We start from the raw sequence: 57,671 nt of genomic DNA on the forward strand, positions 1-57,671 counted from the left end.
GACAGTGTACACAGTTCAGAGAATCAATGTCATGTTGAAGGAGATTAAGAAGAAGTACAGGTTACATATAGGCAATTTCAGTTGCCATTCTCTTAGGAAGACCTTTGGCAGACAGGTTTACAACATGAATAATGATAATTCAGAGCTTGCACTTGTCAAGCTAATGGAGCTATTCAATCATTCCAGTGTATCAATTACTAAGAGATACTTGGGATTAAGGCAAGAGGAATTATTAAATACTTATGACTGTCTTAGCTTCTGATAATTGAGATTTGAGACAGAATGAATCGGAGTTTACTTATTTATGCTCTGAATAGTTCTGTCTCAATTTATGGATATTCAGAGTAGAAATAGCTTTCAACTCTCATTTTAACAGATACATTTAATTGCAAAATAAAATACCTTTCATTATCTTTGTACCAATTCCAAGAACTTAGAGAGTTAAGTTGTTGGAAGGACATATTAACGAAAGGTGTTATTGAAATTATCTTCTTGTAACAAATCTCGCAAATTTGAAACGCTGTGAAGATGATAGCAATAGCACCCGCACTTTGGATATATACTTACCTTACGTTTGTAAAGTTTCTATATGCCGCTTGGTGTGGGTTGCTATTGTTTTATCCACAGCAAAGGCAATGCGAGAGCCCGTTACAAGGATAAAGCAAATAGTGTTCCCACACCTTTCTATATGTAATAGCCAACTATAGGGAACAGGTTGGCATAAATACAGGTATATAAGAAACAGACAGTCTATTTTACTACTCAACAGTTCTTTATTAAAGAAGTGTGCAACTCTATGTTGTGTTCCTCACACTATAATTAATAACTAAAAGCCTGTTAAGGAACAAAAGGGCATCTATTAATGATATGAAGAAAGTAATTCTATTGTATGTGATGATTCTAATTTCAAGTATCATATATGCAGATGAGATTAGAAATGTAAATGGAGAAGCTAGAGGTTTTAGTAATACCAGTGTAATTATTAAGATTAAAGTACAAGATAATGGTAAAATTACCGCCATAGCTCTGTATGATGATTATGCTATACTCAATAAAGACAAATGGATGAGTATATATGTACCTATGCGTAAGATTGAAGACGACATAGCTAATCCCAATATTCCTAAGGAAACAAAGAATTATCTGTTAAAGGACTATCCTAAGAAGAAATATTACGGCAATACTAAAATCAATAATAAGCCTGTGACAATTATATTCTAATCATAAATATCGCAGTTATTTATTGACAATTATTATTTAATATCCCAAAGGGGTTAACTATATATTAATCAGCTAAGGAGGAATTTACAATGAAGAGACCAAATGTAAACATATTGTACATCTGTGTAATATTTGCACTAATTACATTATTCAGTTGTAAAGGAAAGGGTGGTACTTATAGGGACGGTGTATTCTATCCAAATGATGAGAAACTGGCAGGTAGTAAGAAAGTTACGAAACCGGATGGACATGAATATATAATGTTTTACAATAGAGATGGGACACCACAAAGCGGAGAAGGAATGCATCATCCTACCTGTAAGAAGTGTAAACAACTAGAGAAAGAAGGGTACTATGAACATCAATTTATACTAAAAGACGGAAAGAATATTCATGACCCTAATTGCTCTGTATGTAAAGAATGGAACAACTAATACAGAAACTACTCTAAGGTAATGAAGAACGAATTTATAGCGTTAATAATATTGTTCTTATTAGTTTCCTGCCAATCTAGGCAACAAGTTACAGAGAATATCTCCACAATAGATAGTATATTACAAGTAAATGTAACTTCTCTACTGGAGAATAAACTATCTGAACTCGATGCTTTATCTGGGCAGGTTATAGTAATGGAAGTTCAATCAGGGCAAATAAAAGCTCTGGTTGGACTTACTAAGAAAGACAGTACGAACTACCAATCATGTGAGAACTTCTCTGTATGGCAGTCTACTGGTCTGATGCACCCAATATCGCTATTGGCAGCTTTAGAAACTGGTAAGGTGAAGTTGAGTGATAAGGTTGATACTGGAAATGGTATCTACCAAATTCATGGCAGAGAGCTTAAAGACCATAATTGGCATAGAGGGGGATATGGTGAGCTTACAGTACAGGAAGGATTGGCAGCTAGTTCCAATATTGCTATTTATAAGACTATGGAGAAAGCATTTGCTAATAATCCCCAAGCATACTTTAATTTATTAGCTAATATGAGCTATGGTAAGCCAGATAGTATCACAGGAATAGCCAATCTAAAGCCTGCACACATTGTAACTCCTAAAGATAACAATTGGGCTAAGAGTGATTTTGCATGGTCAAGTATTGGATATAATCAACAAATATCGCCAATCCAAATACTAACCTTCTATAATGCTATTGCTAACAATGGGAAGATGATACAGCCTCAACTATATAAGGATAGTGTAGTAGTTATTAATCCCCAAATAGCAAGTAGGGCTAGTATTGATAGTTTGAAGAAAGCTCTAGTATTTAATATTACTGACGGATTATGTCAACCTGCCAAGTCTGATAAGGTAGTAGTTGCAGGTATGCAGGGAACTAGTTCATTATCTACTAATGAGGATAGTACTAAGGATATGTATGCGGTAGAGTTCTGTGGTTACTTTCCTACTGATAATCCCAAGTATAGTATCATTGTATCTATTAATAAGGCTGGATTACCTGCAAGTGGTGAACTAATGGCAGGTGATGTATTTAAGAAGATAGTTGGATTACTATTTCCTTATTGAATCATACTCATGCTGTTAATATAATATTCAACCTTTCTTAGTCATATATCTATATATAATACCCCTATGCCGGAAAGGTTGAATATTTATAAATGGCAAACGAGACATGCGCAAGAAGTTCATCAAATCAAGTCGCCCAACCTATAAGAAGCGAATCAAGAAAGCTCAACAAGGAATGAAGTTCGTAAGTTATAATCCAGTAAGTAATCCTACAATAGATTACACTGATATTACTAATCCTATTAATCCATTTAGTGAGTATAATTATAATACAACTTACGATAAACCAGAGGCTTTAGTAGTCCCTGTTAAGGATGAAGCTCCAGTTGAAGAAGTAATTAATAAACCAGAATCTTCAATAGTTACTTCAGCAGTCAGCAAACCAATAGCTAGTAAAGTTACATATACTCCTAAATCCTATAAAGGATTAGCTGCCTTTAATAAGGCTTATGATGAAGTAGAAGCTAGTAATCCAGAAGCTAAGAAGTATAGGCAATTCCTTACTAAAATGGCAGAGCAGGAATCTGGATTTAATAGTGCAATTCAGAATAGAGCAGGAGCACCTGCCTACGGTTACTTCCAATTCATGCAGGATGATAAGAAGTATAACAACATTAGACAGTATGCAGGTACGGATATAGAGACATTTAGAAACAATCCTAAGCTACAAATAGAAGCTGCAATTAGACTTGCCAAATCATTCGAGAAGGGATTCAGTAAAGAGGATTTGGAACTTGCTAATAAGAATGGATATTCTACTTGGGGATTATTAGGTGGGGCTTGGTTAGCAGGTAATGGTGGTGTACGTAAGTTCTTAAGAGGACAAGGTAATCCTTCTGATAGACATTGGAGTAAAGAAGGTAAAGGTACTGATGTAGCTACTAGGATTAAGGCATTTAATTTTAAGGAAGGTGGTATAGTTAAATATCAAGAACCTGCACAACCTATTAATAGACGTGATGCAATTAGAGACTATAGACCTAATATTCCGAATAGAATTAGAAGGGCTACCCCTGCTGAACATATTCAGTCCATGATAAACATATATGGGCAATCCGAACAGCCTATAGTAACCTCTGATGCTAAAAGTCCTTGGCAGCATCAACAAGCACATGAAGCAGCTAGTAAAGGATATGATGATTATATGCAAGCAAAGAAGTATGAAGAAGGTTTGCATAATTTAAATGGAATCCTTACCTTTACAGACTATGCTACACTAGCAACAGGATTAGGTAGTTTACTTAGTAAAGGTGCATCTATGGCAGGTAAACAGGTTGGTAAACAAATGGCTAAACGTGCAGTTGGTAAGGAGTTTAAAAGGCAATCTAAGCATTTAGCTACTCCTAATAATATGCTACCTAACAACGTAGGTTGGGGACCTAGGCAATCCATACATGTAGTACATGATAAGAATAGTGCTGGATTCCCAAAATTATACTTCCCAGAGAGATGGGATGCAGTTAATGAAGGCGCTCCTGAAGTTGGTATATGGTATCAAGGTAAATTTGGCAATCCAAGAACAGCAGCTAATCACTCTATACCAGGTAAGGCAGAGAAAGCAGCTAAGGCTAGAGAGAGATTTGCCAAGAGACCTTACAGAGTAGAAGGTGATTTAGAGTTAGAGAGACCAATAGTTACTGTAGGTGACGTACCTAACAGAGCAGCATTAGAACGAGCAGCTGATAAGATGAGTGCTGACGGGGTAATCTTTAATAATGTATATGATAATGGATATTCTAATAACCAAGTAATCTTTAGTCTTAGAGATGATTTGAAGAATGGTAGAGTGTTTAAGAAAGGAGCTAAGCCATTAGAGAAGAGCCAGTTCATTGATACAGGAACTTCTATGAATGGTGATTTAGACATTAATAAGAACATACAGAATTTCGTAGAGTATCTACTAAATCCTGAAACGCAACAGAGAATCGCTAGTATAGATGCAGAACTAGGGACTAAGTATGGCGAAGCAGCTAAGAGATTTGTCGATAGATATAACAATGGAAACTTAACTGTACTTCCCAGAAATAAGAGAGATGTAGGTTTGGATAATGATATAATAAAGTTCTCTAGGTCTGTCCCTAGTGAGGAAATACTAACTACTAAAGACTTCGATAGAATTGCCTTTGAGATACTTAGGGACGATTTTGCTCATGTACCGGGTCATGAAGCTAAGCATGGAATAGAAACTGTGCAAGCAGCATTATTAAAAGATATGACTCCAACTGAGTATCATCAGTACGCTAAGACTGGAGGACCTAGGCTACAAGCTCTAATGAAGGACAATATAGTATCAGAAGATGAGTTTGTTAAACGGATAATGAAAGAACATCCAGAGTATAACGAAGTAAGTGTTAGAAATAAATATAAATATCTAACTATCCCTTCAGAGTTTAACTCCCAACTACATCCCTTAATAGAGTTTGAACAAAGAGCAGGTAAGTCTGGAGTTCCCAACTTCAAGAGTGTTGATGAGATTGATAGACTTATTAATAATAATCCTTATGTGGGGACTAGTGAGAATAATGGACTTAGAAATCTTAGACTTCTATTTAATTATATAATTAAGGATAAGAATGAATTTATGAGAAGATTTAATAAGTATGGATTTGGGGTAGTTCCTGCAACTACTGTTATTAACAATTATGATAATGAGTAACACATTTGTACCATGGTGGGGTGATAAAGAGGTAGTTACTGAATATGTAGCTCCTGGAATTAGATATATAAGAGATGCCAAGACAGGTGAGCTTTTGGCATTTATAGAGGGAGAGGAAGATGATGATATGCTAGATGAACAGGCAGATGAATAACTATGAATATGATAACAGCAGAATATTGGATGGAAGGAATCAATAAAGTGCTTGATAGATATGGACTATCAAGAGAGGAGTTTTGGAAAGACCCCGAAGCATTCATTAATAATTTGGAAGATAAGGATGCAAAGCTTACATTGGAGTTCTACATGCAAATAGTATAACTAATAATAATTAAATGAATTAATATGACTAATGAACAATTAAATCAATACTATAGTAAGGATGCAGATAAGAAGCAGTGTTGGGTAAGTAAAGACCATAACTGTCCATTAAAGGAACAATGTAATGGACTTGTTAAGCCAGAATGTAAAGAACATATAGACAATGAAGAAGCCTGCCATGTTGTTGATAAGATGATAGAATGGTATTACCAAGTGGAAGAACCTGAATTTCTAAAGTTCTATAATTGTCACTTAGAGATGTTAGAGAGACATGGAAGGAATTAGTTATTCCTTCCTCTGTTAGCAGGGATATTTAATGGACGTAAATTATTAAGCTTATTAGTACCACCTTCAGAAATTGGTTTAATATGGTCTACTTCCCAACCCCAAGGATGTTCAGCTTTACCATAAGCATCACGATGTATATATTCACCACTGGCATCTTTGCGAAGTCCGTCCTGTACTAAAGTGGCTTTACTGAATATTATATCCAGTTCTTCTTCTGTCCATTTAGGTCTTACTTCCATAATCTTAGATATTAGAATTAATAACTGCAAATATAGCAATAATTATTAATATTCCAAGACATCCTAAGAGAGTATGGAACGCATTGACAGGTAAGTATTTTGTTTATCCATTAATAGGAACTACATTAATAGGAGGAATAAATTATTATAGAAATGAGTAATAGTGAATATAGTAAACTATTTGATGAACTTTATGCTAAATTTGAAGCAGGAGAGATTACAGCAGAGGAAGTATGTGCAGAGATGTGGAAGGTTGATAGGGTTGTACACTCAGGTCCTCCTCTGCGTAACTTAACAGAGAAGTTAGATGATATGCTAGACGAGCAACCTAGTAACAATACTTAACATATTGCCATTTGTTTAATCAGTTGATAATGAGTAACTTCACAAGAAGTCGAGCTGTATTCTTGTTCTATTAGATTTAATCATTAAGATATATTCTTTGATGTTAAAGTTTATCGTTTAGGTGGCTTATTAGGTACTCGACATAAATGATAACCACGGACTTTAAATACTTTCAAAGCCTGATGATTCTTATAACTGTCATTACACTCCTTACAGATAGGAGTAAGACACTCGGTATAAATAAGTCTACCTTCTGCATTTAGTCGTCCGTATTCAGCAAGTACATGCCCACCAACAGCAGGGTTGTCATTAGTAAATGACTTCTTACAGCAAGGGCATATAGTAATGAATCTTGTAAATATATTGGTTTTATAACAGTAGGCTATCCACGACTCGTAACCATATTTACACGCTTCATCATCAGCAACAGCTTGTAAACATGTTATCTCCTTCAAAATACCTGTAACCAATAGAACACCCATAACTAGCAACTTTTATGAAATTCTACTACAAAGATAAGAATTAAACTAATATCTCGTAACTATAAATAAACTAATATGAATAATAATCAATCAGAGAATAAAGAACCAGACTTCTTCACTCCTAATGCTCCAATTAAATACGTAATGGCAGGAGGAAGAGGAGTAATGATAGGTTGCGGAATTATAACAGCCTTATATGTCATAGGCGTAATTATAGGGCTGTGTTTGGGATATGGTTGGAGTAGCCTTCTTCTGCCTTTCCTGCCATTCATCATAATTGGATTTATTGGCTACATTTGGGAGATGTTTAAGAAGTTCTATAATCTGGGATATGATAAGAAACGTAGGATATAAAGTCTCTGTATGCCTATATATCCTACCCTACCTTCCGCTAGTAAATTCCTATGTACTTGACCCTACTAGTAGGGAATAGTAATATTATTACCTAGCCATTCAAATAACTTGTTTAGATAATACTTGATAGGCTAGATACAATATTACGTATAAATCAATTATTATATAAGAATTAATTATCATACAAGAAATCCTTATTATTCCTTTGAGGTTATTAAATTTCATACTACATTTGCAACGCATTTCCAGATAATAGTTAATTTACTAGCTTATAATCTGAATATCCAGTAAGGTTTGCTGGTAATAAATGTATTATTAACTTAATAATTAAAACTATGTCAAATTTGGAAAATGCAAATGTAAAGAGTGCTGAAGAACGTAAACGTGCAGAAATGCATAGAACTTATGGAATGTGGTATAAAGAGGGAGCAACAGCTTCCGACCTTGTTTCTTGGTGTGATGCAAGAATAGCAGTTTACAGTGAATGGATTAAGAACTGTACAGAACTGAAACATTCAAGTCAAGCACAGTTATTGAGTGGCATGTCTAAAGAAGCTTTAGAAGCAGCTTTAGCTGCATTAAACGCCCAATAGCATCTTTCGTGAGGTTGTGTCAAGACATTGGCACAACCTCATTTTCAATTTAATCAACCACATTTACTAGTTAATAATTATATTCAGTGAAATATTACATCTTGTAAGTATAATCTATTTCCCAACCATTCTGCATACATATCTTTATCAGTTCATTAAAGGTTACTGTTAAATCTACATCTTCTGTTTCAGTCACCAATGTGGCATTAGAGATAACAAAGTACTCTCCGGCATCATAAGCATCAAGCTTATTCTTTCCATTTTGGAATGTGGCATAATTACCGCTAATATAATAGGCTACCTTATTATTCCTCTGATTACCGTCATATAGGACATTATAAATTCCATTTATAGTATATACTTCCAATAGAACTATACCATTCTTCATTATCCTATTAGTAGCTGGTGATACATAGGTTGTAATCCTATAAGGATATATCTTGTCTACTAGTTCCATTACTAAGTTCCTCATTTTAATAGGGTCTGATTCTGCCTTCTCAATGGCATCCTTTGGCAAGGTAGGTTGGTTGAAGAACGTCCTCATATTCTCCAATCTTAACTTCTCTACATTTAAAGCTTCTATCTTATCCTTGCACTCCGCTCTCTCATTCTCACACTTAGTTAGGGTTTTATAGTACTTATCTTTAGCTATATCCATTACAGAATCCGGAGCATCCATATAAGCACTATAAGCTCTTTCTATCAATCTATCCATGTTAGATATATGAGATGTAAAGTTGGCTATATTCATTTCCAAATTGGTTATTTTATCGGTAAGTTCCACCACCCTAGCTACTCTATCCTCATCATTCAAATTGGCAAATCCTATTAACTCCTGTTTAACTAAGCCCCAAATAATAGCTTCTAATTTCTCATTACTAATTGTAATGCGACTACTACAATCTGTAGCATTATTGATACCCGACATACATGACCACCTAATAGCTACCTTCCCATTCATCAATCTATATTTATCCCCCTTATCTCCACCACGTTTCTGTGGAGTTAATGAGTGTTCACAGATAGGACATTTAAGAAGTTTACTCAATATATAAGTAGCCTGTTTTGGATAAGGAGTTCTAGCAGTTCTATTTGTAGCTCTCTTAGTGGTGGCTTTATCGAACATAGCCCTAGTTATGATAGTAGGTATCTCGACTTCAAACTCATCTACATCTTCTGTATCTGGGTCAGTAAGAGATACAACCTTTATACCAGTACAATAAGGTTCAAAGGTTAAAATATGCTCTATAGTCCCTATGCTGAATTTCTTATTAAATTGTTCACCATACTTGGCAGTAATAGCCAAAGCTGTAGATTTCAGTGTTGCACCGTCTTTAACATATTCTTCAAATACATCTACCACAACTTTAGCGGCATCATCATTTATCACCCAACTATTCTTCTTACCCTTATCTCTACCACCATATCTTTTATAACCAAAGAAGGGCTGTCCTATACTCATTTGATTGTTATCCAGTTCATCACGTCTACCAGATGCTATTTGTGTTTTCATACTCTTTATGTATTTCCAAGCAGCATCAAAGGCAGCACCTATAATAGTTTCAGCATCTCTAACTTTCTTGCCAGTTACAGGGTCTATAGTCCAAGTATCAATATCCCTAAAATACACAGGAATATCCATGTTGATAAGCTGTCTAACATATAACCGACCCGACATAGGGTCACGACTCATTCGGCTAACTTCCGACACTAAAACGACATCAAATTCCTTATTAATAGCAGCATCTTTTAGACGTTGAATAGACTGCCTATCTCTCTTACTTGCATCATCTTTACCAGTGATATGCTCACCAAATATCATATTATCACTTGACGTATAACCAAACTTCTTAGCCAGTCTAGTTAGGTCATTTACCTGTCGCTCATAGTCTTGCTTCTTAGTTGAGCACCTAATCAAAAATGCAGCTCTCATATCTGTTACATTTAATATTATTGCAATCAAGACTATTAGCTAACTATCTATAATGCAATATAATAGCACAGATAATAGTCTTTACCTCTCGCAAAGATAAGAAAGTTTCTACAATGGTGCAAGTATTTTAAGAATAGCGAATTGCCGGAATTCAACCGAGGAGTGCTGGAAGTGTTGCGTCAACCATTGGAAGACCGCCAGATCAGTATTTCCCGCATCAAAAGTACTATCAGCTATCCGGCCAATCTGATGCTGATTGCATCCATGAACCCATGCCCCTGTGGATATTACAACCATCCGACAAAAGCATGCGTATGCAGCCCCGGACAGGTTCAAAAGTACTTGAATAAGATATCCGGTCCATTATTAGATCGCATCGACATTCAGATAGAGATTGTACCTGTACCCTTTGATAAGATTTCCGATCAAAGACAGGGAGAATCGAGCAATATCATCAGGCAACGAGTGATAAAAGCCCGTCAAATGCAAGAAAAACGATACACCGAATATACCGGAATTTATTGCAATGCACAAATGAACAGCAAACTGCTTGCAATGTATGCTCAACCGGATGCCAAAGGGCTCGCATTACTGAAAAATGCTATGGAACGGCTCAATCTGTCTGCCCGAGCCTATGACCGGATTTTAAAAGTTGCCCGTACAATCGCCGATTTGGAAGGAGCAGAACAAATACTCCCCAATCATTTGGCAGAGGCTATCAGTTATCGGAATCTCGACAGAGAGAACTGGGCAGGATAATAACAATGAATACAAACAGAAGAGAATTATTTCATCATCAGCACTATCTTTTTTCATATATTTGTTTTACATTTGTAACAAATAAATAAATTCTAATATGAGAAAATCGATAATAGCTATTTTAATGACATTTTGTTTGAGTATAATGACTTATGCTCAAACTCCCCGTGACAGAGCCACAGAATTAAAAGAACAAGCACAAAGTAGCCTCAATCAAAAAGATTACATCAAAGCACGTTACTTATTCAAAAAGGCATACGAAGCATTTGCAACCCGCGAAAACTATCCACAGGCAATAGAATGTGGTGTTCAGGCCAACGCTTTATACGTCAGAGAGAACTTTTACAAAGAAGGATTCGAACTTTGTCGTGACATGGACCAACTTATATGGGCCGGAGAGCAAAATCAAAAGAAAGTCTTTTATGACCTCCGCTTCCTCGTGAACAAGGAGCGGTTGCAGATGTACACGGCACTTAAAAATCCAGCTCAGGCAAAAACACAGCTGAATAAACTGGAGGAAACTGCTAACCTTGCCAAGAATGACTCACTGACAGAGGTTTTACTGTACACAAAAGCCAACTATTACTATACATTTAACCAAAACACACAAGGTGATGCCTGTTTCCGCAAACTAATTAATCAATACAAGGAAAAGAAAGACTACGCCAAAGTGAGTGATTGCTACAAAAAACTTATCGGAATTGCCCGTAAAGCCAATAACGCCCCTTTAATGGAACGCACCTATGAAAGTTACATCGTTTGGACAGACTCCGTGAAAGCGCTGACAGCTCAAGACGAACTGAATGTACTGAAAAGGAAATATGACGAAAGCCAACTGACTATACAAGAAAAAGACGACACGCTATCAGCCAAACAATACATCATTATAGGCCTGTGTGTTCTTGTAGTCATCCTCGTAGCCGGACTGGCAATACTGGCCGCTATATTACTGAAATTTATCGCCGGCAACCGCAAATTAAAGAAAAGTGTGAAGATTGCCAATGAACATAATGAATTAAAAACCAAATTCATACAGAACATATCTTCACAGATGGAGCCGACTTTGAATACGTTAGCTACTTCTGCGAATGAACTTTTACAGAAAGCCCCTCAAGAAGCGAGCCAAATGCAGAGCCAGGTCGCTGCTCTAAAGAAATTCAGCGATGATATCCAGGAGCTGTCTTCATTAGAGAATTCATTAACCGAACTCTATGAATTGGGTGAAATCAACGTAGGTACTTTCTGCGAAAATGTAATGGACAAGGTTAAGGAGCATATAAAAATAGATGTTACTCCTTCAGTTAATGCTCCCAAACTTCAGGTAAAGACAAACAAAGAGCAACTGGAACGTATCCTTCTCTATTTACTGAAAAATGCAGCCTTCTACACCGAACAAGGACGTATCAGCCTTGAGTTCAAGAAACGTGGTGCACACACTCATCAGTTTATCGTGACGGATACGGGAATCGGTATTCCGGCAGAGCAACAGGAAAATATCTTCAAGCCTTTCACGGAAGTGAAAGACCTCACTACAGGAGATGGGCTAGGATTACCAATCTGCTCACTTATCGCCGCAAAAATGAATGGTAGCCTGACGCTAGATACCAGTTATACCAAAGGAACCCGTTTCATACTGGAACTTCACGTCTAAATTTTGCATAAAACGAATAACTTGTATCATTAGATTACTTTCTAATTTGTTTATTATAGTTACCTTTAGCAAAGAGTATTCCAAACGCAAACTTGAAAACATACAAAAATATGAACAATTTCCCATATAAACGGATATCACGTTTTAAATAAACCTTTGAGTAGTTTATTAAGAACAGTATTTGAGTTTATTAAAAACTTTGCAATCGGATTTCCGAGTTCTCAACTCTATCTATTACAACAAAAAGGCTACAAATTTCATGAAATTTGTAGCCTTTTTGCCTATAGTCGATACACCATTTCTGATACTAATCAGGAAATAAAAAGCATTTGTCAAGAACCTATTGTTTTTTTGCTGAAAAAATAAAGAGAAAACTAACTTATATATAATAAGATAGCCTTCTCTCTATTTATAAACTGACTTTCCGCTTTATTCTACAGAATATCATCTCACGATATTTTGTATCAATAAATATCAGACAATAAGATCTTACTCTTGCGGCATATTTCCCATTTTTACCACTGAATAGCTTGGTCTGTATCAGGAATCAAGCTATTAACTTTTCGTTCCATCAACATACTACCTTCAGCACGACAAGGTACAACGATATCTTTATCTTCATACGTTGTCACATCATCATACGTATATGACATATAAATCGTCGTGAAATGATGTTCCAAATAAGGAGTTACTTCATCTAAAGACATGCTAGTCGTATAAGTAGGCGCATCTCCTATAAGTCGGAAGTTCATGGCATTAGTCGGATCGGCAGGTTCAGCTGTCAGTGTCCCATTTTCGTTAAAAGTCAACACAATCTTATATTTATCTCTATCCTTCAATTCTTCACTAATGACTCCGGCATAGAAGAAGCATTGATTCTCACTCACTACATGCAAGGTACGTGTACTTGAAACCATAGCACTCGTATTATCCATCATATATACAAACATATTGGTGGCTCCATAAGATCCTGAATAATCATTAAACGGCATCACACGGAGAAGTGCTTTACGATAATTCTTGCGTGGATTCGGATCATACAAGTCACTATCCAAAATCGTCAATGGAAGTACCCATTTATCAACAAGATCCAGTCCGTTAAATTTGAATTTAATATCAAACAAACCTTGACATTCCCCAGCCGGAATATGACAAGTAGGAGAGGCAAACTCATAGTGTTTCTTATCCAGTAATTGAAAATACAAGTCTTCACGTTGTTTCCAGCGAGCTTCATTCAAACCAATCAATGTATCCGGATCCACATCAATAGCAACATCCAGATCTCTTTCATTCATAGTAGAGCCACCTACAATCACCGGTAGCCGATAAGTCACTTCACCGTTCGCTTGATAACGCAAATATACATCAGTCACTCCCTTACTATTGACAGGGGCTTTCAATCCGACATTTTGCACATACACTTCTTCCACCCATTCATTGTTACATGCACCAGTCAGAACAAGCGTTAATAACAATATAAAATATACGATATAATTTTTCATATTTTTCCATTTAATAAGGTTAATCATAATATGTCCATCCCGGGTTCTGAGTCAGACGCAAGTTTCTTCTCAACTGATCATGGGAAATCGGCCAGAAATACATTTTACGGCTAAAAGTAGTCGGCAAGTTCGAATTGATCACTTGAGTATGAAATAAGTCTCTTTCTGTTTTACTCATATATGCATTGCAACCATACATCTGCTGCGACTCCTCATATTCGGCATCCTTCCAACGGCGCAGATCAAAGTAACGACTGTTTTCTGCAAATAACTCTATCTGGCGCTCATGCTTCAAATGCTTGCGGAACTCATCAGCATTCTCATAAACATCTGATCCAAAATCGGGAACTCCTCCACGAATACGAACTCTGGAAATAGCATAACTCATTTCATTCTTATCACGTGAAATATCATAAGACTGAGTTCCATCCCATGAAGGAATCTGATAAGTACTCGCACCTAATTCATTTAATGCCTCTGCATACCATAACAACACGTCAGCATAACGAATACCAATCACAGGCTTTGAGATAACCCCTCCCTCTGTCTTAAAGTTGTCACGAGAACTAACAAATTTCCTGATCCCAATACCAGTAGCCAACCAACGATCACCTGAATTACTCCAGCCACTCTCTTCACCACGATAATACCATATGATTAGATTCCGGTCATACGACTGTACAGCATTAGTACCATTCCATAAGCAACCATTGTATGCTACCGTAGCATAAAAACGTGGTTCACGATGTCCATATTGTTTATTCACACCTTCCACCAATGGTGCCCAATCACCACTAGCTGCTTCCTCGGCACTCACATAATTTTCATCACCCGTCCAGTCTTTCGTCTTATCAAAAGGTTTTCCGGTATTCATCTGATAGGCATCGCATTGCTTACCTGTCATAGCATGACAATTATAACCTCCGAATGCTATTGGCATCTGATGTTGAATCATCGTATTGATATCTCCGTTGTTCTGTCCGGTTGTAAAAATCATCTCTTTGTTTTCCGAAGGAAAAATCACTCCATTAAAAAGTGTCTCGTAAGACTGTAACGGGTCAATATTCCGCCATCCTGCAGGAAAATCCGCATGAGAATATACCGCATGCGTAGGAGGAGCAATCGTTGCCGGATTATCAATTGTACCAGTAGAGTGAGCTGAGACCGTATGTAGCTCATACACACCCTTACGACCAAGTTCTACCACATCACGAGCAGCTGCTGCCGCCTTTGCCCACTTTTCTTCATTGTATTCTTGAGCCATCAGATAGCGTCCTTCATCATCCACCAAATCCGTGAAACGTTCAGTATCAGTTGGACGCGGATTATTGAGAGGGCTGGCAGCATAAAGCAATGCTTTTGCGCGAGTTGCCAAAGCTGCTCCACGAGTAGGACGTGCCATATTACGTGTATCACGTTTCAATGGTAGGTCTTTCGCTGCAAGCTTCATTTCCTCTGCAATATAGTTGACACAATCGTCATACGTGCTACGTGGGATATAAAGATCCTCATAAGCAGCATTATAGTCCATCACACCATCATTAGGTATAATTGGTATAGGACCGTACTTTTGCAACAACTTCCAATAGAAATAAGCGCGTACAAAACGGGCCTGTGCTTTATAATCAACAATTTCATCCGGAATCATTTCTTTATTTCGGTCAATATTCTGAATAAAAATCGAGGCATGACGAATACCATCATAAGCTTGTGCCCAAGAGTCTTGTTTCCAATTCTCATCATATTCACAATATTTGAATACACGATATTCAAGATTACGGTCGCTATAACACATATCGTCGGAAAAGTTAGTGATACAGTTATCTTTCGAACCAATATCGATGTTACTCCATGTCAGCCAAGCGTACGCAGTCGCCAACCATTGTTCCGACCATTCTTTATTTTCAAATATATTTTCCAAACTCTGGGTATTTTCTCCCAATTTCCCCTCCACGCTCAAATAATCAGAACAAGAGGAAACCATCATTCCCATACTGATAATGGTGGAAAACAATATATGTTTCTTTTTCATATTTCGTATTATATATTAACAGTTAAACCTAAAGTGAGTATTTTAGACAATGGATACTGCTGCCCGTTAGAGCTCCCCATTTCAGGATCCCATAATTTGAACTTAGAGAATGTTAACAGATTTGTCCCGATAAAGAAGATGCGTACATTATTCATCAAGATGGCACGGCTGATGTTCTTTGGAAGTGTATAACCCACCTCTACCGTTTTCAGACGTAAATATGAACCATCACGCAACCAATATGTCGATTCACGGTTATTGTTACTGTTATTCTGCCAAGTCAAACGAGGATATTTGGCATCAGGATTCTCATTCGTGCCAAGACTCCAGTAGTTTCCTACTACATCCGTAAGAATGTTACCCCAATCACCACCACTAAACGGCCTGACTCCGAACCCATCAATAAAGAAAGAGGATTTACCAGCACCCTGGAAATGCAGATTCACATCAAACCCTTTCCATGTAGCAGACATACCAAAACCATAAATCAAATTCGGACGGGTTGTAGAACCAATAGGCACCCTATCACTATCATTAATCACGCCATCACTGTTCACATCTTTATACTTAATATCACCAGGCATTACTGTTCCCCATTCTGTTTGCTGAGGGCTGTTACGTATATCATCATAATCCTTAAATAAGCCAAGAGCTATCAAACCTTTCGCCTGATTGACGCGATACCCAGTATCACGTATATAAGGATATGCACTATTTGCCTCGTCAGCAGCTAGAATCTTATTATTACTATAAGTGAAATTACCGCGTACAGTCAGACTGACATTGCCGATATCCTGTTTGAAAGCAACATTTCCATCAAAACCGGTAGAACGTACCTTACCTACATTCGCACTAGGGGTAAGATAACTCAGACCTAAAGTTCCTGGTAAACTTTGACGCTGCATAAAGATTCCATCACGTGTTTCATGAAAGTAATCTACAGTACCAGTAAACCTGTCATCCCATAGAGAGAAGTCAACACCTATATCATGCTTAGTAGCAATCTCCCATGTCACACCAGAAGAAGATATCTGCTTATAAATCTGTCCATTATCCACATTAGGAGTATTGTAATCTCCCCAATTATAAGGATTTCTACTTTCAAAAAGCTCCAGATAAGGGAAACGAGTTCCAATATTGTCACTACCTACCTTACCATAAGAATAACGAAGCTTAAACATATTCATCCATTTCAGATTCTTCTTAATAATAGGTTCTTCCGCAATATTCCATGCTACTGAATATGCAGGAAAGAAACCAAATTGGTTACCTGGGGCAAAATTTTCTGAACCATTGTAACCAAAGTTGAAATCAACCATATAGCGATATTTCCATCCATAGGTAACACGGCCAGCAAGTCCCATGTGCCTATTAGGTAGCCAATCATAGCCGGCTGTACTTTGTGTGTTGACATATTCATCCTGAGTATATTTCAACGTACCGCCCACCGAATGATCGCCGAATCTACGATCATATTGCAGAATAGCCTCCCAAAACTGCCTGCGGTTACCTGAAGCAGAAGACTCATGAAACATCAACTGTTTCTCTGCCACTTTTTTGAAAACGATTTCACCGTTAGAATCTCGCTGACGTTCGGCTTGCCATTGTTCAGGCCACTGCTTATGATTACGATAGTTATTGTTATAAGTATCAAATCCAAAACGTCCGGTAAACTTCAAACCTTTCGTTATAAAATCCAATTTCTGGTCCAAAGTTGCATTCGTTTGAATTACGTTCTGCCACTCCTCATAATAACCAGTTTGTGTAGCAATTACCCATGGATTAGTACGCTCACTTGTTCCAGCGGCCGGAATTCTTCCGTTCGAAAAAATCACTGGCATATTAATAGGTGTCTGTCCCATTACAGACTTCCACAATGCATCAGAACCAAGTCCCGGATCATTTTGAGTAGAAAGCCAGCCTGAAACACCCACCGTCACCATGGTGGTCTTTGTAACATCAAAATCTACATTCATACGATAGTTCCAACGCTGATAATTGGCATTTGTATTATAATCTTTCAACTTGCCGTCTGTCTTATACATCCCCCCCTCGCTAACATAGCTTGCTGACACAAAGTAGCGTGCCACAGAACCACCGCCACTTATATCAAGATTAGCACGATAAGTCATTGCACCGTCTCTTAACAATACATCCATCCAGTCCACATTCGGATACAAATCTGGATCCAGTCCTGTCTGAATCAGTCTCAACTCATCTTGGGAATACATTGGCTGTTGAGAACGAGTTGTACGTGATTCGTTCAGCATGGTAGCGTAAGTATAACCATCTACAAAGTCAGGAGTCATGGTACGTGTATTATAAGAAGTTTCCACTTTCGCATTGATATTAATTTTACCAGCCTTACCTCTCTTAGTAGTAATCAACACTACGCCATTCGCACCACGACTACCATAAATTGCTGTAGCCGAAGCATCCTTCAATACGGAGAACGACTCAATATCTTCCACATTGACTTCATTCAGGCTACGTTCAAATCCATCTACCAAAACCAATGCTCCGGAGCCTGCCCCAAAAGTAGAAATACCACGAATCCAGAATTCCGACATATTGGCTCCCGGTCTACCGGAAGTCTGCCTCGCTAACACACCAGGAACATTTCCTGCCAATGCATTTACCAGACTTGAAGTAGGAGATGACTTCAGCACATCCACATCTACCGTAGAGACTGCACCTGTCATTGTTATCTTCTTTTGAGCACCTGTACCAGTGATAACCACTTCATCGATCACACTCGCAGAAGATTCGCGCAATGTGACATCAACCTTACTCATATTATCCTTTATCAGGACTTCTTGTGTTTCAAATCCTATATAAGAAAAGATCAGCGTACTGTAAGGAGCTATTTTGATCTTATACTCACCATCAATATTAGTGATAACTCCCAAACCTGCAACATTCTTTACCGAAATATTGACTCCAGCCAAAGGTATCTTTTCGGCATCTCTGACCATACCGGTTACCTCTATCGTTTGACTCTGGGCATACATATCAATGACGCAACCTGTTGTCAGCAATAATATCATAAATAAAAATTTCTTCATAAAATAAGAATTGTGTATTAATCATCAATTTACTGCAATGCAATGGTACGAACACGGTGATTACCGTTGTCACCAACATAGAAAGTACCTGTAGACTCTTCATAACAAAGTCCTAAAGGATAGTTGAAACGTGCTGTTTCACGAGGATCACCATCAATATATCCTGATACTATTTGATCTGTCGAATAACTTCCACGACCAGCAAACGTTGTAACAATACCATCAGGAGTGATCTTACGAATACAATGATTGGCAGCATCAGTAAGATAAAAATCATATACATCTAAACGTTGCTCTGCCACATATTCTTCGTTCAACACAAAACACCCCTGCATTGGATTATCGAAACGGGCTGAATTTTGGGATGCGTCCTTGTAACCATATGACCCGAACTCTCCAGCAAAAGTAATAGGAGTTTCCAGATATTTACCAGCCCAATTATATTCTGCTTTCATCACACATTGCTTGTCACGTGCTATTAAATAAGCAAAGTTTCCACTTGGATGAAAAGTAACACATTGAAACCAGCCGCTTGGTCCCATCTTGGCAATCTGCTTCGGATCCCACATTTGTGTCTTCTCATTCCAAACCGCTTTATGAAGCGTAGCATCACGACCACGGCACAAAAAGATAGTACCATCTATAGGATGTGTGAATAATGTATTGAAATCATCCCCATTTAAAGCCGGATAAGAATTTTTAAAATTTTCTTTACGAAGTAGATAATAAGCTCCTGCACGTTCTACATTCCCCTGCGGACAGTTCACAAACATAGTATCCCTGCCCACACTCCAGCCAAGCCCACTCGGAGCACTACTCCAACCAGCAGCACCATTGGTAATCACAGTAGCTATGGAATCTTTATCTAGATAGATTTTACGTAAACTATGTTCATTCTCGAAAAAATAAATGCAACGTTCGCCTGATGATTCGTCATAGTACATGGCAAGAGGAGTTTGAGTTCCTGCTTTATCAAAATTACCATCCGTAATAGAAGTATTACCTTCACTATCTACTACACCGCACAACGTGCCGACAACTACATTATACTGATAAGAAAACTTTTGTTCAAATGTATAGGTGGCATTCAAGCTTTTATCCTTATTCAATATATCCACCTGCACAAATCCTCCATCCGCACGGGAAGGAACAATACAATAAATCTGTGTACCGGAAGAGCTAACAACTTTCGCTTCCTTACCACCAACAACCACTCGTATCAGTGAAGGATCAGTCCCAAAATTACTACCATTGATAAACATGTTCGTGCGCACAGCACCTTCTAAGGGAGAATAGTCAGTAAAAACAACTTCAACATTAGGATCAGAAGCTACATAAGACGGAAGATTTACTTCCACATTTTTGTCCATGCAACTACCCAATCCACCCAGGCAAATCAAGGAAAACAATACAAACCTAACCTGTTTCCCTCCTTTTTTTGTTTTAAAAAGACTTTTCATTGTATTAAATTATTCGTTAAACAATAAATATAAAAATCAAAAGAAAAAATAACTATGCATTATTCCAATGTGCACTATTAACGAAATGCAAAATAAAACGCTATCCTATTAATAGAATAAAAATAACGGTTCAATAAATGACAAAAACAGGTCAAAAACCTATAAAACAGCTATCCTAGTATGTTTTGGAGCACTTTTACTATTTTAGCTTATGTTGTGTGCTTTTCTCTATTATCATCCAACCTATATCTCCCCCCCCGAAAGTGATATTACATATAGCATAGTTGTATAAATGGTCATAAAAATACAAACTCTTTCTAAAATGGAGCAACATCAGAAAATATCAACTACAGTAGTATCTGGCTTGCCCTTCATTACTTATATAAAAAAATAGTGGGAGCTTTTATCACCCCACTATTACATTTCTCATACTATTGCTTGCTCCAGCAAATAGATTGCAAAAACCAAGCTTTATTTTCGTCATTCAAACCTTGACGCTTCAAAACCTCCGGGAGGTCAGTATAACTTTTCCAGAAATCGGAAACTAAAGAAGAGATCTTCTCCGGTGCATAGATTACCGCTTCACTCAGACTTCCCATTTTACCAAATTCTTCCTTGAAGCAAATATATGAATCACGGTATTTTAACTGCTCCATAGATTTAGCAATTCGTCTAGATACTCCCAACAAGCCGTTCATATCAGCTGTTTCCGTAGGATAAACTATTTTAATAACCTTTTCCTGATCACACGACAAAACAGACAAATCAACCGAAAGAGCAAACTCTTCACCCAAATATTCATATTTGGCAGGTTGACCATTTACAGTGACAGACTGAGGAACAAGTGATGAGAGCACTTTCACTTTGAATGAACGAGATTCAGGCATATCTTTATATTGACCATCACGTTTACCGATAACAATCGTTCGTTCCTGCCCTTGGCTGGAAGATGTTAATTTAGTCACAGCATATTCCGAAGCATAGTTCTTATCGTTTCCATTATCTTCATAGAAATTAAAGGACGAAATTCCATTTCCACCAGGGAATACGGTAACAACAACCTCCTCATCATTACCGTTCAGGTTCATCACCTTTCTTGTATACATCGGTAATACCGCTCCCGCTTTTACATAAATCGGATATTCATCAATAGCAAAAGGACGTTCCACTATTTGTCCTCCTTTCAGTAAGGTGCCTGTATGCAACTCATACCATTCACCTTCGGGCAGCCACACACGCACTTGTACATAACCATCTTTTGCAGGAGCTGTGGCAGGAGCAACCAGAATATCATCTCCAAACATATATTCATTACGGAATTCATATGCTTCCTTATTATCCGGATAATCATAATACATCGGACGGCAAAGTGCTAATCCTTCATCATAACCTTTACGAGCCATTGTATAAATATAAGGCGCCATCTCATAACGTTGCTGGATTGTCTTACGAAGAACATCACAATATTCTTTGTTGAATACCCATGGTTCCTTATTCAAACCGGCACTTTTTTGAGAATGTGTACGCATAATCGGGCTTAAGGCTCCGAATTGCAACCAACGAGTGTACATTTCCGGATCTATACTTTCACCGATATGTCCTCCCAGGTCATGACTCCAATAACCATATAATACATTGGAAGCTGTCGAGTTGAAGTAAGGCTGAAAATCTAATGATTTCCATGAAACAACTGCATCACCGGAGAAACCCACCTGATAGCGATGATTACCCAAACCTCCCCAACGGTGATATAGTATCGGACGTGTGTCCCTGTTCTTTTCCATATTACTAAAGAAAGCATAATTAATCCACCAAGTGTTGCTCAAATTCTTCACCTTCGGATCATATATCCCTTGTTGCCAGTCCAGCCACCAAAAATCAACACCATCTTTCTCCATTGGCGTCAATACATTCTTAAACATATTTTTAATAAACTTCTTATCTGAATTTATCCATGGAATAGTCTGTTTGGACTGAGGATCGACTCCCATATCTTTTGCTAATCCAGGATATTTTTCTTCATAAGAAGCTACTCCATCCGCCGGATGTAAGTTAAGGGTGATTTTCACATCATTCTGTTTCAAGTATCCCAAAAACTCCTTTGGGTTCGGGAATAAATCACGATTCCATGTCCAACCGGTCCAACCACCTTTTCCTTGTTCTGTATAATGCCAGTCCATATCTACCACCAATACATCCAAAGGAATCTGATAAGTATGGAAATTATCAATCAGATTACGGAACTCCCTGTCAGAATATAACCAATAGCGTGACCACCAATAACCAAATGCATACCGGGGAGGTAATGGTACTTTTCCCGCAAAGAGGGTATAATCTTTCAAGGCAGCTTTATAGTCATGTCCATATGCGATGAAATACCAATCCTGTCCGCCATTAGCCGGACGCTCTTTCACCCAATCCCAATCTTTATTATCATCAAACAAAAGTCCCTGAGAATCATCAATCAGAGTCCAACCGTCAGTAGCCAACAGACCATCTTCCAGTTTCAGTTTATCACCTTTCTTTGTATCAGCCACCCATGTTTGTGTCTGTGTATCACCATCCATACCATCCAATGTACGATAGGTTCCTTTCAAGTTGCCCTTCTGTTGCATACCGGGTTTCCAAGTAAAAGGTAATATTTCTTTAGAGGCAGTGATAACCAAGTTCTTATCTGTAAACTGTCCACTGTTTTTCTTATAACGCATCTTCATTTTGGAAGTCGTTATTTCAACCCATCCCCCTCTTGTTTTTAGCTTGTAATCTACCTGGGGATAGTTACGATTCACAACGATGTGAGATCTATCGTCTACGAATTTCCCATCCGGTGCATATTCCAGACGGATTGCTCCATCAGAAATGACTGTAAACCTTACATTATCATCTGTATAAGCAATATTTCGCTGTGTGTTTTGCGCATGCAATACAAATATAAAACTCTGCATGACACAGAGTAAAAGCAATAATCCTCTTTTCATGATAACATTTAAAAGCAATAAATTTATAATTCGAGAATAAAATAGGGTCGTTGCAGTTATCATAGCTACAACCACCCTATGTCAACTACTTACTCTTCTTGAAAGTCGGAGCTTCCGCCTTCACAACCGGTCCGTCCCCTACGAGATACGGCCAATCATCGTCATCCCAATAAACTCTATCAAGCAATACTACACGCCCTAAAGATGGATCGGCAGTCCGGTAAGCATGATAGATAATCCAATCTTTACCTTCATCATCCTGCACTATTTCAGCATTGTGCCCTGTCCCTAGAAACGCATCATTTCTGTGTATCAGTACCTCATGTTTATTATCATTCATGTTGTCACCTGATTTATTCAAATAAGGACCAAAAAGCTCGGTGGAACGACACACAACTGTCTGGTATGTACTATTTGCACCGTCACAGCAAGTGCCTGTAGAGCAGAACAAATAATAGTATTTACCTCTTTTCAAGATATATGATCCTTCATAAGCATTGGTACCTCCAGTATTGGCAGCGACCTGTATTTTTGTCGCTTTTGCATTTTCAATACCTCCTTTCAGTCCAAGACCGTCTTCAGTCAATTCAACACCCCAAATACCATACCAGCTTCCCCAGAAAAGATATTTTTTACCATCATCTTCAATATAGAAAGGGTCGATACTATTATGAACATCGATCTCATTGCTACGGAATAATTTGCCTTGATCAGTAAACGGTCCTTCCGGCTTGTCCGAAACAGAAACACCAATACCACAAGTTGCTCCACCTCCCCACTTGGACAAGGAGTAATACATCACATATTTTCCATTGATATAATTGATATCCGGTGCCCAAATACCTGCTTCCGGTTCCCATGACGGTTTCTTATCATCCTCGTAAGCACCGCCCACATAAGTCCAGTGAACCAAGTCTTTGGATTTGTGTATCCATGTATTTCCTCCGGTAGCATACAAATAGAAATATCCGTCTTCCGCTTTTATCACTGTCGGATCCGGATTATCGGAATCGATGACAGGATTTGAATACCACACTTTGTCTGCCAATGGAGCTTGTTCTGCTTCACCTTTTTGTTTATCGCTGTTACCACACCCCCATGTAAGCAGGGAGAGTATTCCAAGCGTAATCGTATGTTGTAAGTATAACATAAGTTCTCAGTTTTTTATTAATTTTACTAATCTATTCCATACTCGAATTCAATTCAACACCAGGTCCCAATACAATATGGATTATGGAAGTCTTTGATTCTTTGTCCATTTCTGAAGTAATTGGCATACCATCCGACTGAAACGCTTCCAATGTAATGCTAAACTGAGCTTCTTTTTCGTCCACTCCAAAAGCTTTCATATATTCCATTATCTGTTGATTGGTAAAAAGCTGTTCGCGTACTCCGTTATAAGTAAGTATGCTTTTATCTTCCACACCCATTGTTTCAGTTATTTCTCCATCTACCTGCAGTCCTAAAGTCATAACATACTTCGATGCTGTTTCTATATCCAGCCAACGGTAGACAAAAGCAACCCCATCCATATTCTCCTGTGTAATCTGTACATAATAATCATCAGATTCCACTTCTACTCTCGGTACACGTGGTTGTGGGTCACCCTCACTTTCCACATCTCCACATGCTCCCAATACAAATATATTAGTAAGCAGATATAGTATTATAAACAGTTTTTTCATGATTTTCATATTTTAATTTACTTCTTATGGAGATTATTCAGTCGGCTCCAAATATATCTTCATCTCATTAAGGTCTACTGTCAAAATGTATTTACCATCATCAGCAACAATCCATTTCAAGTCACCGCCATTATCCTGATACCTTGCTTCTCCGAGTTCATGTTCTACGCCCGGATTTGCTCCTTGTGAAGGAGCAAAAAAGAATTTTCCTGCAAAATCTGCTCCATTCGGCTCCAACGCCAACTTAAACTCTTTACCGCCATAAAAGTTACCTGTATACGTCCAACGTTCTGGATGGCGTGGATCATTATTCACAAATGCACCTTCCTTTTTCATTTTACCCCAATCCCATCCGATGGTACTGGCATCGCCAACAATCCAAATCCCATCTTGCGGTAAAGGGTAAATACTAACGATATTCACATCCAAACGATTTAAGTCCACAACTATTGTATAGGTACCGCTCTTTGTGTTTTCAAACATCTCACCATTCCCTGCTTCTGCCACATATTGCAAAGAATTATCTCCATTCTCAGCTTTCATGTAGCATGGATAATCAGAATCCGGACTAAGTGCAAAGAAGTACTCACATGGCTTCAATTCTGCTGTCGACTGATATACTCCTGAACCCACAACCTTCTCGGTCATTCGGCGAACAGTTTTCTCTCCAGCATCATCCACCATCACCATATATATCGCAGTAGCATTCTTATCATATCCGATCACATCCAATTGCGTCTTCGACAACTCCGGTTTCAAGTATTCTACAGATGAATTGACCTGTCCTATAACCTCTGCTTCAATAGTCACCTTATCTCCAGGAAGTACACTCCAGGAAGCCAGTATATCATTCAACTCCTTATGCGTAAAACTAATGGAACGTTCCTCCGATTCAATCTCATACAAATCTGTCACATTAGAATGTAAATCTGCCATATACATTCTGAAAAAATAGGTGATAGTAGCATCAGCTCCCCCACGTTGAGCCGCAGCATCCCATGTAAATAAAACAGCAACTTCATTCTCCTTCTCTTTCTCCAAAGTAATTTCAGTAGAAGAAGCCTTCAAAAGCATCTGATCTACAGGAGTTTCAAGCGCGTAATACTCCGGATCTTTATTACAGCTCGCTGCTATCGACATAAGAAAGAGCAAGCATATTAGTTTCATTATCTTATTCATAATTATGCTTTTCATTTTATTAATTCCAGAAAGGCGCCTGGACCAAGTTCGTGTTCTTATTCATCTCATCTATATATACCGGCAGCCAATACATCGCCTTTTTCCAAACACGGGTCTGAAAAACGGTTCTCTTGTAAAATTCCTGACTATTTATTCCTGCAAAGTTCATACCATAATCATCTCCACACATCTCCGGAAGTTGTTCTACAATTTTCCAACGGCGAATATCCGACCAGCGTGATCCTTCACAACAAAGTTCAACACGACGTTCCATACGAACGATCGCACGCACAGCTAATTGATTATCATCAACATGGATGTATTTGGGATCATCCAGTGCTACAGTATTCAGCGTATATTGACGTACACCCGCACGTTCACGGACTTTATTCACATATTTCAATGCATCCTCACGAGATGCTCTATTATCGTAGGCCTCATTAACGGCCTCGGCATAATCCAAATAGGAAGCTGCCAAACGATACAAGAACATTTGCCGCCATTTATAACTACCATTCTTCGGACTATCTTGCGGATATACTTTTTTACGAACCAAATAACCATTTTGGGGGGCATCGTGTGTATAGTCATTATCTCTCTGATTCTTAAAGAATTCAAATTTACGCCCTGCCAAAGCATACCACGAACCATTATAGCTCACTGCCGTATAGAAACGTGGCTCTCGGTTACAATACATATTATATGTACCTTCGGCAGTTATTTCTCCCTTTTGCCCTGTTCCGCCAGTCCAATTGGTAGACCTAGCTTCTACTTTTGTCGAGAAACCTTCTTCTACATATTCTGAATTGTCATCGTCTTTCGGAAGTCCGTTCTTCATAAAGAAAGCATCCACCAATCCTTGATATACGCCCAAACCATTTCCGCCACCATATTCTTTAGTAACCGCCTTGTTTGTGTAGAACTGATAACTTTGATAAGCATCTTCTTTTGTATATGGGAACAATATTTCCTTGTTTCCATCCTGAAATTTTGTAAACCAAAGATTCTCAAGTGAAGTGAACGGATCAATTTCTCCCTCATCATTATATTCTACATACAAACGATAACCAGCTTGCTCTGCCACATCAAGTAATTGTTTGCAAGCCTCTGCCGCTTTCACCCATTTCTCTTGGCTATAAGTAGAGTTAAACAATTCCTCACCTTCTTTATTCTTATGCCCGATATACCACTCATTTCCGTTTACTAACGGGCTTGCAGCAAATAATAACATCTTCGCACGAACAGTCAGACACATGACTGAAGTTATTCGCCCATATTTCTCCACACTCTGCCATACAGCAGGTAATTGTTTAGATGCTTCCAACATTTCATTATCCAAATGACTGACAACTTCATCAAATGGCCTTTGTCCCACCATCAAATCTGAAAGAGTAAAGTCAGTCGGGGCAATATAATTCGGTCTGAATGGAATAGGCCCATATGCTTCCAATAATTGCCACCAATAATAAGCTGCAAGAAAACGTGCTTCCGCTTTCATATAATCCACTTCTCTCTGAGGAAGGTCGGAATCAGGTAATGCGTGTACACGTTCTATAAAAATATAAGCCTGACGTATTTTTCTCGGAAGACCATCCCAGAAATTTCCTGCCCATTGTGTATTCGGTGTCCATCCACCAAAAATCTTGGTGATATTGGGCCAGTCCCATTGCTGCCAGCGTGCAGAAGCAGTCAAGTCATCTGCAAACACTTCCCAACCATACGTATTTAGCCAGTCATTACCCGGATTAGGGATACGGCTGTATACATTGGCCAGCCATGATTCTACTTTTGTCTTATTCTCAAAGACCATGTCTATGTCAATTTCCGTATCCGGTTCTTTATCAAGATACGTACAGGAACCCAACGATACAATGCCTATTAAACCGGCAACTATATATTTCTTAAGTTTCATTATCGTCATTTTTTTAATTAGAAATTCAGGTCAACTCCAAACATTACAGAACGCATAGCCGGATAACGCAGACCGGTGTTCGTATTTAATTCCGGATCCCACAGTTTGAAAGGAGAGAAACAAAATAAGTTATTACCACTCACGTAAAAACGAATAGCTTTGGAATGTATCTTATCAGTTACAGATTGCGGTAAAGTATATCCAAGTTCCAACGTTTTCAAACGCATAAAACGCATATTCTTTTTCCACCATGTGGAATTCCGGTAATTCTGTCTATTAGGCTCCTCCGTCAGTCTCGGCCAGAAGACATCTTGAGCAGGGTTCTCTTCTGTCCATCTGTCGTTATAATTAGAGTAAATATTCCCTTGTAATGTTTGTCCGCTACCCGGAATGAAATACGTAGTTCCACCAATCACACGATAAGTATCACCTGTTCCCTGGAAGAAGAAATTCAAATCCCAGTTTTTGTAGCTTACATTACCTCCGAAACCATAAACAATACGCGGGTCTACCGTTCCACCAATGTATCCTTCATCCGCATCAGTGATAATGCCATCACCATTCATATCTATATATTTGATATCACCGGGACGTACTTTTGAAGCTCCAACGTCCTGTGTCGGTATACCGAATTTCAAATTACCATTCGCATCGAAATCATCTTCTGTAAACAATCTTTCTGCCTGCAATCCATACAAAGTATTTAATGAACGACCTGTCAATCCTCTGTATGTACCTTTCACAGTTTCTGGTTCATCGTATTCGTCCACCCTGTTGATAGCATACGTGAAATTAGAACGGAAACCTACAAACCAATCTTTATTAATTTGTTTATTATAGTTTAAGGAGAATTCTACACCGCGGTTAGTCACTTCACCAAAATTAGCCCAAGGATTAGTCAAGAATCCTGTCTGTGAAGGAATAATCTTACGCTGCATAAAGATATTGGTACGTTTTTCTTTGAAAACATCTACCTGTAATTCCAATTCATTCCATAATCCCAGCTCAAAACCAAGGTTCATTTTCAGAGCTGTTTCCCAGGTAAGATTTTCAACTCCAACTTCTCCTTCTGAAATACCGGTACGACCAATCTGTCCTGTATCACCCCAGTTATACTTATCTGCATTGGTATTCAATGTTGTTATATAGGCAAAACGGCGTCCTCCGATATCATCATTACCTACTTTTCCTATAGAACCTCTTAATTTCAATTTACTCAATGTATTTCTGAAACGATCCATGAAAGGTTCTTCAGACAATAACCATCCGACTGCCACAGAAGGGAAAAAGCCGAAACGTTTACCTTTAGCAAAATTCTCTGAACCATTATATCCAAAGTTGAACTCCGTCACATAACGGCTATCGAAAGTATAAGATAATCTACCCGCAATACCTTGTTTTCTATAAGGTTGTACACTACCATTATCATAACTTTGCTGATTATACAGAAACAATGCATCTACGTCATGCTTTCCGAAAGTGCGAGCATACGTTAATGTTCCTTCAAAATACACCCTCGAATTTCCATATTCCCCCTTATTTCCATGTCCCAAAGACTCATCTCCATATTTAAGTACCGAATGAATCAGATTACCTTCAATGTCACGTCCGGTAGCAATACTATGATAAGTAGCATCCTTTCCCCTTGTAATCGAACTCTGATTCCAACGGTCGAAAGAAAAGGTTACTTTCGCTTTTAATCCCGGCGTGATCATCTTCAGATTCTGTTCAATAGCAAAGAGTGACTGAATCTGTGAAGCTGTAACTACGTCGTAACCTCGCTGTGTCACCGCTGCCCAAGGGTTCACATCATTAATAGCCATAATTGGAATAGTCCCATCTGAATAGCGGGCAGGATACACAAAAGGGGAAGTTATAAACGCTCTATCAAAAGCATCGTCCGTACTAAATGCCTGTTTGCGGTGTGTTTGAAGGAACCCACCGACATTTAAACGCAGCACTGTTGTCTTAGTCACATCCAAGTCAACATTCGCACGCATATTATAACGAGTTAGTTTCGTTCCCGTATCATAAGGCAATGATTTATCCGTCTCCATAATTCCCTTCTCACCGAAATAAGAACCAACCAACGAATAACGCAGAAAATCAGAACCACCTGATACGGTCAGATTCGCACGAGTAGAATAAGCATAATCCTTTGTTATTTCATCCAGCCAATTTACATCCGGATACAAATCTCTGTCATAACCATATCTCGTTCTGTCAATCTGCTCCTGGCTGAAAGGCAAACGCGACTTGTTCTCTGTTATTTCATTTATCAATGTCATATGATCGGCTGCCCCAATAAAATCCGGAAGTTTTGTCGGCTCTGCAATAGAATGTTCCACACGCAGATTGACAGAAGGAGCTCCTACTTTACCACGCTTCGTATTGATAACGATGACACCATTTGCACCACGTACACCATACATAGCACTCGCCGATGCATCTTTCAATACTGAGAAAGATTCAATTTCAGCAGGGTCTATGTTATTCAAGTCGCGCTCAATACCATCTACCAACACTAACGGAGATTGTCCACCAGAGAAAGAAGCAATACCGCGAATCCAAAAATTCGAGGAATCGTAACCCGGTTCTCCCGAACGTTGAACCGCTATCACACCGGCAATCTGTCCTGCCAGATTATTAGACAAAGAGCGCGTGGCACCAACCTGTAACTTCTTAGGCTGTAATGTCTCGATAGAACCGATAACCGACATTTTCTTCTGACTACCATATCCAGTAACCACAACTTCATCCAAGGCTTCAATATCTTCTTCTAAAATTACATCAAAGTTAATCTTACTTCCAACTTTTATTTGTTGAGTTTTGAAACCAATATACGAAATCTCTATTACGGAATTCTTTCCGGGTACATCCAAATAAAAGTGTCCGTCCATATCCGTAATCACTCCAGTCCCTGTCTGTTCCAGTACACGTACATTCACACCAGGAAGAGGATTCTTGTCCTTATCGGTTATCGTACCACTGATACGAATACCTTTCGCTTGCTCCGACATATTAGTCTTACCAAACATAGAAGAATGTTCCGGTAAAGCGGAGTTAGCACTTATTCCATAATACAACAACAAGCAAACAAACAATGCTTTCTTCAAATCCATAATATTAAATTTAAAAAACTCATAATAAATACTTTATCTCATATTGAGTGAGAGCAAAAGTAGACAACCAACATAAAATATAATAAAACATATAAACCAATAATTAAAAAAAATCGTTCAAAATGAAATTAAAATATAATTGAGATATCTTCTGACCTATTTCTGTCATTTTAAGAAATGTTCCGCACGTCCCGGAGTCAATAACTCCCACAAAGATGCAACTGTCCATCCTGGTGCGAAGATATCGTTATAATACCCTTTTCCATTTTTGCCATAGTCCCAGTTGGTATGTTGAACGACTTCCGGATAAAAACCGGATTTAGCAATTCCACATAGATGCCCTTCGTGAGGTAGCAATTGGCGCATGGAGGTAGAGATCACCTCTGCGAAATGGGCAAAACGTGGCTCCTCATATTCCTTTGACAACCATTGCAGTACCGAAGCAAATTCAAAAACAAACACGTCAATATGGTTGTTTTCTACAGAGACATTGCCCCAACCACGAGTTTTCAGACCGATATCACCCAACATCTGACCTTGAGCAAAAGGAACGTCCCATACATAATACCATGACAATGCAAAATAAGCAGCCTTTCTTGTCAGGTCGGCATAATGACGATGCTCGTCTCCTTTCGTTATTAACGAAAGATAGTAAGTTGCTGTAGCAGCATAAAGAGAAGCCTCTTTATCTTCACAATTGGCATCGAGAGTAGATGAAAAATAGTCAGCTTTAGATATCAAGACTTTCTCCAGATAATCTGCTGTCCTTTTAGCACTGGCTAAATAACGTTTATCCTTAAAATATTTATATCCCATTATTAAAGGCAAAGTGGCCGAAGGCGTACTTCCCCCACTGTCATCAACTACTGTAAAATCATCGTGGAATTTACGGGGGAAACTGCCATCCGCATGCTGCAACTGTAGAAGTATATCAAGCATATTTTTCATCTTTTGCTCCCATTCAGGATGACGACGACCATTCTCCTTTTCATAAGCAAGAAAATGAAGCATAGCATAAATTCCTTCTGATTGACGACGAATACTATGTACAGGATCTTCATACCCTCTATCAAAGTTTACCGATTCTTTAAAGAAACCAGCTTGGGTAAAGCCATTCTTCAAATAACTATCGAATACTTTCATACTGTTTTCTTTCAGATCCTCTCTGCCACATTGCCAACTATATTCCCAAGCATTGAATGCATTAAGAAGCACACGACCGATAAAACCTACTTCTGCCTGGCCGTTACTCTGACAATCAGCAGTCCGCAAATGAATACCCGAATTAAAAGTCAACGAATTACCAGTCACCAGACTATTGACAAAGAAACGGCTCATTACTTCTTTCATATCCTCAATAGAATAAGGAGTATCAACCGGAGCCGGAGCATAAGTGTCATAGCTATACTCCCACGCATTCCGAATAAAATCAGAATAATCATCAGCTTTATTCTCCATAATCTCCCATGTCAGTAACATTGTTTCTCCTTTTTTCAGAGACTGAAAAGCCTCTACCGCCGGAGCCAATGTTAATTTTCGAATATAGCTTTTAGGTGCTTCACGGTAAGGAAAACCGAAAGAAAGTGTTGCCACTCCATTCTGATTTTCGAATCCAGTAAAACCTATTGAAGTTTTACCTGAAAGAATGATTTCTCCCTCTCGATGAGTAGACAAAACCTCATTAGCAAAATTGTCTATACGACTCACTGTCACAAAGCTTTTTTCCTTTTCTGAATAAATACCTGTAAGAGGAGCACTCAATCTATCCTCACGTACCAACCAGCTGTCTGATGTATGAAATGAAGGTGCTTCCTTAGGAGATCGCAGATTGCGACGATACCAGAACCCCGGCATATAGAACTGGCAATCATCATGATTAAAACCGGTTGACAACTGCTCGCTAAAATTAAAATAAACATCCTCTAATGCAGTTAGACTGACATTGATGCGTAACTTACCATTCATATCCTCCATTCTCTGAGTTATTACCATCGGAATACCTTTTGAAGGTTCCAACAGATAAGATGAACGGTCATTCTTCAACTGCCGCATATCCAGCGAGTATTTTTCCGATTCATTTCCCGGTACTTTTAAGGAAATAGATGCTGAAATCTTTTCTGGAGTATAATTGACAGCTTCAATAGCCTCAACATATAACCCAACAAGTATTCCACAAAATAAGCATTTTAAATTCATGTAAATTCAATTAAATGAATCAGTAATAAAATAAATACTGGTTCTGTTAATACATTAATAATTCATTTTCAAACTTGAGCAACAGCTAACATCTTGTAGCTTGTGTGATACGCAACAAAAATATGGAATTCTACCAGCTTAGGATATTAAAAACAGGTCAATAAATGAAATTCCAGTCTCAATTTCCCTCCCAAAGCATACATCCTCTGACTTTTATTTACACAACCAAAAAAATTGAACTCATTTCTGCAGCCGGACATATGTTTTACCATCCGGTCCGACTCCTTTAACTACCAACCTTCTCCAATGTTCCGGCAATTTCGATGGCAATTGTTTAATGCCGTTATCTGTAATTTCCAAACCACAAAAGCCATTGATTACAGTCTGCAAAAGTCCCCCCGCACCAGTTGAGAAATAAGGATTAGTACCTCCTGCACCCTCAGAAAGAACACCGAACGGCGGTAACTGATTAGGACGGAAGCTCTGCACAAACAGCTCATATGCCTTATCTCCCTCACCAAGGCGTGCATATTGCAAAGCCAATACAGAGAAAGACATTGCAGGACCTCCTTTGTCAATCTTCCCCTCATAATACTCCAAATCTTTACGAATTTCTTCCGGACGGGTAATCAGGTTTAATGGATAGACCAGTAAATTAGCATCCGCCTGCTTGATAACCTGTCCACTATAACCATCATACTCCATAGTCACTCCATTTTCAAATTTGGGGATACGTAGCTTTGCTGCTATTTCTTTCCAAATTACCGGAGCTTTAACCCCACATATGAAAGCAGCCTTAGTAGCATCCTGTAATGCGCGAATAACAGTACCGTTCGTAAAGGCATTATCATCACCCTCTGCATATTCATCGGCACAAACAACATTACGAATCGAATAGGAACCATCGTCATTCTTTTCTACACGACTTACCCAAAATTCTGCCACTTTCTCCATTAAAGGGAACCCTTCTTCACGCAACCATCGTTGATCTCCGCTCATACAGTAATAATTCCAAGCCGCAATAGCGATATCAGCAGTGATATGATGCTCAAAAGGACCAGTCAACGCCCAAGTTGGGCACGCCTCTTCTCCTGCATCATCACTTTCCCAAGGAAACATAGCTCCATCATATCCATAACTTAATGCTTTCTGACAAGCAGCTTCCAACCTGTCAGTACGATAGTCCATCATTGTTCGTGCAATCCCCTGATTCATAAAGAGCATAGGCGGATACATCCAAAATTCGGTATCCCAGAAAATATGTCCATTATATCCCTGTGAAGAAAGCCCAAAAGGAGGTATACTCAACCGACTTCCTTTGCGTGCATTGGAATACAGATTATAAAGTGCAAAACGCACAGCACGCTGCGCTTCGTCATCCCCCTCAATCACAATATCACCTTTCCACATCTCGTCCCAGAGTTTCTGATGCCCATCCATCAGACGCGCCAATCCCTCTTTCGCACCATAAATAACTTCACGGTCCGCCTCATTGTACGGATCTATAAAATCACGCCCGGTACAAACAGCACCTAATAAAGTAAAGAAGAATTTCTCTCCTTTCTTTAATGGAATAGAAATCTGCCCATTCCCATTATATTGTTGCTGCACGTTAGAATTCTTATCATAAATAAATGCGGAAGAAGCCGAAACTTTCTGTTCACGGTGTTTTGATAAAGCCCAAGTACGCACTATTTTTATATCATTCCCATTAACATTCACATTGACCAGTTTCGAACCTATGTTTTTATACTCATCAGGCACCTCGATAGGATTTGACACTGTCAAATACATATCCCCCAGTGCCGTAACCTCCACACGAACTAGTCCCGCATAAGGCAAATTTCTTAGAGCACAGATACTATAAGACACATCTGCTTTTCCATCACAAATGAAATGCGTATTATGAGTAGCTTCTTTCATATCTATACACTGTTCCCATCCCGAAATATTATCGCCATTTACAGTCTGTCCATTAATTTGCATCTGTAAATTGAATGGATTGATTCCTCGTAAAACACGGCTCACATCTTGAGGAGTAGCAGAATCAAAAACATGGTTCAGCATGACATGGCGAATAGAAAACGGCTCTTTCCACGGCAGGATACCAATACCTCCATTGGCTACTGTTGCCCCGTAATAAGTTCCGTGATAATCAGTTGTCTGTATCTTCCACAAACGATCCTGTCCATTTGCCTTAATGGTGAGAGCTGATACTAGACAATAAAATACGATCAATAGACTTCTCATATAAAAAATAATATATTTAATTTGTTAATGACATCCGACACAAAAATAGGGCGTATCTGCCAATCATTAGGAAATAACCAGACCAAATGATATAACAAATCAACCAGAATCGTACTAAAAAATAATATTTAAGCCAATTTTGTTACCAAAATTGGCTTAAACCAAAGGGCAGATTATTTTATCTTATTTAAATGCGCACTTCGATCGGTTTTCCGTTCATTATCTTGCTTCTTTTTACAATCTTATGATCCTTTTTTATCAAAACCGACAGTTTGTTATCTTTATCACGCTTCACCTCAATATCGAATATGGAACCAAATGCACAGACACGTTTCAATGACATCATGTTCCAACTTTCCGGCAACTGCGGTGTCATCACAAAAGCATCCAATGCTATGGGACGGATGCCGAACAAGCCCTCAGTCATAATGCGACAATACAAAGCACTTTCTGTGGACAAATGCCTTTGGTTTCCCTCCGGCCACGCTTCCACTGCGTAAGGAACATGATCACCCAACAAACGAGTAGCAGAGTATTTATCCAAATATTCAGTAGCTATGTCTCTAGCACCACAAGAGTAAGCCCCCCGGAAAGCATAGAGTGTAGAACGATCCCAATAAGTAGAAGTACCCGACTGAGTTAACAACCCATTCTCCATCCATAGTTTATCAGAGAATAGAGCCTCTACAGTACCTTTCGCCTGCTCATAAATACCCATAGTCAAAGGAATGCAAATCCATGAACGTAGTACAGTATTACCATCATAATAGCGATAAGTATCATACCCCTCTACATTACGGGCAAAATATACATCAATGTTCTTATAAAGTTCAGCAGCCCTATCCTGATAAGACTTTATCTGTTTATGTTCTTTTTTCAACGCTTTCCCCAGATAAGCAGCTGAAATCAAGGCATCATAATATAATGAAGATGTACATAGATTAGCTTTTCCGGCAGGAAAACGATTTTCAAGTTCATCTGAATCTGATTTTACTACCCCGTCTACGTTCAGTTGGCGATGACAATACTCCAGACACCATTCAATCAGCGGCCACAATTTTTCAGCCTCATTACGATTACCGGATGCCAAAGCATAACGTGCTGCACCATAGCCAACCATTGCTACATCACCACGATCACCCGCAACACCAAAACAATCAATCCCCTCTGCAATTATAGACGAGGGTAAAGGTTTATACTCATCATTCATATAGCGCATAAACAAGCCGAATGAATCCATAGCCGAACGATTTCCGGCTTGATAACCTAAATATGGAAAAAATGGATTGATATATTCAGCCTGATCATTTGCCCAAACAGCAGCATAATAAGCTTCTCCGCCAGGGCTTTGCATATATCCGCCTTTGGTATCAAATATGCTTTCCGAACCACGTATCTTGGCAAAAGAAAACATGGTATTGATTACGTCATTCGGAGTTTCTAACACAAGGTTACCTTGTATCCGTCTCAAAAATCTCCGACGTGCCAAAAGTTCATTATTAACATCCAGCGCCAACTCCTGATCATGTTTCTTATATCCTGCATAGACTACCTGAAACCAAGCTTTTTCTCCGGCTTTCAGTAGATAAGTACCATTTTTTACTGGAGAAGAAAGAGTGGCCGTTAATGTATAGCTACCCTCCACTCCTTTTGTCTCATCAGTAGAATAAGAAAGAGTGGTCGATGGGAATTGAACTGTCTGTGGGTGATCTGTCGTATTCTCCAACTCATATTTCTCACAGAAGGCCGGTTGTGATGTGGAAGGAAAAAGCGTACGTGTCAATGAAATCCCCCTAGCAGCATATATACTCTTTACAGTCATAATTCCATTCAACGATACAGTCTCCACCTTTTCCCCTACTAACGGCTGGCCATTTACAAGACATAAATGTGCCCAGTCCCCATTAAAATGGTGTTGTAAACTACCATGGGTATCATTAGGGATAGTACGAAAAGTAGGTAAAACCATATTCCGGTCAATCACCCATTCACCTGCCTCATTAACACCATAGCGCAATACCGTTGAAACTTTCAGTCCACTCATTTCAATGTGGTCATTATGCGCCCCATTCACTTTCCAGCAAATACTATCGGAAGAAGCAATCATCCATCTCATTATCTCACTGGCATTCAAAAAATCAGTATATAATCCAATTAGTAATAGTGCAAGCCACACTGTCTTTTGTCTGGTCATCATATCTTATAGTATTATTAAAAAAATTTACACTAATAAATTATAAAATCTCAATATAATAGATGCAATAGAATGAAATACAGCTTTATGTATAAACTACTCTTCTTTCGAATTAACAAAATCTTTAGGCAATACTCCAAATTGCTTTTGAAAACATTTAGCAAAGTAAGACGGAGAATTAAATCCTACCATATAACAGATTTCATTCACACGGTTTTCTCCCTCTTTCAGCAATTGGGCCGCCTTTTTCAAACGCTCCAAGCGTAAAAACTCATTCGGGCTCAAATCCAAGACTCCCTTTATTTTCCGATAAAAGTTAGACCTGCTCATATTCAGCTTATCCGCCATATCATCCATGCTAAATTCAGGGTTGCCATAATTAATTTGGATTACTTCGTTCAACCTCTTAATAAACTCCTCATCAGCTTTTGTTAAGGCCATTGTATTAGCAGCTATAAAAGGAGACTCTGCAAAAGCCTGACGTAATTTTTCCCTATTCTGAATAAGATTAGAAGCACATGCTTGCAGATATTCTACAGAGAAAGGTTTTTCAATATAAGCATCTGCCCCCAGTTCCATCCCTTCTATCTTTGATTGTATATTGGTCTTGGCAGTCAGCAGGATGACAGGAATATGACTGTAATTCAAATCTGACTTAATAGTCTTACATAATTCAAAACCATCCATCACGGGCATCACAACATCACTTATCACTAAGTTCACATAATTGCCATCGAGCACCTGTAAGGCTTCTGCACCATTAGTGGCTGTCAGCACTGTATAATCTCTCGACAATTGACGGACAACAAAAGTTAGCATATCAGGATTATCTTCCACTACCAGCACAGCGGGGCGATTATCTTTCTTTCCTGCCTGCTCTGCAGGAATTTCGTTAACCCTTTCAATTTCAACCTCCGCCTCCGGAGTCAAAGTGATTGTCGTATCCTGAACAACCGGTAAAGTCAAACAGAAAATATTACTTTCCTCTCCTGCCTCCATAACCAACGTTCCCAGATGGAATTCAGCCAGCGAGCGGGAGAGTGCTAAACCGATTCCAGTACCGGTAGTCACCTTTCCGTCCTCTTGTTCATTAAAACGAACAAAAGGTTTAAAAATCTCCTCTTTCATTGCATCAGGAATAATTACTCCATCGTTCACTGTGCGAATACGGAATAGATTATTATCATCCCTTTGGGGAGCTTCCAACATTACATGTACATAACTTTCGGCATATTTCATTCCATTGTTCAGCAGATTGCTAATAATCTTCGTAAATGCTTCCTGATTAACATGAGCATAGAAGTCCTTCTCTGGAACCTGTAGGGTAAAATCCAACCCTTTCTGTTTTGCAAGAGAAGTGAAACGTACATGGGTTTCTTTCAGTACTTCCGTTATATTGCATTTTGCAAAGTTCAACCGGAATCCCTGGCTTTCCGTCTTGCGAAAGTCAAGTAGCTGATTGGTCAGATTAAGTAATCGTTCCGTGTTCTGTTTCATGACGTTCAAGTCCTCACGGGTTTCAGCATCCACTTGTTTTTTCAGTATGATGTTTTCCAACGGACCTTTAATCAATGTCAGCGGTGTACGTATCTCATGAGCTACATTCGTGAAAAAGTCAATCTTTGCATGATAAACCTCACGCTCCTTCTCCTGCTCAAACTTCTCCATCTGCCTGCGATGCTTATTATTACTACGTCTTTTGAAATACATAATTATATACAAAGAACAACCTATAATCAACAAAGCATACACAAAATAAGCCCAAGCAGAAAAATAAAAAGGCGGAAGGATATGCACTTTTAATGATATTTCGTTTTCATTCCATACTCCGTCACTATTAGAAACTTTCACCTTGAATGTATAATTGCCATATCGCAGATTGGAATAAGTAACGATAGGACTTTCGCCAATTGTCAGCCAATCTGCATCAAAACCATCCAGTTTATACATGATTTTACTCATTCTTGGAGCTTGAAAGTCTAATGCTGTTACCCGGAAAGAAAAAGAGTTCTGGTTAGACTGGAGAATGAGTTCATCAGAGAAAGTGATACTCTTTTTCAATGGAGATCCCGGTTCACCGACATACACTTCTTTACCAAACAACAGGAAATCCGTAATCACAATAGATGGAAGCGACCTATTCTCTGAAAAAGTTTTCGGGTTGAAAGCGATAAAACCGTCGATACTTCCCAAATAAATCGTACCGTCTTCCGTCTCCAGACTGGAGCGGTAATTAAACTGATCGCCCAGCAGACCATTAGAGGTAGTATATACTTTCATTGTTCCGGTAGTAGGTTGGAAACATACGAGCCCATTATTCGTTGTCAACCAGAAAAATCCGTCTTTATCTTCTACAATCTGATAAACAACATCGTTTGGCAATCCGTCTGCCAGATTATAGCTGGTAAAAGTTTCCGTTTCCGGGTGGAACAGGCAGAACCCTCCGCCTTGAGTTGTCAACCAAACTTGCCGGTGAGAATCTTCGAAGATACTTACCACTTTATCATACGGAAGGCTTTTCGGATCATTTTCATTGTGCAGATAATTCTTCCATTTCTTCTCGCTTACATTATAACAGTAAGCGCCGTTTGCATAAGTGGCCAGCCAAAGGTTTCCTCCGAAATCTTCTTTTATGTCATATACAAACCGGCCATTCAGCTCTGGTATCCGGTCAAAATCGTCAGATTGTCTATTATAACGCAACAAACCGAATAAAGTACCCAGATAAATATCCCCTGTCGTCGTTCTACAAATAGAGAAAACACTGTTATCTATCAATGAGCGGGGCGAATCTGTCTTCTGATAGGTTTTCACAATAGCTCCCGTACGCGTATCCACCACTTTCACTCCTTTCGAAAAAGTGCCCACCCAAAGGTTATCATCAACTAAACACAGCCCATGAACATTTGTAAAAGCATTGCTTGGTGTAAAAAAAGAAAAAGTCTTGGTCTTAGGATTAAAACGATTCAGACCGCCATCTTCTGTACCAATCCACAGAATTCCTTGGTTATCCTGACAGAACTCACGTACCCGTTTCCCATGCAAACCTTTATCAGTCCCTTTGGGATAATATTTCTCGAAGTTCGTATAAAAACGGGGATAGTAGTTTATACCACCAAAGTAAGAACCAATCCATATGCCACCCTCACGATCTTTACACAATGAATAAATGGCATTATCGGATAAAGAATAAGGGTCATTGATCGAACTGCGCAAATGGGCGTACTTACTTAACCGGAAATTATAAATATAAAGTCCCGACTCTGCACCAATCCATAGTTCATTGTCAGAAGCGACCAACAGTTCACGACAGAAAACAGGCTCTCCACTTTCATCTTCTGAAAGCAAGTCATGCAATTTGTTAGAGGTCAGGTTCAGCTCTTTCACCCCTCCCTTTAAAGAACCTACATACAGACAATTGTATGCACCTTTCACAATACAGGTCACTACGTCGTTCGCATAAAATTCCTTGTTATCCAGAGGCGAAAGATAAGGATGAAGGGTTTGCAGACGGTCTTTCGAATAGAATAGTCCATCACCATAACAGCCGATCCAAAGGGTTCCGCTATTGTCAAAAGCAAAGGTCTCAACATTAGTAGTAAGAAAGGAGAAGTTCTGTAAGGTATAGTTTTGAAGCTCTCCTTTTTCGAGATTATAACAGAACAGTCCCTGTGATTCCACTGCCACCCAAACGCATCCTTCGTTGTCTCCGGAAATTGCGGTTACAGTATGTTCTATTTTAGTGTTTTCCTCACTCAATTCGGTAAAGTGCCGGAAAGAGTCTTTTTCAGGATCATAGATATAAAGTCCCACGTCAGTACCTACCCAAATATCTCCTTTCGTATCTTCATAAAGTGCTGTGATAAAATTATTTCCGATACTCCGTCGAGTACGGTCATCATGTTTGAATTTACGGAATGATAAACCGTCATATCTATTCAAGCCATCTTTGGTGCCGAACCACATAAAGCCTTGCCTGTCCTGCAAAATCGCATTAACCGTATTCTGGGATAAGCCGTTTTGTACACTTAGATTTTTAAAATAATAATGTTCATCCGCCATTTGTGCATGGCAGCTTATCTGATAGCCTATTAAACAGATTAAAAGTATTAGAACTTTCTTCATAAATATACATATTTTCTATCCTTCCGTTTGAGTTACCAAATGTAGGCAAAATCACAGCGGAAAGATAGTAAATATGTCTCAATGAATGAAAGAATAGTCCTATTTTTCTATTCGGATACGCCGCGTCAACTGCTACAACGGCTTTTGGTGTAGCTAAAAAAGGAACCAGACCGGAAGACACATCTTTCAGCACCTCCACAAAAACACCTCCCAAACCGCAAAGTACCACACTGTCACTTTTAGCAATAACAATACCTTATTTATACCTGAAACAGAATTATTGAGCATCTCTATCATATAGCGTTCTCATTCCCTGACAATAGTTACCGTATCTATTTTGTATCTATATGCCCCAAAAAGCCCTGTCAGATATCAGTAGTTATCACCTCAACTATTAATAACTACCTCCTTAATTATTAATAATTGAAAAACCCATCAGAATACTTTAAAATCAAACATAGCTACTTAGGAAAACAAATATTAGCACATCAGAGAAATACCTAATAACCAATCAAGAAAAACTGGCTTAATACAGAAGAGAATTCAGCCAGTAAATCCTTGCGCAGTTCGCTGTCAGCAGCAAACAAAGCGGTAGACAATATTTCTCCTATTGCCCCATTAGTTGTAACTACAGATATCTGTCGAGCACCTTCCACCAATTTTCCATCTCGAGGAGAAACAATATGCCGACGTTCAGGAGAGTCATTACCAGAGGTTGTAAGACACTCATTATGAAGAAGTATATTATTGACTTTCCATCCCGTTCCTACCGGATGATTACCTAAAGCAAGGACGGAACTGTTTCCCATATTTATCAATGCATTTTCTATCACACACTCATTCAATATGCTTTTAATTGTTTCCAAAGCATACCCTTTGAGGAAACCAGATAAGTTGACAGCAACTCCCGGTCGTGAAAAATAGATACTATGATCTTCAGCTGATAAATGGACCGATTGTATCGTGTTCTGATTGTAATTTTCTGAATGGACTGTAATATCAAAACACCCCAGAGTCTTCCCATTATATTCCAGACATAGATCAATCATTGAATAGAGTTCTTCGCTAAGAACGACCGGAGAAACAAAAGCTGTCCGGTTGACATAAGCCAATTCACTGGCCGGATTATAAAAGTTCGCCATCTTTTCCAACCGGCACAATGCATCATAAATACAATTGACCACAAACAACAATTCTCCTTCCGTTTTCTTGCTATACAGGATAATATCCACCCGTGTATGCATGGAAAGAAACCAGGCATAAAGCAGTCCACTGCCTTCATGGGACGGCTTATACATATGTTGAATAGGGACTTGCATCGTATAGCAGGACAAATTAGGCACGGATTACCCAAATTACACGATTGCTATTTCATTAGAACAACCGTGAAATTCGCGCAATCCGTGCCTGAATAAAAAGTCGTAAAGAATTTTGACATATCTCCCACAATAATATGGAATACGCCTTACTTCAGTTCTTTAATTTTCACGTTCTTGAACCATACTTCGTCTCCGTGATCCTGAAGAAGTATATTTCCTTCCTCCGGATTTCCGAAATTAGGCCAGTTTTTATATTTACTGTATGCTACCAATGCATTCCACATATCATTGTTACGATCATATTCAATCAATTTAACTCCGTTCAACCAATGTTCTACATGGTTACCTTTTACGATAATGGTAGCAGTATTAAACTCTTTCTTGTTGAAAGGTTTATTCTTAGGAGCCGGAATCAAATCATACAACGAACCTAGCTTTCTGTTACCTTTCACACCCAGTTTTGCATCAGGATGTTTGTCATCATCAAGAATCTGGAATTCACAACCGATAGCAGAGCCTGCACCTTTATTCATATCCGGGTTTACGAAATATTTAATTCCGCTATTGGCACCTTCGGTAATCTTAAAATCTACTTTCAGAATAAAGTTCTTGTATTTACGGGTAGTCACAATATCACCGCCATTAGCAGATTCAGCGCCACCACTCTTCATTACTTTCAGAATTCCATCTTCTATCTTCCAGCCTTTTGCAGGGAAAGTAGAAAGCTTAGCTCCTCTCCATCCATCAGTAGTCTTACCATCCCATAATAGAGTCCATCCTTCTTTTACTTCATTCGGAGAAATCGTGTTGGCAATCAGATTCACTTCCGGTGCAGCTTGCGCTTCCGGTGTCTGATAGCGTTCTACGTCTGTCGTACAAATGCGGATATCTTTCCAACTAACAGTTTTACCTTCATCTGCCGCATTTCCAATGGCATGCACTTGCAAAGCAATGAAGCCCACAGGAGTCATATCATCCCAGATATTAGCACAAGGTACTCCGTTTATCCAAGTACGGATTGAGTTACCCACAGCCTCAATACGAGCTTTATTCCATGCATTATTCTTAAAAGCGGTTTTTGCCGACGGATTCAGCGTCAAAGGATAAAGCCAGTTTCTACGTGCCTCATCATAGATACCACCTGACCAAGCGCGTTTGGAAGGATCGATCTCAAACTGATAACCGTGTACACGACCTTTCTTATAATCTTTCTTGCTTTCACTACGAAGCTGTACTCCGGAATTTAAACCGTCATCTACCTTGAAGTCAAACTCAAGGATAAAGTCACCATAATTCTTTGTCGTTGCCAAAAAAGTATTGGGTGTTCCCATTTTAGATACACCGACAATGGCACCATCTACAATTTTATACTCGGCTTTGCCATTCAATTTCTTCCATCCTTTCAGGTTTTTCTCATTGAAAAGAGGTTCCCAATTCTGCGCACCTAAAGAAGCGGTACAGAATAAAAGTAAAGTTAATACGATATTCTTCTTCATAATCATTGATTAGTCTTTCCCACTCCCTTATATTAGAAGAAGGAATGGAAAAGGCTATTTTCTATTTATAATTTATAAAATTCATCCCAACCTTTACGCGGTGGAAGTCCCGCCAGCATTGCATTAGCAAATTCATTATTTGTAATCTGCTTCGTACGAGGATCAAAGAACAACTGTGTATTAAGTCGTTGAGCCATCACCCCCAGTGAGAATACCTGACTCAACACTCCATTGATTTCGAACGGTGAGCGTGTCTTTTCAATACCGTTACATGCCAACAAGAAGTTCTCGAAGTGATTGGAAGGACTTTTAGGAACCTTCGGCAACTTGTCTGCCATCTCTTTTGCTTTCTCCTCCGGAATTATAGACAAAGTGCTTCCATGACTACCACCCTTGAAGATCAAATCCTTAGTATAAATGATCTTTCCTGGATTCAACTTAGACTTCGGAGTATCTCCCTGATTAGTTACCGGGATGTTCGGATCTAGTCCCGAAACTCCATACCCGGCAGGAATAGGAGGAAGATTATCCAAACCATCATACCAGGTAATATCTACCGGTGGCATTCCTTTACGCTGCGGGAAACGGAAGAGAATCGTGGAAGAATACGGGAAGAAGTAATCATTATGCCCTTTTGCATATTGCATAGTGACTTCGTATGGCAATCCCAGTTCCAGGAATTCGTGAGCCGTGTCGAGGATATGTGCTCCCCAGTCGCCCAATGCTCCCATACCAAAATCATACCAACAACGCCATTGTCCCAAATGATAATCTTTATTATACTCGTGATAAGGAGTAACTCCGAGCCAAGTGTCCCAATCCAGATCTTTCGGCAGTTGCTGACCGGAAGGAAGTTTATAAATATTAGTGTCCCATTTATGCCAACGACGTGGGTTATTCATGTGGGCAGTGATAGCAGTAACGTCTTTGATAATTCCCGCATCCATCCAGGCTTTAAACTGGAAATAGTTTGCTTCAGAATGTCCCTGATTTCCTACTTGAGTAACCAAGTTCGGACGTTTAAGCGCAGCTTGCATCAACAGTTCCGCTTCATAGAAGGTACGTGCCAGCGGTTTCTCTACATATACGTGCTTTCCGGATGCCAAAGCCAGCATACTGATCGGGAAATGCGAATGGTCGGGAGTAGCAATTGCTACAGCATCAAATTCGTTACCGGCCTTATCAAACATTTGGCGGAAATCCCTAAACTGCTTTGCTTTCGGATATTTAGCCATTATCTTTTGTGTATGTTTGGCACCCATGTCTACATCACATAAAGCCACCACTTCCACCATACCTGTCCGTGCAAAGTCTTCAATAATCTGCTCTCCACGGTTGCCAATGCCGATATAAGCAATCTTCACTTTGTCACCTCTTCCTTTTTTAGGTGAAGCAGTTTGCGCATGTAATAAATCACCGGTTCCCAATGCCAATCCGGCTGAAGCCATCGACATCGTTTTCAAAAAATCCCTTCGTGTTACCATAAATTATTTATTTTCATTGATATTGATTAAGTTCTTTATTTTTAAATATGCAGAATAACTATCAACTCCTGTTCTTCTTTTTAAATAGTGCTTGCATTCCATAAAACAAGAGACGCAAAATCCCCCAGAAAGCATAAAGCACAAAAGTAAATATAATTATATAAAAAATAGACGTTATCATCTCCGTAAATGGTGCATGATAAGCAATAATTGCATAAAGATGTAGCAAATTAGATACTACGAAACAAACGAGTAAAGTGATTAACTCTATTTTCTTACGTCGTGCGGTTACAATCGTGTCTTTCATATTGCTTCGGATGTTTTTACAGATTGATGGTTCAGATAGTCTATTTTATACTCATCAGGGAAATAGAGTGTCCGTTCTTCTTCCAATGCCTGATGTCCCAACAAACAGAGCATACTTGCATAATACCCTTCTTCTGCGATGTTTTTAGGTTGTTTTTGTGTTATGACGGCCTCAACAAAAGCTTCCAACAACAATGATGTACCATCGCTCTTGGGACGTTCTCCGATAATGAATTCTCCTTTGTTTTCGTTTGCTGTTTCCGGCGCCCAGCTTGTTCCGGCAAAAGGCAGAGAGTCAAACACTTTGTTTTCCCAGTCATTCACCATTTGCAGGAAGGCCGGTGCAGGAGCTACACTTTCAAAGTAATATTTTCCCTTTTCCGGTTCTACCGTTCCGAGATTACCCATGATCTGTTCTTCCAGTCCATAGAATTTATTGGAAATAACAGAGTCAAATGTCATCTTTACCCCATCATCAAACACATATACACAGCTCACATTGTCATACACATCTCTGCCGTCTTTCCAATAAGTGATGGCACCGTGTCCCATCACCTTTTCGGGTATCTTACGCAAAGCCCAGCTTCCGATCTGAAGTTGATGGCAAGCGAGTTCCGTCATCAGTCCTTTTGAGAACTCTTTGTAAAGACGCCAATTTATCAGGCGTTCCAAATTGGGTGAAGGTACCGAACGTCTCCAATCCCCATTCCGATTCCAGAAAGTACGGATGGCATTTATTTCACCAAAGGTACCTGCATGAATCATCTCCATTGCTTTAATGTAACGAGGATCGAACAGGCGCTGTTGTCCTGTGAAGAATATCTTCCCTGTACTACGATGCTTCTGATACATACGGTAACACTCTTCCATCGTGAAACCTATTGACTTTTCACAGAACACATGCTTTCCTGCGTCGAAAGCATCCAATACGATCTTACAATGCGAGCTAAGAGGGGTAGCTACGAGTATAGCATCTATCGACTTATCTTCCAACACTTCCCGGTAGTCACCATACACTTTGGCATTAGGTGCAAGTTTCAATGCGTTCTCAATAGACGGTTTATAAATGTCGCACAATGCTACAATATCGACTTTGGGATTCTTAGCTAAAAATCCCATTAAAAACCGTCCCCGGGAACCAGGCCCGATAATTGCCAGACGACACTTCTCGTTTGAGGTGTTCATCACCTCCGAAAAAGCAGAAAGCCAAGGGCTTGCTGCAAGAAGAGTGCCAGCCCCGGCTATGCCTAAATTCTTTAGAAAATCCCGCCTGCTAATAGGGGTATGTTTCATGCTTGTGGTATTTAAGATTATAATTGGTTTATTTGAAAATCAGTTATTAAATACAGGTGCTTTTTGTGTTTCGTAAGAAGGAGATCCTCCCTCTACGTAAGGCCAACCTTCTTGGTCCCACTTGATCTGGTCCAACAACAGAATACGTCCGTTCTCCGGAGTTGATCTTGAAAATCCATGATACAGAAGCCAGTCTTGTCCGGCATCATCCTGGATAATCTGCGAACCGTGCCCATTGCCTACAAAATGATCATTCGCACCTATCACCAAAGAATAACCATTTTTCAACATCGGTTTACCAGTCTTGTCTTTGTACGGGCCCCATACTTTCTTGGAACGTCCCACTACGACTTTATATGTACTTTTCACTCCTTGACAACAACTTCCTATGGAGGCAAACATATAATAATAATCGCCGTGCTTATGGATATAAACAGCTTCAAAAGCAGTTCCCGCTATTCTCTTTTTTTTCGCTCCCGACATGATCGACAGCCCATCCGCAGTCAGTTCAATAACATATATTCCCCGGAAGCTGCCCCATACCAAATAGTTTCTCCCCTGATACTGCAGGAGACTGGGATCGATTGAGTTCTGTACACCGATCTCATTGCTACGAAACATCTTACCATGATCCGTAAAAGGTCCCTGCGGAGAGTTGGCCGTAGCTACCCCAATTCCGCACGTTTGTTCTCCTCCCCACACCGACATTGCATAATAAAGCACATATTTACCGTTAATATAATTAATGTCAGGTGCCCAGATTCCAGCTTTAGGTTCAAACCTGGGACGAGTTTTATTCGTAAATGCAGTGTTGCAATACGTCCATTCCACCAAATCTTTCGACCTCATGATCGGAACGTTTCTGGTAGATTCGGTAGCATACACATAAAAATAACCATCCGTAGCTTTAATCACCGTAGGGTCGGGCATGGCAATATCTACAACCGGATTCTTATAACTCACCGCAGACTTTGTCTGTGCTCTCCCCTGCGAAAGACAAGCACCTATCATGAATACGAAAACGAACAAATTTACATACTTTTTCATCAAATCATTCCTTTAAAAGCTCCTTTTTACCTTATCTTTATAGCTATAAATTAATATTAACTTACAAAATCTTTGGGTAACACTCCAAATTGCTTCTGGAAACACTTGGCAAAATAAGACGGAGAATTAAACCCTACCATATAGCAAATCTCATTTACCCGGTTTTCTCCCTCTTTCAATAATTGAGCAGCTCTCTTTAAACGCTCCAGACGAAGATATTCATTCGGACTCAAATCCAAGACGCCCTTTATCTTCCGATAGAAATTGGAACGGCTCATATTCAGGCTATCCGCCATATCATCCATGCTAAATTCCGGATTACTATAATTCACTTGGATAACCTCATTCAACTTCTTTATAAAATCTTCGTCAGCTTTTGTCAACGCCATCGTATTGGCAGCCACAAAAGGAGACTGTGCAAAAGCCTTACGTAGTTTCTCTCTATTCTGAATAAGGCTGGAAGCACAAGCCTGCAAATATTCCACAGAGAAAGGTTTCTCCAGATATGCGTCTGCTCCCAATTCCATTCCCTCTATCTTAGACTGGATATTCGTCTTCGCAGTCAACAGTATAACGGGAATATGACTATAATTCAAATCTGACTTTATTCTCTTACATAGTTCAAAACCATCCATCACAGGCATCACAACGTCACTAACCACTAGATTCACATAATTACCATCCAACACTTGTAACGCTTCCTCCCCGTTAGTAGCAGTCAATACAGCATATTCTTTCGATAGCTGACGCACTACAAAGGCAAGCATATCCGGATTATCTTCCACAACCAGCACTGTAGGACGGTTATCTTTCTTTTCCGCCTCTCCAGCAGGAATTTCGCTCATCTTGTCCATTCCTGCTTCCGGTTCCGGTGTTAAAGTGATTGTCATATCCTGAACTATCGGCAAAGTCAGACAGAAGGTATTATTTTCTTCCCCTTCTCCCATAGCCAGGGTTCCTTGATGCAGTTCTGCCAATGAACGGGAAAGAGCTAAGCCGATTCCTGTTCCAGTAGTCACTTTTCCGTCTTCTTTTTCATTAAAACGAACGAAAGGTTTGAAAATTTCCTCTTTCATCTCATTAGGAATAATTACTCCATCATTCTCTGTACGAATAAGGAATGAATTATTATCATCCGCTTCCGACACCTCCAAAAATATATGTACGTAGCTTTCAGCATACTTCACCCCATTGTTCAACAGATTACTGATAATCTTCGTAAACGCCTCCCGGTTCACATGTGCATAAAAATCCTTTTCAGGCACTTGCAAGGTGAATTCCAAACCTTTCTGTTTGGCAAGGGAAGTGAAACGCACATGAGTCTCTTTCAGTACCTCCGTTACATTGCATTTCGCAAAATTCAAGCGGAATCCCTGACTTTCCGTTTTACGGAAGTCAAGTAACTGGTTAGTCAGATTCAACAATCGTTCCGTATTCTGCTTCATTACATTCAGGTCTTCCCGCGTTTCCGCATCGACCTGTTTCTTCAATATAATGTTTTCCAACGGACCTTTAATCAATGTTAGCGGTGTACGTATCTCATGGGCCACATTCGTAAAGAAATCAATCTTTGCATGGTAAACTTCACGTTCCTTCTCCTGCTCGAATTTCTCCATCTGTCGTCGATGTTTGCTATTACTGCGTCTCTTGAAATACACAACAATTTGTAAAGAACAACCGATAATCAACAAAGCATACGCACAATACGCCCATATAGAAAGATAGAAAGGAGGAAGAATATGTACTTCCAATACCACTTCATCGTCACTCCATACTCCATCACTATTGGCAACTTTCACCCGGAAGGTATAATCACCATATCGAAGATTGGAGTAGGTAACAATAGGGCTTTCACCAACTGTCAACCAGTCTGTATCAAAGCCTTCCAACTTATACATAATCCGACTTGTCTTAGGAGCCTGAAAATCCAGCGCGGCTACACGGAAAGAGAAAGAATTCTGATTAGACTGGAGAACAAGCTGGTCAGAGAAAGTGATACTCTTTTCCAACGGAGAGCCCGGTTCACCAGCATATACTTCCTTTCCAAACAGAAAGAAATCAGTAATTACAATAGACGGGAGAAACTTGTTCTCGGAGAAATTCTTGGGATTAAAGGCTATAAAACCATCGATGCTACCCAAATAAATCGTACCATCCTCAGTTTCAAAGCTTGAACGATAATTAAACTGGTCGCCCAACAAGCCATTGGAGGTGGTATATACCTTCATCATTCCGGTAGTAGGTTGAAAGCAGACCAAACCGTTATTAGTTGTCAACCACAAAAATCCTTCTTTGTCCTCCACAATCTGGTATACAACATCGTTCGGCAGTCCGGCCGACAAATTATAATTGGCAAATGTCTCCGTATCCGGCTGAAAACGACAAAAACCTCCTCCTTGAGTAGTCAACCAGATTTGTCGGTGAGAGTCTTCAAAGATACTTAATACCTTATCATACGGGAGACTCTTCGGGTTATTTTCATCGTGCAAATAATTCTTCCATTTCTTTTCACTCACATTGTAGCAATAGGCTCCATTAGCATAAGTTGCCAACCATAGATTTCCTCCGGAGTCCTCCTTTATGTCATACACAAACCGACCGTTCAGTTCCGGTATCCGGTCGAAATCATCAGACTGTTTATTATATCGGAGCAAGCCGAATAAAGTTCCCAGGTAAATATCACCGGTCGTTGTGCAGCAAATAGAGAAAACACTATTATCTATCAATGAACGGGGAGAATCCGTTTTCTGATAGGTTTTCACGATAGCTCCCGTACGCGTATCTACTACTTTCACTCCTTTTGAAAAGGTTCCTACCCAAAGATGATCTCCAATTAAACATAAACCATGCACATTGGTAAAAGCACTACTGGGTGTAAAGAAGGAGAATGTTTTGGTCTTGGGGTTGAAACGATTCAGACCACCGTCCTCCGTACCAATCCACAGAATACCTTGATTATCCTGACAGAACTCACGTACTCGTTTCCCACGCAAACCATTATCAGTCCCTTTGGGATAATATTTCTCGAAATACGTATAAAAACGAGGATAGTAATTCACACCGCCAAAATAAGAGCCAATCCAGATACCACCCTCGCGATCCTTACACAATGAATAAATAGCATTGTCGGATAAAGAATAAGGGTCGTTGATCGAACTGCGCAAATGAACATACTTACCCATTCGGAGATTATAAATATAAAGTCCTGATTCTGCGCCAATCCACAATTCGTTGTCAGAAGCTACCAGCAGTTCACGACAAAAAACAGCCTCTCCACTTTCATCTTTAGAGAGTAAATCATGCAGTTTGTTAGAGGTCAGGTTCAGTTCTTTCACTCCTCCTTTTAAAGAGCCTATATATAGACAATTATATGCTCCTTTCACCAGACCTATCACGACATCATTCTCATAAGTTTTTTGATCGTCTACAGGTGATACATAAGGATGAAGGGTTTGCAAACGGTCTTTCGAATAGAAAAGTCCATCACCATAGCAACCAATCCAAAGGGTTCCGCTATTATCGAAAACAAAAGACTGGACATTGGTGGAGATAAAAGAAAAGTTCTTCAATGTGTGGTTCTGGAGTGTTCCTTCCTCCAGATCATAACAAAATAGTCCCTGCGACTCTACCGCTACCCAGACACATCCTTTGTTGTCTCCGGAGATTGCAGTTACGGTATGCTCTATTTTCGTGTTTTCTGCGCTCAATTCAGCAAAATGACGGAAAGAATCTTTTTCCGGATTATAGATATAAAGTCCTACATCCGTACCTACCCAGATATCTCCTTTTGAGTCCTCATAAAGAGCTGTGATAAAATTATTACCAATGCTCCGCCGTGTGCGGTCATCATGTTTGAATTTGCGGAATGACAAACCGTCATATCTATTCAAACCATCTTTTGTGCCGAACCACATAAAGCCCTGCTTATCCTGCAAAATCGCATTGACCGTATTTTGAGATAACCCGTTCTGTACACTAAGATTTTTGAAATAATAATGCTCGTCCGCCATTTGCGCATGGCAGCCGATCTGATAGCCGATTAAACAGATTAAAAATATGAGAACTTTCTTCATAAATATACGTATTTTCTATCCTTCCGTTTGAGTTACCAAATGTAGGCAAAATCACAGCGGAAAGATAGTAAATATGTCTCAATGAATGAAAGAATAGTCCTATTTTTCTATTCTGATACGCGCGTCAACTGCTACAACGGCCTTTTCTGTTGCTAAGAGCGGATTTATATCCATTTCTTTGATCTCTGTAGCGAAACGTAGTAAAGTGGACAAACGGACAATAATTTCAGCAAATTTATCTTCGTTGACTCCCTTTTGCCCACGTGTTCCCTGAATGATTTTATAAGCACGCAAAGAATGAATCATTGAATAAGCTTCTTCGTAAGAAAGCGGAGCCAAACCGGAAGATACATCTTTCAGCACCTCCACAAAAATACCTCCCAAACCACAAAGTACCACGTGACCGAACTTCTCTTCATATTTTGCGCCAACAAACAGTTCCGTACCTTTCAGCATCGGCTGTACCATAATTGCTCTTGCATCAAGTATCTGCATCATACGATCGAATTCCAGTGCCAGATGTTGCTCACTTTTAATGTTCAAAACGACACCACCGACATCTGATTTGTGCACAGGACCAACAACCTTGGCAACTACCGGAAATCCGCACCGACGGGCAAAAGCTACTATCTCCTCTTTATTGTCGGAAACAAATTCATCTACCAACGGAATACCGGCAGCGTGCAACAATGCCTGTACATAATTGGGAGCGATATAACCATCCTCCGGAATAGAATCAATAATACGACGAATCCTCGGAACGTCCACTCCGAACAGTTCTATTTCAGGAACTGCCGGTTTAGGAGCATTGACGATACGTGAAAGGGCAGTACCCAAGGTCACTTCGTCTGCAAAATTCACATGCCCTTTTGCCAGGAAGGCGGAAACCTCTGCTCCGGCTGTATTAATGGAAGGAAGAATGGGAAAAATCGGTTTCTTGCAAGTCTGCATCTTTTCATGAAGCACATCATACATTTCAAACATAGTAACCAATCCCGGAGTTCCGAAGATAGCCATCATGGCGTCTATATTATCAAGCTTTTCCTCGCAGTAGTCAATGCAAAGGCGCAGATGTTCCGGTGTTCCGGTAGCCAGAATATCAATAGGATTCCCGACGGCAGCACCGGGGAATAGTTGGGCTTTTAGTTCCTCGGCTACTTCTCCCTCCAGCTTAGGCACATTCAGTCCGCCTTTACTCAAGGCATCTGTCAGCATCACTCCCGGGCCTCCGGCATGAGTGATAATGGCAAAATTCTTTCCTTTCAATTCGGGTAAAGTAAACACGCAACCTACGGTAGTCAATTCCTCACGAGAGAAACAGCGCACAATCCCTGCTTTACGGAACAAAGCCTCTACTGCCGAATCGGAACTGGCGATTGCTCCTGTATGGGAAGATGCCGCCCGGCTTCCGCTCTCCGAACTTCCGGCTTTGATTGCCGCAATCTTGCACCCTTTTCTAATCAAAGACGAAGCATGGAATAACAACCTGTCCGGATTCTGAATACTTTCAATATAGAGTAGTTTCAGATGAGAATCTTTTTCGGGATCGAAGTTCTCATCCATAAATTGCAATACATCTTCCACGCCGATCTGCTTGGCGTTTCCCACCGACCAGACTGAATTGAACTGCAAACCTTTTGTTACGGCACTTTCGAGAATAAATACCGCCGTAGCACCGGAGCTGGAAATCAAGTCCACCCCTTTGGGGTTTAAGTTAGGAATCGGCTGGCTGAATACACTATGATGCCATGTATTCATCAATCCAATACAATTAGGACCAATCAGTGAAGCACCGTATTTATTGACTGTTTCCAAAATACGTTCTTCCAACAGTGCCCCTTCGTGAGTTTCTTCACCAAAACCTGCCGAAAGTATGATAAATGCCCTAGTTTGTTTCTTGCTAGCCAATGTTTCCACCATATCAGGACACATCGAAGCAGGCACAGCCAACACCGCCAGATCTGTGTCCGGCAGATCACTCACATCCGCAAAGGCGGGAACTCCCTGTACTTCCTTCTCCTTCGGATTCACCGCCCGAAGTTCTCCCTGATAACCTCCGTTTATCAAATTCTTTAATATTGCGCCACCCGGCTTATGTACATTATTCGATGCCCCTACTACGACAATGCTTTCAGGACGAAGCAACTGGGTTGTTATCATATCATGCTTTGGTTTTCGTTTAACTTAGGTACAAATATATTCTTTCTTATGAGAAAAAAGAAAGAAAAAGGGGAGAATTGTATGCGGAAACAGACTATCAAAGAGAAAAGAACAGAAGATCAGATGGATTATACTTACTTTTTGAGAAATGAAGTAATTATCTCATCATGTACTTCAATTATATTCTGCCCGATGTACAATGAAGAAAGACAATAATGTAGTATATTTGCACACTTACAAACCAACATATATGAAGAAAAACTTACGACTTATCATTGCAATTATATTATCTGGAAGTTGTTTTATATCTTTCTTTACTCAGTGTACCGGTGCATCCAAACAACAAAGTCCGGTAGTACAAACTAGCATCGAAAAGAATAAGGCGGATACAACGCAGACCGAAATCAAAGAAAACGACAACATTGACGAAGACGCAGGAACTACACACCCTGCCGAACGTACATTCATTGATAAAACTACTTCAGAAGACGGAATCGTCATTAGTCACTATACAGAAGACGAAGGTTATACAAATATCTTCGAATATACATGTCCTAATATGGACATGCAACAAGTCTATAACCAGAAAGTGCGCAACATTGAGAAACTTCTGCGGAAAAAACTGCCCGAAAACAACTCACATTATAAAATTGAAACTGACAGCGTCGGGCTGTTAGAAGTGACTTATACATACAAAACCAAGAATCATCTGAAAATCGAACTGTTTTATGGAGGAGGTGTTACCTATGTTGAAATGATTCGTCAAGGAAAGGATGTGAAGGTGGTGGAACAGTATTGTGCTGATTAAAAAGGTATTCCATGTCTTGAATAAATGAGTCGTCTAACACAAACATCATTTTTATATTCCATCAACAACAATTATCACAACAGATACAAGTTCAATTACTTAGATACTCCTAATCTGTTTCGATCTTAAAAATAGAACATAATAGAAAATATAAAAATACCCCGATACAAATTGGCTATTTTCTAGCCAACTTATATCAGGGTAAAACACTTTCTTTTTACCTGTTTTTTTATTACGAAACGTTCCTGTTTCATTCTGTGACCACTTTTCAATGAAATAATCTGTGTTAATCCGTGTAATCTGTGGTGAAAAGTCACTATCTTTGCACATTGCAAAGTTGAAAACAACAAAAATCACACTATATAATGGAAAAGAAATTCAAAAGAACCACCGTCACATCGGCACTGCCGTATGCGAACGGTCCTGTCCATATCGGTCACTTGGCTGGTGTATACGTACCGGCAGATATTTATGTGCGTTATCTGCGTCTGAAAAAAGAAGATGTATTATTCATCGGAGGTTCGGACGAACACGGGGTACCTATCACGATTCGTGCCAAGAAAGAAGGAATTACTCCGCAGGATGTAGTAGACCGTTATCATTCGCTGATAAAAAAATCATTCGAAGAATTCGGTATCTCATTCGACGTGTATAGCCGCACCACTTCACCGACGCATCACCAATTGGCTTCGGATTTCTTCAAAACATTGTACGATAAAGGCGAATTCATCGAAAAAACGTCTGAACAATATTACGACGAGGAAGCAAAAACATTCCTTGCCGACCGTTATATCACCGGAGAATGTCCCCACTGTCATTCAGAAGGCGCTTACGGCGACCAATGCGAAAAGTGCGGAACCTCACTTTCTCCTACGGATCTTATCAACCCGAAAAGCGCCATCAGCGGCAGCAAACCGGTAATGAAAGAAACCAAACACTGGTATCTTCCTCTCGACAAGCACGAAGGATGGCTGCGCAAATGGATTCTGGAAGATCATAAAGAATGGCGTCCCAACGTATACGGCCAATGCAAGAGCTGGCTCGACATGGGACTGCAACCACGTGCCGTGAGCCGTGACCTCGATTGGGGTATCCCTGTTCCCGTAGAAGGAGCAGAAGGCAAAGTGCTCTACGTATGGTTTGACGCTCCTATCGGATACATCTCCAATACCAAAGAACTTCTCCCCGACAGTTGGGAAACATGGTGGAAAGATCCTGAAACCCGCCTGATCCATTTCATCGGGAAAGACAACATCGTGTTCCACTGCATCGTATTCCCTGCCATGCTGAAAGCAGAAGGCAGCTATATCCTGCCGGACAACGTGCCGAGCAACGAATTCCTCAACCTCGAAGGAGACAAAATCTCCACTTCCCGCAACTGGGCTGTATGGTTGCACGAATACCTGGCGGACTTCCCCGGCAAACAGGACGTACTCCGCTACGTACTGACCGCCAACGCACCGGAAACAAAAGACAACGACTTCACCTGGAAAGACTTCCAGGCACGCAATAACAACGAACTGGTAGCCGTATACGGTAACTTCGTGAACCGTGCAATGGTATTGACTCAAAAATACTTCGACGGGCGCGTACCTGCACAAGGTGAACTGACCGACT

At 39.5% G+C, this 57,671-nt stretch carries 39 protein-coding genes and 1 pseudogene (1 of these 40 only partly in view); 16 read left to right on the forward strand and 24 right to left on the reverse strand.

All coding sequences use genetic code 11. The annotated features are described in order from the left end of the window. The 8 genes from DW862_RS26450 to DW862_RS19610 all read left to right on the forward strand — a co-directional run. A partial coding sequence (locus DW862_RS26450; protein ID WP_243636515.1) for a tyrosine-type recombinase/integrase occupies window positions 1-262 on the forward strand: 262 nt, incomplete at its 5' end. Between the two features lie 605 nt (window positions 263-867). Beyond that, window positions 868-1,221 (forward strand): hypothetical protein, encoded by a 354-nt coding sequence (locus DW862_RS19585; RefSeq protein WP_005679027.1) that lies wholly within the window; start codon window positions 868-870, stop codon window positions 1,219-1,221. 89 nt (window positions 1,222-1,310) lie between these two features. Continuing rightward, window positions 1,311-1,655 carry a hypothetical protein gene (locus DW862_RS19590; RefSeq protein ID WP_070782710.1) on the forward strand — a complete coding sequence of 115 codons (345 nt, stop codon included), beginning with the start codon at window positions 1,311-1,313 and terminating at the stop codon, window positions 1,653-1,655. A 21-nt stretch (window positions 1,656-1,676) separates the two neighbouring features. Continuing rightward, window positions 1,677-2,747, forward strand: a complete 1,071-nt coding sequence (locus DW862_RS19595) for a penicillin-binding transpeptidase domain-containing protein (RefSeq protein ID WP_165861950.1) — start codon at window positions 1,677-1,679, stop codon at window positions 2,745-2,747. 175 nt (window positions 2,748-2,922) lie between these two features. Then, window positions 2,923-5,403 (forward strand): transglycosylase SLT domain-containing protein, encoded by a 2,481-nt coding sequence (locus DW862_RS19600; protein ID WP_165861951.1) that lies wholly within the window; start codon window positions 2,923-2,925, stop codon window positions 5,401-5,403. Next, a complete protein-coding gene (locus tag DW862_RS26030) occupies window positions 5,396-5,557 on the forward strand; it encodes a hypothetical protein (protein WP_165861577.1) in 162 nt (53 codons plus the stop codon). Before DW862_RS19600 ends, DW862_RS26030 begins: the two co-directional genes overlap by 8 nt. 2 nt (window positions 5,558-5,559) lie before the next feature. Beyond that, window positions 5,560-5,724, forward strand: a complete 165-nt coding sequence (locus DW862_RS26035) for a hypothetical protein (RefSeq protein ID WP_153880839.1) — start codon at window positions 5,560-5,562, stop codon at window positions 5,722-5,724. Window positions 5,725-5,748: 24 nt separating this feature from the next. Continuing rightward, complete coding sequence (locus DW862_RS19610; protein ID WP_117809441.1) at window positions 5,749-6,009, forward strand: hypothetical protein; 261 nt, start codon at window positions 5,749-5,751, stop codon at window positions 6,007-6,009. Here DW862_RS19610 and DW862_RS19615 read toward each other — a convergent pair. Next, on the reverse strand, window positions 6,006-6,251 hold the full coding sequence (locus DW862_RS19615; RefSeq protein ID WP_117809442.1) for an HNH endonuclease signature motif containing protein: 246 nt from the start codon (window positions 6,249-6,251) through the stop codon (window positions 6,006-6,008). The genes DW862_RS19610 and DW862_RS19615 overlap by 4 nt on opposite strands. Before the next feature lie 153 nt (window positions 6,252-6,404). On the opposite strand from DW862_RS19615, the gene DW862_RS19620 reads away from it, so the two are divergent. From DW862_RS19620 to DW862_RS19635, 3 genes are all read left to right on the forward strand, one after another. Next, window positions 6,405-6,596: a hypothetical protein gene (locus DW862_RS19620; protein WP_120070060.1), complete on the forward strand. Its 192-nt coding sequence runs from the start codon at window positions 6,405-6,407 to the stop codon at window positions 6,594-6,596. A gap of 557 nt (window positions 6,597-7,153) precedes the next feature. Beyond that, complete coding sequence (locus DW862_RS19630) at window positions 7,154-7,432, forward strand: hypothetical protein (protein WP_117809445.1); 279 nt, start codon at window positions 7,154-7,156, stop codon at window positions 7,430-7,432. Between the two features lie 335 nt (window positions 7,433-7,767). Beyond that, a complete protein-coding gene (locus DW862_RS19635) occupies window positions 7,768-8,025 on the forward strand; it encodes a hypothetical protein (protein ID WP_004296555.1) in 258 nt (85 codons plus the stop codon). 94 nt (window positions 8,026-8,119) lie between these two features. Here DW862_RS19635 and DW862_RS19640 read toward each other — a convergent pair whose 3' ends face one another. Further along, window positions 8,120-9,958, reverse strand: a complete 1,839-nt coding sequence (locus tag DW862_RS19640; protein WP_117809446.1) for a recombinase family protein — start codon at window positions 9,956-9,958, stop codon at window positions 8,120-8,122. 138 nt (window positions 9,959-10,096) lie between these two features. Between DW862_RS19640 and DW862_RS19645 the strand changes: the two are divergent. Together DW862_RS19645 and DW862_RS19650 are read left to right on the forward strand one after the other, a co-directional pair. Then, a pseudogene (locus tag DW862_RS19645) lies at window positions 10,097-10,717 on the forward strand (ATP-binding protein); the annotation flags it as partial. Between the two features lie 124 nt (window positions 10,718-10,841). Beyond that, complete coding sequence (locus DW862_RS19650) at window positions 10,842-12,368, forward strand: HAMP domain-containing sensor histidine kinase (RefSeq protein ID WP_008016141.1); 1,527 nt, start codon at window positions 10,842-10,844, stop codon at window positions 12,366-12,368. Window positions 12,369-12,883: 515 nt separating this feature from the next. On the opposite strand, the gene DW862_RS19655 is transcribed toward DW862_RS19650, so the two are convergent. The 22 genes from DW862_RS19655 to DW862_RS19765 all read right to left on the reverse strand — a co-directional run bounded on the left by DW862_RS19655 (window position 12,884) and on the right by DW862_RS19765 (window position 55,246). Next, the gene (locus tag DW862_RS19655; RefSeq protein ID WP_004317133.1) at window positions 12,884-13,870 is read right to left on the reverse strand and encodes a DUF4973 domain-containing protein; all 987 of its coding nucleotides are present in this window, start codon (window positions 13,868-13,870) and stop codon (window positions 12,884-12,886) included. A 19-nt stretch (window positions 13,871-13,889) separates the two neighbouring features. Beyond that, the gene (locus DW862_RS19660; RefSeq protein WP_120070063.1) at window positions 13,890-15,902 is read right to left on the reverse strand and encodes a RagB/SusD family nutrient uptake outer membrane protein; all 2,013 of its coding nucleotides are present in this window, start codon (window positions 15,900-15,902) and stop codon (window positions 13,890-13,892) included. An 8-nt stretch (window positions 15,903-15,910) separates the two neighbouring features. Beyond that, window positions 15,911-18,967 (reverse strand): TonB-dependent receptor, encoded by a 3,057-nt coding sequence (locus DW862_RS19665; protein WP_120070066.1) that lies wholly within the window; start codon window positions 18,965-18,967, stop codon window positions 15,911-15,913. 29 nt (window positions 18,968-18,996) lie between these two features. Further along, on the reverse strand, window positions 18,997-20,427 hold the full coding sequence (locus tag DW862_RS19670) for an IPT/TIG domain-containing protein (protein WP_120070069.1): 1,431 nt from the start codon (window positions 20,425-20,427) through the stop codon (window positions 18,997-18,999). A gap of 431 nt (window positions 20,428-20,858) precedes the next feature. Then, on the reverse strand, window positions 20,859-23,405 hold the full coding sequence (locus DW862_RS19675; RefSeq protein ID WP_004317125.1) for a glycoside hydrolase family 31 protein: 2,547 nt from the start codon (window positions 23,403-23,405) through the stop codon (window positions 20,859-20,861). A gap of 85 nt (window positions 23,406-23,490) precedes the next feature. After that, window positions 23,491-24,555: a family 43 glycosylhydrolase gene (locus tag DW862_RS19680; RefSeq protein ID WP_004317122.1), complete on the reverse strand. Its 1,065-nt coding sequence runs from the start codon at window positions 24,553-24,555 to the stop codon at window positions 23,491-23,493. A 31-nt stretch (window positions 24,556-24,586) separates the two neighbouring features. After that, window positions 24,587-25,099 (reverse strand): hypothetical protein, encoded by a 513-nt coding sequence (locus tag DW862_RS19685; protein ID WP_004317120.1) that lies wholly within the window; start codon window positions 25,097-25,099, stop codon window positions 24,587-24,589. 24 nt (window positions 25,100-25,123) lie between these two features. Continuing rightward, the gene (locus DW862_RS19690; protein WP_004317118.1) at window positions 25,124-26,269 is read right to left on the reverse strand and encodes a SusE domain-containing protein; all 1,146 of its coding nucleotides are present in this window, start codon (window positions 26,267-26,269) and stop codon (window positions 25,124-25,126) included. A 19-nt stretch (window positions 26,270-26,288) separates the two neighbouring features. Next, window positions 26,289-28,181, reverse strand: coding sequence for a RagB/SusD family nutrient uptake outer membrane protein (locus DW862_RS19695; protein WP_004317116.1), 1,893 nt, complete (start codon window positions 28,179-28,181; stop codon window positions 26,289-26,291). 17 nt (window positions 28,182-28,198) lie between these two features. Further along, the gene (locus DW862_RS19700; protein ID WP_120070073.1) at window positions 28,199-31,303 is read right to left on the reverse strand and encodes a TonB-dependent receptor; all 3,105 of its coding nucleotides are present in this window, start codon (window positions 31,301-31,303) and stop codon (window positions 28,199-28,201) included. Window positions 31,304-31,468: 165 nt separating this feature from the next. Then, entirely contained in the window at window positions 31,469-33,499 is a 2,031-nt protein-coding gene (locus DW862_RS19705; protein ID WP_004317113.1) for a hypothetical protein, read from the reverse strand. 240 nt (window positions 33,500-33,739) lie between these two features. Then, window positions 33,740-35,749, reverse strand: coding sequence for a glycoside hydrolase family 65 protein (locus DW862_RS19710; protein ID WP_008770549.1), 2,010 nt, complete (start codon window positions 35,747-35,749; stop codon window positions 33,740-33,742). Between the two features lie 187 nt (window positions 35,750-35,936). After that, on the reverse strand, window positions 35,937-37,946 hold the full coding sequence (locus DW862_RS19715; protein ID WP_004317111.1) for a hypothetical protein: 2,010 nt from the start codon (window positions 37,944-37,946) through the stop codon (window positions 35,937-35,939). 93 nt (window positions 37,947-38,039) lie between these two features. Further along, window positions 38,040-42,068: a two-component regulator propeller domain-containing protein gene (locus DW862_RS19720; protein ID WP_008770548.1), complete on the reverse strand. Its 4,029-nt coding sequence runs from the start codon at window positions 42,066-42,068 to the stop codon at window positions 38,040-38,042. Window positions 42,069-42,568: 500 nt separating this feature from the next. Continuing rightward, window positions 42,569-43,366, reverse strand: coding sequence for an FAD:protein FMN transferase (locus DW862_RS19730; protein ID WP_004317108.1), 798 nt, complete (start codon window positions 43,364-43,366; stop codon window positions 42,569-42,571). 167 nt (window positions 43,367-43,533) lie between these two features. Beyond that, window positions 43,534-44,883, reverse strand: a complete 1,350-nt coding sequence (locus tag DW862_RS19735) for a DUF1080 domain-containing protein (protein ID WP_120070113.1) — start codon at window positions 44,881-44,883, stop codon at window positions 43,534-43,536. Window positions 44,884-44,948: 65 nt separating this feature from the next. Further along, a complete protein-coding gene (locus DW862_RS19740) occupies window positions 44,949-46,367 on the reverse strand; it encodes a Gfo/Idh/MocA family oxidoreductase (RefSeq protein ID WP_004323915.1) in 1,419 nt (472 codons plus the stop codon). Between the two features lie 61 nt (window positions 46,368-46,428). Further along, window positions 46,429-46,674: a hypothetical protein gene (locus DW862_RS26455; protein WP_049701368.1), complete on the reverse strand. Its 246-nt coding sequence runs from the start codon at window positions 46,672-46,674 to the stop codon at window positions 46,429-46,431. After that, window positions 46,671-47,966 carry a Gfo/Idh/MocA family oxidoreductase gene (locus DW862_RS19750; protein WP_120070076.1) on the reverse strand — a complete coding sequence of 432 codons (1,296 nt, stop codon included), beginning with the start codon at window positions 47,964-47,966 and terminating at the stop codon, window positions 46,671-46,673. The genes DW862_RS26455 and DW862_RS19750 overlap by 4 nt, the downstream gene beginning before the upstream one ends. A 39-nt stretch (window positions 47,967-48,005) precedes the next feature. Then, entirely contained in the window at window positions 48,006-49,013 is a 1,008-nt protein-coding gene (locus tag DW862_RS19755; protein WP_120070081.1) for a family 43 glycosylhydrolase, read from the reverse strand. Window positions 49,014-49,069: 56 nt separating this feature from the next. Further along, window positions 49,070-53,086 carry a two-component regulator propeller domain-containing protein gene (locus DW862_RS19760; RefSeq protein WP_120070084.1) on the reverse strand — a complete coding sequence of 1,339 codons (4,017 nt, stop codon included), beginning with the start codon at window positions 53,084-53,086 and terminating at the stop codon, window positions 49,070-49,072. Window positions 53,087-53,185: 99 nt separating this feature from the next. Then, window positions 53,186-55,246 carry an acetate--CoA ligase family protein gene (locus tag DW862_RS19765; RefSeq protein WP_120070087.1) on the reverse strand — a complete coding sequence of 687 codons (2,061 nt, stop codon included), beginning with the start codon at window positions 55,244-55,246 and terminating at the stop codon, window positions 53,186-53,188. A gap of 48 nt (window positions 55,247-55,294) precedes the next feature. Here DW862_RS19765 and DW862_RS26040 point away from each other — a divergent pair, with 48 nt between their 5' ends. The 3 genes from DW862_RS26040 to metG all read left to right on the forward strand — a co-directional run. Continuing rightward, window positions 55,295-55,462: a hypothetical protein gene (locus DW862_RS26040; RefSeq protein ID WP_165861953.1), complete on the forward strand. Its 168-nt coding sequence runs from the start codon at window positions 55,295-55,297 to the stop codon at window positions 55,460-55,462. 34 nt (window positions 55,463-55,496) lie between these two features. Then, window positions 55,497-56,054, forward strand: coding sequence for a hypothetical protein (locus DW862_RS19775; RefSeq protein ID WP_133304336.1), 558 nt, complete (start codon window positions 55,497-55,499; stop codon window positions 56,052-56,054). A gap of 365 nt (window positions 56,055-56,419) precedes the next feature. Further along, window positions 56,420-57,671: the 5' portion of a methionine--tRNA ligase gene (metG, locus tag DW862_RS19785; RefSeq protein ID WP_004317103.1), read on the forward strand. 788 nt of this gene lie beyond the right edge of the window; only the first 1,252 of its 2,040 coding nucleotides appear in the window; it begins with the start codon at window positions 56,420-56,422; its stop codon lies off the right edge, out of view.

Origin of the sequence: Bacteroides sp. AM37-9 (assembly GCF_003603455.1) — a bacterium.
Lineage (GTDB): Bacteria > Bacteroidota > Bacteroidia > Bacteroidales > Bacteroidaceae > Bacteroides > Bacteroides xylanisolvens.

Bases quoted from the DNA above. Each gene is read 5' to 3' on its own strand.
- DW862_RS26035 (WP_153880839.1), top strand. From the start codon at position 5,560: ATGAATATGATAACAGCAGAATATTGGATGGAAGGAATCAATAAAGTG.
- DW862_RS19750 (WP_120070076.1), bottom strand. From the start codon at position 47,966: ATGAAACATACCCCTATTAGCAGGCGGGATTTTCTAAAGAATTTAGGC.
- DW862_RS19755 (WP_120070081.1), bottom strand. From the start codon at position 49,013: ATGAAAAAGTATGTAAATTTGTTCGTTTTCGTATTCATGATAGGTGCT.
- DW862_RS19635 (WP_004296555.1), top strand. From the start codon at position 7,768: ATGTCAAATTTGGAAAATGCAAATGTAAAGAGTGCTGAAGAACGTAAA.
- DW862_RS19600 (WP_165861951.1), top strand. From the start codon at position 2,923: ATGAAGTTCGTAAGTTATAATCCAGTAAGTAATCCTACAATAGATTAC.
- DW862_RS19610 (WP_117809441.1), top strand. From the start codon at position 5,749: ATGACTAATGAACAATTAAATCAATACTATAGTAAGGATGCAGATAAG.
- DW862_RS19650 (WP_008016141.1), top strand. From the start codon at position 10,842: ATGACATTTTGTTTGAGTATAATGACTTATGCTCAAACTCCCCGTGAC.
- DW862_RS19715 (WP_004317111.1), bottom strand. From the start codon at position 37,946: ATGATGACCAGACAAAAGACAGTGTGGCTTGCACTATTACTAATTGGA.
- DW862_RS19615 (WP_117809442.1), bottom strand. From the start codon at position 6,251: ATGGAAGTAAGACCTAAATGGACAGAAGAAGAACTGGATATAATATTC.
- DW862_RS19705 (WP_004317113.1), bottom strand. From the start codon at position 33,499: ATGAATTTAAAATGCTTATTTTGTGGAATACTTGTTGGGTTATATGTT.
- DW862_RS19730 (WP_004317108.1), bottom strand. From the start codon at position 43,366: ATGTATAAGCCGTCCCATGAAGGCAGTGGACTGCTTTATGCCTGGTTT.
- DW862_RS19665 (WP_120070066.1), bottom strand. From the start codon at position 18,967: ATGAAGAAATTTTTATTTATGATATTATTGCTGACAACAGGTTGCGTC.
- DW862_RS19585 (WP_005679027.1), top strand. From the start codon at position 868: ATGAAGAAAGTAATTCTATTGTATGTGATGATTCTAATTTCAAGTATC.
- DW862_RS19695 (WP_004317116.1), bottom strand. From the start codon at position 28,181: ATGAAACTTAAGAAATATATAGTTGCCGGTTTAATAGGCATTGTATCG.
- DW862_RS19735 (WP_120070113.1), bottom strand. From the start codon at position 44,883: ATGAAGAAGAATATCGTATTAACTTTACTTTTATTCTGTACCGCTTCT.
- DW862_RS19590 (WP_070782710.1), top strand. From the start codon at position 1,311: ATGAAGAGACCAAATGTAAACATATTGTACATCTGTGTAATATTTGCA.
- DW862_RS19690 (WP_004317118.1), bottom strand. From the start codon at position 26,269: ATGAATAAGATAATGAAACTAATATGCTTGCTCTTTCTTATGTCGATA.
- DW862_RS26040 (WP_165861953.1), top strand. From the start codon at position 55,295: ATGAGAAAAAAGAAAGAAAAAGGGGAGAATTGTATGCGGAAACAGACT.
- DW862_RS19660 (WP_120070063.1), bottom strand. From the start codon at position 15,902: ATGAAAAAGAAACATATATTGTTTTCCACCATTATCAGTATGGGAATG.
- DW862_RS19640 (WP_117809446.1), bottom strand. From the start codon at position 9,958: ATGAGAGCTGCATTTTTGATTAGGTGCTCAACTAAGAAGCAAGACTAT.
- DW862_RS19680 (WP_004317122.1), bottom strand. From the start codon at position 24,555: ATGTTATACTTACAACATACGATTACGCTTGGAATACTCTCCCTGCTT.
- DW862_RS19670 (WP_120070069.1), bottom strand. From the start codon at position 20,427: ATGAAAAGTCTTTTTAAAACAAAAAAAGGAGGGAAACAGGTTAGGTTT.
- DW862_RS26030 (WP_165861577.1), top strand. From the start codon at position 5,396: ATGAGTAACACATTTGTACCATGGTGGGGTGATAAAGAGGTAGTTACT.
- DW862_RS19720 (WP_008770548.1), bottom strand. From the start codon at position 42,068: ATGAAGAAAGTTCTAATACTTTTAATCTGTTTAATAGGCTATCAGATA.
- DW862_RS19775 (WP_133304336.1), top strand. From the start codon at position 55,497: ATGAAGAAAAACTTACGACTTATCATTGCAATTATATTATCTGGAAGT.
- DW862_RS19595 (WP_165861950.1), top strand. From the start codon at position 1,677: ATGAAGAACGAATTTATAGCGTTAATAATATTGTTCTTATTAGTTTCC.
- DW862_RS19740 (WP_004323915.1), bottom strand. From the start codon at position 46,367: ATGGTAACACGAAGGGATTTTTTGAAAACGATGTCGATGGCTTCAGCC.
- DW862_RS19765 (WP_120070087.1), bottom strand. From the start codon at position 55,246: ATGATAACAACCCAGTTGCTTCGTCCTGAAAGCATTGTCGTAGTAGGG.
- DW862_RS19655 (WP_004317133.1), bottom strand. From the start codon at position 13,870: ATGAAAAATTATATCGTATATTTTATATTGTTATTAACGCTTGTTCTG.
- DW862_RS19620 (WP_120070060.1), top strand. From the start codon at position 6,405: ATGAGTAATAGTGAATATAGTAAACTATTTGATGAACTTTATGCTAAA.
- DW862_RS26455 (WP_049701368.1), bottom strand. From the start codon at position 46,674: ATGAAAGACACGATTGTAACCGCACGACGTAAGAAAATAGAGTTAATC.
- DW862_RS19700 (WP_120070073.1), bottom strand. From the start codon at position 31,303: ATGGATTTGAAGAAAGCATTGTTTGTTTGCTTGTTGTTGTATTATGGA.
- DW862_RS19710 (WP_008770549.1), bottom strand. From the start codon at position 35,749: ATGAGAAGTCTATTGATCGTATTTTATTGTCTAGTATCAGCTCTCACC.
- DW862_RS19685 (WP_004317120.1), bottom strand. From the start codon at position 25,099: ATGAAAATCATGAAAAAACTGTTTATAATACTATATCTGCTTACTAAT.
- DW862_RS19675 (WP_004317125.1), bottom strand. From the start codon at position 23,405: ATGAAAAGAGGATTATTGCTTTTACTCTGTGTCATGCAGAGTTTTATA.
- DW862_RS19760 (WP_120070084.1), bottom strand. From the start codon at position 53,086: ATGAAGAAAGTTCTCATATTTTTAATCTGTTTAATCGGCTATCAGATC.
- DW862_RS19630 (WP_117809445.1), top strand. From the start codon at position 7,154: ATGAATAATAATCAATCAGAGAATAAAGAACCAGACTTCTTCACTCCT.